This is a genomic window from Paenisporosarcina sp. HGH0030 (assembly GCF_000411295.1).
Classification (GTDB): domain Bacteria; phylum Bacillota; class Bacilli; order Bacillales_A; family Planococcaceae; genus Paenisporosarcina.
In genome coordinates this window covers 64,936-122,606 of record NZ_KE150421.1, presented here as the reverse complement: position 1 = coordinate 122,606, position 57,671 = coordinate 64,936, and the positions used below count along the sequence as shown (strand labels likewise).

The window sequence follows — 57,671 nt, the reverse complement described above, 5'->3', positions numbered from 1 at the left end:
CTGCGTCCTGGTGATTTGTAATCTTTTCGATGAATTCGACTTTCTGCCCATTCGTTGTCATGGAAAAGATAGGTTCTTTCAATCCGATACGCTCGATTAATCCTTTAGCCACAACATGTTCTTCAGGCATTTGAAGCAATTGGAATTTTAACGATGAGCTTCCAGCATTGATTGCCAATATATTAGTCATAAAAAAACGCCCCTTTTCCACTTATACAGTCATTGTACAGGTGAAAAAAGAGGCGAACAACTATCAGTTCGTATTTTCTTGATGCCACATTTTAACTTTTTCGAAGAACAAAGCCATGGCTTCTTTATTTGACATATTTGGAACTTTTGCCAGTAACACTTCTTTTGGCTGTTTCAAGTCAGCTGATTTCTTTTGGAGCACCAATAGACTCTTTGCATGAGCTTCATTTTTGAATAAGTTCACAGGTAATTGCACAACTGCCTTAATCCAAGCATGGTTGGCAAAATAAGCGTGAAGTTCTTTCGCTTGTGGTGATTCAAAAATCCCTTGAGGAACAAGGAATACTAAGTATCCGCCGTCAACCGTGTGTCTGATAGATTGTTCGATCATTAAGTGATGTGCAAAAGACATGCCTTCCTTCGCTTTCAACTCATAACCCGCAGCAGTTTTATCATCGGGATAGTATCCCACCGGCAAATCACTTATGACAACATCGGATGGATCAATCAATAAAGGTTGTAACGCATCTTGTCGGTATAGAGTTACAGGTTGCTGCAACAAGTCACCAGTAGAAGCTGCGAGACGAATCAACATATCATCAATTTCGACAGCAGTTGCTGTGGCTTTATCCTGCAAAAAGTTCATTACAGTAAATAATAAATTGCCCGTTCCTGCCGCTGGATCCAAAATCGTGACTTGCTGTTTATCCTTCGTCAATTGATCTACGAAATAGCCAACAAGCAGACCAAGCGAATCAGGGGTCATTTGATGATGTGCCTGAACATGTTCTTTCATGCCTTTTAAAATAGCAAGTTGAATCGCTTTTCGGATGTCTTCTTTTTGGAGGGTCGGGATTTTCGGTTCTATATCACCATCCAACCACATTTCTGTCGATTCCAAAACACCTTCAATATACGTTAAGTCTTCTGTTGTTTGCATTTTTTTTGCATGTTCATCGATAAATGTAAATAACTGTTCCATCGAACTGTTCATGAAGTTCTCCTTTTAGACAAAGATATCTTGCACGTATGCTGGCGCAAAATAATAATATTTTTTTGAGCAAATGGGAAACCCACTCTATAATCGAGTGGGTTTCTGGATTTTACTTTTGTGCTGCTTTAACAGCGGCAATTGCTTTTTCATAATCAGGATGTTCAGTTGCTTCAGAAACATACTCAACATATGTTACTTTGTCATTGCTATCTACTACAAAGATTGAACGAGCCAACAATCTTAATTCTTTTATTGCCACTCCATATGCTTCACCAAACGATAAATCACGGTGATCGGAAAGTGTTTGTACTGAATCAATTCCAGCAGCTGCACACCAGCGTTTTTGAGCGAATGGCAAATCATTCGAGATCGTCAGAATGACAACATCGTCTCCAAGTTCAGCAGCGCTTTCGTTGAATTTACGCGTCTGTGTATCACATGTACCTGTGTCCAAAGATGGTACCACACTGATTAATCTTGTTTTCCCTTTTGAATCTGCCAATGTAACCGGGCTAAGATCGTTAGCTAATACTGTGAAATTTGGCGCCGTGTCACCTACTGTTACTTCTTTGCCAAGTAATGTTACTGGGTTTTGCTTAAATGTAATTTGTGCCATGATAACGCCTCCCTTTCCTTCATACTCCTACATCTTACTAGAATGCATTTGGCGGTTGCAACTGACTTGATTCGGAAACAGGCTGGTAAGTAGTGATAACCTTCTTTTCATACGTTTGCTCGTGGATAACCATCGTATCTGCTATGAAGTCATGCAACCCCTGTTTTTTAGGTGTAAAACCGACTACCCAGTACAATGGCAAGATTGTTGCCGAGAAAAAGCGGCCAATCCATTCCCTGAACAAAATGGTGCTTAAAGACAGTGATTCGCTTTGCAATGCGATGACACGCAACCCAAAAATCATTTTGCCTACAGTTTGATTGAAAAACTTCATCATTAATACGAAATATAAATAGAAAATAAACCCTGTGATGAACCCTATCGGTGCATACCATGTTGCCCCTTGAACATCCCATCCGAATATATGGAACAACGGATAAATGACAATTGAAGTAACGGATGAAATGACAAGTAAATCTATTAAATATGCCCAGAATCGAATCCAAAAGCCAGCAGGTTTCAGGATAAACTCTTCACTATTCTGAACTGTATATTTTGGATTCGGTGAAACAGGATTCACTGCTTCCTTAATTGATGATTCATGTTCATTCGGATCATATCGATCAGTCATTTACTATTCCTCCTCACTTCTCACCGTATAAATACATCATACGAGGTGCGTTATAATCCGAAAGTAAACGGCCAATCAATTGTGACTCCGCGTCTCCACCTAACAACGATTGAGCTTTCATAGAAAATAGACTGGAGAAGCCTTGAGGGTATTCATATTGAATCACTTCTGCATCTTCTAAATCAAAGTCTTTACGAACAGCTTCAATTACGTCTTCCAAATATCCATATTCATCCGCAAGACCGGCTTCAATTGCCTGACGCCCATTCATAATGCGTCCGTCTGCCACTTTCTTCACTTCAGCTTCTGTCATGCCACGGCCTTCTTCAATAATATCTACAAATGATTCATACGATTCATTAATCATGTCCTGTAGCATCGCACGCTCATCTTCCGTCATATCACGGGTTGGGCTCATAATATCTTTATACGGTCCTGTTTTAATCGTAACAAAATCAACACCATATTTTTCAGCCAGTTTGCCGTAGTTGACACTTTCCATAATGACGCCGATGGAACCTGTCAGTGTTTCTTTATTCAAGAAAATTTTATCTGCAGGCGCAGAGATATAGTATCCGCCTGATGCAGCCATGCTACCCATCGACACGTAAAACGGTATGCCAACTTCTTCTTGCACTTCTTTAATTTTATCATAAATTTGCGCAGACTCGACAACCCCGCCACCTGGCGAATTCACTTGCAATACCACGGCTTTGATTGTATCGTCTTCTTTAATCATTTCCAGTTGGTCCATGAAAAACTGGTGATCGTAACCGGCTGTTCCAAAAAGTGAAGTAGCCTCGCCAGTATCCTGAATGACTCCGTCCACTGTTAATACAGCGATACGTTTAGATGTATCCCCAACTTCCAGTACGCTCTCGGAATATTCACTTTCTGGCAAAGCCAGCATGTTTTCAAAATTAGATGTCCAATCATTGCTAAAAGCAAAAAATGCCATATTAATGATGGTAGACAAACCCAATAATAGTGCTGCAGCACCTAAAGCAATCCAACGTTTTGCATTCAATTTGATGTTCCTCCTTTTTCTACTCTTAACGTAATACGAATAACATGCCGTAATGTTTCAGAACATGCTAAAATAACGACAAGTATTAACGGAAAGGTCGTGACAGTATTGTCCGAGCGTACACACATTTTTATTTATTCCAAACACGATAAAAGCTCCTTGCAACAAAAATCAATTCTTACGGAAATGATTGCACAACATGGATTCACTACGGTAGATGATGCGAAAAATGCAAACATTATCGTAAGCTTGGGGGGAGACGGATCTTTCCTTCAAGCCGTTCGCAAAACCGGTTTTCGTCAAGATTGTTTGTATGCCGGAATTTCTACCACTGGTTCGCTGGGTATGTATTGTGATTTTCATTTCAATGACATGGATACAGTGATTCAGGCTGTTCAACATGCGGAAATTGAAGTACGTCGTTATCCTATTTTACAAGTTATAGTGGATGACAATCCACCTTTTTATTGCTTGAATGAATTTAGTATCCGTTCAAATATTATTAAGACATTTGTTCTTGATGTAGAAATTGATGGATTGCATTTTGAAACATTCCGGGGAGATGGCATGATCATCGCTACCCCAACTGGTAGCACGGCTTACAATAAGTCGGTCAATGGTGCAGTGGTGGATCCTCTCCTCCCTTGTTTCCAAGTATCTGAACTGGCATCTGTGAACAGCAACAAATACCGCACTCTTGGCTCTTCATTCATTTTAAGCGGTCAGCGTCAATTAACATTACGCCTGCAGCAAGACGGAAATGACTTCCCGACAATGGGCATGGACAATGAATCGCTAAGTATTCAACATGTACAATCAGTTAATATCGAGTTGAGTAACCGCATCGTGAAGACCGTTAAGTTGAAAAACAATTCTTTCTGGGAAAAAGTGAAACGCACGTATCTTTAATTTGGACTCGTTAGAACCTTCAACTGGACAATAACAAAAATCAACCTATTCAATTCAATAAAAGCAGACGAGATATTCTTCTCGTCTGCTTTTTATAATTTCGCCAATTTAAGTTTTCTTGTGCGTGCTTCCATAACCTTGGAGACAGTAAAGAGAATCAGCGCCAGCCAGATTAAGGAAAATGACAGTAAATCAATGGGATTGAACGTTTCTCCATAAATAATAACACCTAGGAACAACATACAAGTGGGAGCAATGTATTGTAAAAACCCAATCATGTATAACGGCATTTGTTGCGCTCCCTTTGCGAATAGCACGAGAGGTACAGCGGTTGCAGCACCTGTAAGAATCAACAATACATCCGTCTGGAATGAATCATGAAAAAGGACAGCACGGTCGGATAGAAATAAATAAATGTAATAAATAAACGCAAATGGCACAATAAACAATGTTTCGATTGTCAATCCGCGAACTGCATCTAACGGTATTGTTTTTTTCATTAATCCGTATATGGCAAAACTGATGGCAAGAGAAAAAGCAAGCCATGGGAAACGGCCATATGAAATGGTTAAGATGATAACACCGATGGTCGCAATGACAAAGGCAATTTTTTGAGCCGTCGTCAAACGTTCCTTTAAGAAAAAGATGCCCAGCAAAACAGAAATCAGTGGGTTGATATAGTATCCTAAACTGGTTTCCACTAAATGGTTATTGTTTACTGCCCAGATATACAAGAACCAGTTTCCTGAGATTAATGCCGAAGCAAAAAATAAGCTCCAGAAAGCTTTTTGATTTTGCCATAATGTCATTAAATCTTCAATGAGAAGCTTGGTGTTTCGTGTAATCAGGACGAATAGTAATGTAAATATAAATGCCCAAAGGACTCGGCTTGTTATGATTTCATCACTCGGAACATGATGTAGCAACTTCCAATAGATTGGGAGAACTCCCCAAACAAGATATGCACCGATTGCCCAAATAACACCTTGACGTTCTTTTTCTAGCATAGCTTCACCTCATTAGTTTGACTCTCGAAATATATCTCATTATAGAATCCTTTTGAGAGAAAGTAAACGACAAAAAACTATTCTTATAAACCTTTTTATCAAAGGCTATAAGAATAGTTTTTTGAGTTTTTATTTAGAAATTTCCTGATTTCTTAGTTCAATTCTTCGTATTTTACCAGAAGCTGTTTTTGGCAGTTCTTCGATAAACGTTATATCACGAGGATATTTGTACGGTGCTGTTAAAGTTTTCACATGGTCCTGTAGTTCTTTTACAATCTCTGGTGATCCCACCGCTGAATCAACCAATACAACATATGCTTTGACGATATGCCCACGAATTTCATCCGGACTGCCCACTACAGCACATTCTTTAACCATTGGATGTTTGACCAAAGCGTCTTCTACTTCGAACGGTCCTATTGTGTATCCAGAACTAATGATAATATCATCACCACGGCCTTCAAACCAGAAGTACCCGTCCTCATCTTTTGAAGCCTTATCTCCGGTAATATAGTAAGTTCCTCTAAATTGCATTTTTGTTCGTTCCGGGTCTTTTAGGTATGACTTAAATAAAGCAGGTGTATCGGTATGAACGGCAATATCACCAACTTCTCCTGGTGCACAAACTTCGCCGAATTCATTAATGATGTCCACTTGGTTGCCATGCGTAGGTTTACCCATTGATCCTGGACGTGCTTCCATGCCCTTCATTGTTCCTACCAACAATGTATTCTCGGTCTGTCCATATCCGTCACGCACTTCCAAACCGAATTCCCGCTTGAATGTATCGATAACTTCACGGTTTAACGGTTCTCCAGCAGACACCGCACTATGCAGTGAAGTAAGATTATACGCTGATAGTCCCTCTACTTTCGCCATTATCCGATACTCGGTTGGTGTACAACAAAGAACGTTTACTTGATATTCCTCAAGCAGTGATAAATACGTTTTCGGATCAAATTTTCCGTGATAGACAAAACCTGTCGCCCCACTTCCGAGAGTTGCAACGAATGGACTCCAAATCCATTTTTGCCAACCTGGGCTTGCAGTTGCCCATACAACATCACCTTCATGAATGCCTAACCAATGTTCAGCTGATGTACGTAAATGCGCGTATGCCCAACCATGTGTATGAACTACACCTTTAGGATTGCCTGTCGTACCACTCGTGTATGACAAAAAAGCGATGTCCGTGTTATTTGTGTCTGCGCCAGTAAATTCAGTAGAAGCTTTGGTAAGTTCTTCAGACAATGAAACCCATTTTCCTTTTCCTTCTCCGATAACGAATTGAGTCAGTCCATCCAATTTTTCAACTTGATCAAATTGGCTGATGAATGGTTCATATGCCACTATCGCTTTCGCTTCACTATGAACTAAACGGTAATCAATATCTTTTGCTCGCAGCATTTCCGAGCTTGGAATAACGACCAGCCCAGCTTTTAAGGCACCTATGTAAGTGACATAAGCTTCAATTAATCTTGGTACCATGACCAAAACAACATCACCTTGTCTCAATCCACTATTTGTAAAAACATTTGCTGCCTGATTTGCCAGTTGCATCAATTCTTTGTATGTAATTTTTTTCGTCTCGTCCTTTTCACTTTTCCAAATCAATGCTAAACGATTTTCATCGGTTGCATATTTTTCGAATTCCTGGACCAAATTATACGTTGACGGTGCCAATAAATTTTCACGATTCAATTTAGTTCCCCCTTTGTTCAGTGAGCCATCCCTCTTTATTATAGCTACATAATACTGATTTTTCAAAAAGAAGTTTTTATTCAGTCAATTAATTAGTCTCTGATGATTATTATCCCTCTGTTTTCTGTTCAGTCGTGAAGTCCCATTTTTTCAGACGTCACGACAAAAACTCAGACTGAGTGAAATCTTATCGCTCTTCATAACACAAAAAAACCGGCAGCTTTCGCTACCGGTTCGTTTTATTTTAAATTATTTTTGGTAACCGCCGTTTAATTGTTGCTCTGCCATTTGCACTAAACGCTTAGTGATTTCTCCGCCAACGGAACCGTTAGCACGCGCTGTAGCATCTGGTCCAAGCTGTACACCGAACTCTTGTGCAATTTCATATTTCATTTGGTCTAAAGCTTGTTTAACACCTGGAACGACTAGTTGATTTGAACTTTGATTTGCCATGTCTGTGTCACCTCCTTGTTGAATATAGAATGTGCCGGATGGACAAATTCATGCATTCACAAGAAGTAGTAATATATGGGATTATCTTTATTCAAAAACAGCTGTGCGTATATAATCCAAACGTTAATTTTTATAATAGGTCGGAGAATTTATCTTGTTTCTTTTTAGGGAACATGATAATTTCACGTTCACTGACTGCTTCAGTTATCATATCATCGAATGTTTTGAAGCTTTCATAATACTCCACTTTTTCAAGCTTTGGTTTTGTTTTTGGGCTTGCAGGAGTGAAAATTGTACAGCAATCTTCATACGGTCTGATCGAGACTTCATAAGTATCGATTTGTTGGGCAATCTCAATAATATCTTGCTTGTCATATGAAATAAGTGGACGTAATACAGGCGTATTCGTCACGGCATTTATAGCTGTCAAGCTTTCTAAAGTTTGACTTGCCACTTGTCCAAGACTTTCACCAGTGATAATTGCCAAAGCTTGCGTTTCTTCACGTACTAAATCTGCAATCTTTAACATCATTCTCCGAGTTGTCGTCATTGATACATTGTCTGGAATTTGTTTTTGAATTTCTTGCTGTATCGCAGTGAATGGAATGATATGCAATTTCACAGAAGCACCAAAGCGACTTAATTTATCAGCTAAATCCATAACTTTTTCCTTCGAACGTTCACTTGTGAATGGAGGACTGTGAAAATGAATGGCATCCAGGCGTACGCCACGCTTTAACATTTGGTAACCAGCAACAGGACTGTCAATACCACCCGAAAGCATCAAGAGTGATTTTCCGTTAGATCCAATCGGTAAACCGCCTGCACCAGGAATGACTTCTGCCATCATATAAACAGCATCTCTTCGTACTTCTACACGTAGTTCAATATCCGGTTTCTTCATTTGAACCTGAATTTCAGGGAATGTACGAAGCACATTGGCTCCAACGAACTGTTGCAGTTCATTTGTTTCCATCTCAAATGGCTTATATGAGCGTTTAACAGTTACTTTAAACGTTTTATCTTTGCGATCAATTGACTCCACTACTTTAATGGCTGTTTGTTTGATATCTTCCAGGTCGTGACTGCAAGATGCAACTGGACTGAAAGACTGAATGCCAAAAATTTGTGGCAGTCGCTCTATTAACTGGTTCATGGTTTCCTGTTCATTTGGTCGAATGAACATACGATCCCGTTCTGTTTCAATTTGAAATTTGGGTAAATCAGCAAACGCGTAACGAATATTGTCTCTTAATCGACCTGTAAACGAGCTTCGGTTTCTTCCTTTTGTAGATAACTCACCATATCTGATTAATATTTCTTTCCATTCCAACATGCTTTTAATCTCCTTTAACTTGCTTGATGATTGCCGTGAAATTTTCTATAAAATGATCAATTTGTTCATTGCTATTGCTGGTTCCCATACTTATGCGAATCACACCTTTTGTATAGTCATCGGGTAAACCGATTGCTTTTATTACATGGCTGATTTTCGTTTGTTTAGAAGAACAAGCACTCGATGTTGTTACAATGATGTCCCTTGCTTGCAAGGCATTGACCAGCACTTCTCCTTTAATATTCCGGACACTGATTGTCAGGATGTGTGCCGCAGCATCATCTGGGGATAATATACGTATATCCTTGAAACCACTAATAAAGTTTCTCAACTTTTCGTTCCACATTTTATATGTCGTATGCATGGATGCTTGATTTTCGAATGCCATTCTCATGGCTTTAGCGAAAGCAACTGCCTGAGGAACAGGTACCGTCCCACTTCTTAACCCAAACTCTTGTCCACCACCCACAATGGTCGGTTCAAATGAAACATGACCTGTCCAAGCGACAATCCCGGTTCCTTTTAAGCCATTGAATTTATGCCCTGACAGTGTCAGTACATCTGCTCCAAGAATGGGAAACGACACTGGATATTTACCAAAACTTTGAACTGCATCTACGTGAAATAATGCTCGACTATGTTGATGAATGACTTTTGCTAATTGTTCAATTGGTTGAATGCTTCCAATCTCGTTATTGATATGCATCACACTTACCAAAATCGTATCTTTACGCAATCGCTCTTTTACATCTTCAACTGAAATAATACCTTTTTCATTTACTGGTATAATATCGACTTCAAAGCCTTGTTTCTCCAATTGTTTCATCGATTCCAACACGGAGGGATGTTCAATATTTGAAGTGATGATATGTCTTCCGCGAGAATGCAGGTTTCTAGCAAGACCATTGATGGCAAAATGATTGGATTCTGTTCCGCCTGAAGTGAAAATCACTTTGTTTTCTTCTGTCTTTAACATATCTGCAATTTGCTTTCGGGCACGGGAAAGAAGCATATGTGAATCCACGCCCATTTCATGCAAAGATGCAGGGTTTGCATAATACGCCTCATTTACCTTTACAAAAGTATCCAATACTTCTTTATGTGGTTTCGTCGTTGCACTATGATCGAAATAATACATGGGTCGTACTCCTTTTCATTAGAAAACCACCAGCACGTGATGTGCGGTGGTTTCAATTGCCCTTATTACATAAAAGTATACCATACTGATATTCTTTAATGTCTAGCTTCAAGCAATAGCCCGCACCTCAGCTTAGGCCCACAGGATGCCTTCCTACCTAAGCAAATGCAGGCTTTTTCTTGGTTCTTCCATCGCATATGTCAGGCTAAAGTAGTGCTTTACGCTTTTCTTGTTATGAACGCCACGCGTCCTCTTTGACAAGAACTTCAATTCGCTTCATCGCACCCGGTTCCACTTCTTCTACAGCAGTAGCTGCTTCTTCAAGCGCTTTGGAATATCGAAGCTGACGGAATGCCGCTTCAGCCTCCAATAAACGCTGATTCATCCGTGGATGACTCGCACGATAACGGTTGCCGTATTGAATGATACGTTCAATCAACAATACATTTTCAAGCATTTCTTTTGATTTAGCATGTACTTCATGGATACATTTATCCGCTTTTGCCAAATAATTGTCTACCAATTTCATATTCAGTGGTACTTCTTGCAAGCTTTGCATCACCAAGTAAATATGTTCTTCGGCTTCTTCCAAACGAACATCCATTTCTTCAGGAATCCCCGGCATATTCGCTTTATGTACCATACGGTCGGTTTCATGCAGCAAACGCTTCAGTTCATCTAAATTAGTTCGAGCCCGGTTTTCATCAATACGTAAATTTTTCAGGCTATTAGAGAAACGATCTTGCTCTTCATATAAGCTTTCCAAATCAGTCGAAATCAGTGTAAGTTCATCCTGAAGGCTTGAATAAGCTAATTGATCTTCACTTGCACGATGTGCGAGTAAATCATAACGTTTTTGCAAGGTTTCGATTTGCTTCAGACACACAAGAGGAATTTCTGCTTCTTTCTCTGGTAAACGATAACTTTGTTGAACATATGCAGCTTCATCACTTGTTTGACGTGTGATGGTCGTAACTTCAGCCAATCGACGCTCAGTAGGGTGACGATGTTTATCAACATAACGTTTTGCCATTACTTCTTTTTCCAGCATGTCATAGAACGCTTCAATTTCATCCTTCATTTGCTCAACACGAATTTTCACGTCTTCAATCTCAAGCTGAATGATTGATTCTTTCATTTGTACCAATTCGTCATCCAATTTGTCCAATTGATCCGTCATTTCAAGATGCTCTAAATAATAGGATTGTTCTTCCATTTCACGTTGTCCACTACGGAGATCATGAATACTTGAGGGAATCTTGTTTTGTACGTCCGTTAACAGCGAAGGAATATCTTGCAATAAGTTAAATACATGCTGGGCTTCCTGATCCAGTCCAATGACAATTTCACGTGCTTGCAAATAGTTGCCGTTTTCAGTTAGTCGATCATATTCTTCAAATTGAGGACCGAATTGCTCCAATTTCTTCTCAAGTGGTACAGCCGCCGCTCCGAAAGAATGTTGATGCGCGAGTAAAGTTTTACGTGCTGCACGATACTGCTCTTTCAAGCTATCCATTTCCACTCGGTTTTTCTCTTCGCTTCCAATCAGTTGCTCAAGCTCTTTTAAAATTCGGGACATTTGTTCATCACTTTGCTGAATACGTTCTTGAATTTCTTTTTCTATCGCTGTAGCACGTTTGAAACGGAATTTATCAATACTATCTTCAGCATCAAACAGCAATGAATCGATTTTCGGCATATGGACATCCATAACTTGCGTCCAACTGTTTCGCCAGCTTTCAAACAATTCTTCCGTTTGACCATTCATATTTAGCTGCTTAACTTTTGTCATTTCTTCTAATATCGGTTTGTTTTGAATTTGATGTTTTTCATGTTCAAGTCTTTCAATTTCACTGTTATGTTTACGACGGATCATAAATCCGACTACAATTAATGCAATTAGTACGATGATTGCAATGATGATATACTTAGTCATCGTAAGCCCCCTGTTCCAAAATCACGGTCTATGCCAGTTTATATATGTAATACTACCATGAAACAATCGATAATGTTGCCGAAAATCGAAGAATTTTGCCGAAATTATGTAAAATGTCCGATTTACACGTTGGAGGTGCCTATATTAATGAAAAGAGATGCGCATATTCACAGTCCTTTTTGCCCCCATGGAACGAAAGATGAATTTGAATTATATATAGAAAAAGCGATAAAGAACGGCTTTACCGATATCTCATTCACAGAACATGCACCTGCTCCTGAAGGATTTATTGATACTGTCCCTACTAGGGATAGTTTCCTAGATGTAAACTCACTTGAACCTTATATAAACAAACTGCGCCAATTAAAAAAACAATACGCTTCCGATATCTCGATCAACATTGGTCTTGAGTTCGATTATATTGAAGGATACGAAAAAGCAACTGCTCGGATGCTCAATGAAATTGGTCCTACCTTAGATGATTCTATTTTATCTGTCCATTTCCTGCTTTTTGAAAATAAATATACTTGTATAGATTTCTCGGCAGAATCGTTTATTGAGTTTTCAGGGCAAGTAGGTTCTATTGAATATGTCTATGAGCTTTATTACAAAACTCTCCAGGCCTCCATACTAGCTGATTTAGGAAAATATAAATCGAAACGAATTGGACATCCGACATTAATTCATAAGTTCCAACATGCTCATGGATTCAAAGTCGATGACCATGATTTCATTATGTCGACATTACAATTAATGAAAGAACATCGTTATGAAATGGACCTCAACAGTGCAGGACTGGCTAAAGAATATTGTTTGGAACCCTATCCCCCACAACGTTACGTAACAACTGCAAAAGATATGGGAATTCCTCTTGTGTTCGGGTCCGATGCACACAGGGTCCAAGATTTGCATCAATATTATGAGAAAGTTTATACTGATTCGTAAGTTTCTAATTTTAAGAGGTGATTTCATGTTTGAAAAAGCAGCATATGCAGGGAATACAGAACAACAATACAACATGTTAGGAAAACAACTGGACGCTTTACTAAGCGGAGAGTCGAATGTCATGGCTAATTTAAGCAATGCTTCAGCATTACTGAACCAATTTTTCGATCGAATCAATTGGGTTGGGTTTTATATGATGGATGAAGGAGAGCTTGTTTTAGGACCTTTCCAAGGTTTGCCTGCTTGTGTCAGAATTCCTGTTGGTCGAGGAGTTTGTGGAACTACAGTTGCAAAGAAAGAAACGATGGTTGTACCTGATGTACACGCTTTTCCAGGACATATCGCTTGTGATGCGGCTTCCCAATCAGAAATTGTAATACCAATGATTAAAAATGGTGAAGTAATTGGTGTTTTAGACATCGACAGTCCGGAAAAAGATCGATTCCATGAGGAAGATCGACAAGGACTTGAACAGTTTGTTTCTATATTAATGAAACACATTTAAAAGGACGAGGTTAACCCGTTCAGTTATCTGGTACAAAATCTAAATTAAACATACAAAAAGAGCCCAAATTCGCATATGAATTGGGCTCTTTTAAAATGCCTAAATTCAGGCTTTGTTATTGATTAATACTTACTATATTAATTGTTATTTGTTAATATGTACGCTAAAAGTGTTGCTAAATGTCTGCTAATTGCTTGAATGGAAATATAAAAAAAGATAGTAAATGTAAATACCGAACGTTTAAACATCCAGTCAAAAAGGCTGAGTGTTCGTACCTAATATTTATAAGTCTTATTAAACTAAAGCACCCGTTAGTTCAATAAGACATGATGGACTATTCCTCTAAATCATACTCATAAATCGGGTTTATACATTCTAAGATAGATACTATGGCATTATTATATCCAGACATTTTTTCTATCTCTCTCTTGTCCGTAAGTTCTTCGTTTTCGGACTGTACAGTAAGTTTATTTATAATATTTAGGTACTTACTTACAAATTCACTTTCATTCATTTCTTTAACATCCGCCAACATTTCATGATAAGCCTGCAATTCACCTTCATTCATATCTTCAAAATCTATTTTATCGTATATAGTATTTGTATTTGTGAAATGAATTTTCCTTTCAATTACATCAACTAATGTAAATTGGTTCAGTTTTTTTATCATTCATTAATTACTCCCTTATTGGTTTTACTTTCAGTTAAACATTATTTTTAATTTCTCTTATTGAACTAACCTGCCCCGTTAGTTCAATAAGCACTTTTTCTTTTATTACACATTATGGTCGTAATGTGACGCATTAAATCTCTCTTAATCCTTCATCATCACCAATGATTTCAAGTACGGGTTGCTTCAAAGCCTCCTGTATTCCAATCAAAGCATCTTTTAAATCTTCTAATGATTCTTGTTTTAGAATGTTCTCATCCCACACCCAACCATTAGGTTCACCATCTTTGTAATAAACCTCGCAAATATCAAAGACAACTTCTTTTTCACTTATTTGTTTTTTCAATACTCTATAATTCCAAAGCATTAATAACACCCTTTCTGTTACGCATTTTGTGTCAAATACGATATAAAACTTCACCTTCTCTTATTGAACTAACCTGCCCCGTTAGTTCAATAAGAAAAAAGAGCCGCCTAAGCAATCCATGATCTTTAACTAACGCACCCGTTATTTGAAGAAGAATCTTTTACCTTTAATTATTTATCACTATCAGGGAATCTCCAACATTTCGGAAATTCCATAAATCAAGTAAAGTAGTGGCTTCAGATAAAACTATTTATTATGTACTTTCTATGTGCACCTTCAACTATTCAGCCACTTTTATGTAAATATTGAAATAGCACAATTGCCATGGCTAATAGTTCTTCATTCGTATCATGTATGCGAAACTCTAAATTTCCCATCACTAATTTTGACAAATCGGCTTCGCTAATCTTTTGTGAATCTTTATAAACCAAAACTTGATTACTCACTTTATAGGATAGTAATTGATAGGTTTCGTCTTGAATATGGATGGCTAACTTATCCTCAAAATTTAGTTTATCTTTTATCTTCGGGGTATAACGAGCTTCCGCGATTTCTATGCCATTCTCTATTACTTTCCAAACAACTTTGTTAGAAGTAAATTTACTATACTCTTGCCACTCTACTCGCTTGGTTTCATTAAAAAAAGCCAGATGGATATATTTATCGGAGGCATTTACCAACTCAACAAATAAACGTTGCCAAAAAGTAGGATAATACCGCCTATAGCGAAAAATACGTTGATTGCCTTTTGTAAGTTTCTTTTCCGTCGTTTTAGAACGTTCTGTTAATCTTGTTTGCCAAAGATCTTCTGATTTTGGTTTAAACTGTGCATCTTTTTTACTTTGAAGAATTTCAATAATAAAAAATACTACCGCAGCTACTAAAAACAAACAGCTAAGACCCAATTGTGAAAGTTCAATAAACCCTTTTACAAAGTACCTAATCCAAATACCTAATTGAGTAGCTAGAAATAAAATGAATAAATACAACATGATGGGATTCCTCCTCCATCAACTATACGTATTTGATGACATATTAGTTTCGAAAAATTTTGCTTATTGAACTAACCTGCCCCGTTAGTTGGATAAGATTAATTTTCATGGGAGTTCAATAAGAAAAAAGAGCTACCAAAGCAAGCCCAATGTACTTTAAATAAAGCCCCCAGTTACTTGAAGAAGACCCTATTCCTTATACCAATTTTCATCAAATTTCAGGTTTAATGCTTTTCCAAAACATACCCCGAATCTTATAAACCCTCTGCCCCTTGCAGTTATCAGCTTTCCATCTTGGACTACAAGTTCTTCACTATAGTTTTCCTTTTCAAAAACACCAGACTTCTCTCGGTTTTCTTCTGTCATACCAATAGTATATTTTTTGCCGTTTAAAAGCCCTGCATTTGCTAAAAGATACGGAGAACTTGAAATGCTTCCAATTACAGTTGCTTTACTCTCTATTCGACTTATAAACTCAAATATTTCTTTCTTACCTTCTAATGCTAATATATCCATACAACCTGTTAATAAAAGACTATCTATCTCCTCAAGGTTTACTTCATCAATTGTAGTATCAGTTAAACAAGTTAGTCCAGATTCGCCTCTAATAGGCAAATTATTTAGACCGATAGTTATGACAGGTTTCTCTCCCTGCATAAGAATGGATAATGCAACACTTAGCTCATACTCACTATATTGAGGGTATATTAACACTGCTGTTTTTTTCACTCTATTTAATCCTCCTAAATGTTATATATTTATTCAATAAAGAATCCTTATTCAACTAACCTGCCCCGTTAGTAGAACAAGAAACTAGATGATCCGTCCGTTAAAGCTCGATTCACTTACTCAACTGGATTGTATCACGTATACATCCTAGGTTGACATACATCCCGATTGGGAAGTATCTAACTAGGTTCATAAAAAAAGACTGCCCTGTAAAAGGCAGCCGGTTCTTCAACTAAAGCTACCGTTTAGTTAAACAAGCACATTTTCTTATATTGCATAAATTCTTCGTATTGTTCACAACATATCTTTCTTTATTTTCGCTTCGTCCCTATATTTATTTACACATTTTTCACATATACAATTCTTCCTTATACTCTCTGTAGGAACTAACTCAAAGATTCCAATAGGAAATACGCCTTCTGTATCACACCAGCAGTTACCGTGTTCTACTCTTCCTGTCATACATTCGTTTTCCTCTCCACATATAGGACAATATTTATTAGCCAATTATAACCCCTCCTCATTCTTTCACAATATGAATCAAATTCGACATAATAGAGAGATGAATTCTCACCTTTTTGTTCAACTAACCTGCCCCGTTAGTTCAATAAGAAAAAGCTGCTTACGCAGCCCGATGTTCTTCAACTAAAGCACCCGTTAGTTGAAGAAGAAAAAATAATCATAATCCCTGATTACCATTTGTCAAATCGGCTCAAATCTATACCATTTTGGGTTACCAACATTATCACTTCAGGATCAGGGTATATGAAGCATTCACTGAAATCTGCTACGTTTAAGACTTCTAAATCTCCTTTGTATAAGCTGAAATTCCAAAGGGAATCAAACGTATCATTTAGTGTGTAATTAAGAATTAAGTTCCTTGAAGTATCATTAAGTTCCGCTCTATAGACACTACTGTCTTTCATATTAGGCCAAGGAGAAACGCTGATATTAGGAAGATTTTTAAAATCAAGCATTCCTGCTAATAAAGGGTTATCTGCATCATATTCACCATTCGGAAACACAATTGCAAATTCATCACTATATTCGATAACTGTAGTTAAAATCTTCTTCCATTCCGGAGTAGAATCAATATTATTAATATAAATACACTCACTCATTAAATTCACCTCTTTAACGGTTATTGTAAAAAGCTAGATCATCCAAAAATACTTCGCTTTATTTGACACTCTTACTGGTCCTTTTAATCTAAAGAAAACCTTGTCCATTCTAAATGTTGAATGTCTTTTGTAGTTTTAACTTCCATTGTAAACCAATTTATATTTCCGGCAAATCTTTCGGAGCAAGGAAATTCTACTTGAATTGCTCGATTGCCTTGTGTACATCTTATTTTTCCTTTAAAGGGTAAATCAGGATTATCATTTAGATTTTGTTGAATATTAAGAATTAAATCGTATTGGTAACCTGAAGCAAGTGAGTCAAAATACTTTTTTGAAACTGATTCTCTTAAGTGTTTATATGTTAAAGCATCTAATTCGCATCGAAAATCTAATGTGCCATCAGCAAGAGTTGCCCTGAATTTCACATATCTACCTATTTTATCTTTGGATATCTCTAAAATCCTCAGCTTATCTAACCCTGCACGAGACATCTGAACACCACTTTCCTATTGACGTGTATTTTTTCCTTTTAATTAAATTACATCTTGATTCTTCTTCAACTAACCTGCCTCGTTAGTTTAATAAGAAAAAGGGCTGCATAACAACCCGATGATCTTTAACTAAAGCACCCGTTAGTTTAAGTAGAATCCTTCACAATCTCCTTAATAATATGTAAGAGAACTGCCAATCAGACACCCAAGCCCAATCAATAAATAAATTGTTTTTGTAAACCAATATGGTAATTTATCTGTCCAACTTGTAATAAATTCAAGAATAATTGAACCACTATGACCAAAACCTTCTTCTTTGTGAATATTTTTATTGTGTCTAATCCCAAAAGCAATAAATCCTACACCGAAAATTAATAATAAAATACTTTCCATTTAAAATTCCTTTCTAAGATAAAACCTAACTACGTTTTTTATAATCATGAATCGGTTCTTTTGCTAACCTGCCCCGTTAGTTTAATAAGAAAAAAGAGCTGCCCAAGCAACTCCACGATCTTTAACTAAAGCGTCCGTTAGTTGAATAAGGAATTTCAATTCAATTGTAAAGGATGTACTCTTTGCCTTTTTTTCTACGTTCAAATATTAAACAACCAATATATATAACCAACAATATCATCGAAACGTTGATTGAAATTTCATATCCAGTCCTAAATAAATCGGAGTTCCAGTGTCCAAAATGGTCTTCACCAAAAACATAATATGCCAACGAGTTGGAAACAGACTAGCCATCCCTTTCTGGGTATGGAATTAAGCTGTGATTATAGTTTTGTGCTAATGCTGTATTAAAGACCAATGATGTTATTAATAAAACAAGTGTCGATTTTGATTTACTATCTTTTTTATCTAAAATTCTAAGAAGAAGGTAAAACAACAAAATAGCAGGTAATAGAAACTTTACAAGAATAATAAACACATATTTCCCCTCTTTCTTTTTTATCCATTTAATTAATTCGAGATGTGAATAGGTTACTCCTTCTTATTGCAGTAACCTGCCCCGTTAGTTTAATTAGAAAAAAGAGTTGCCTAAGCAACCCCAAAGAGAAACAATAATCGTTCCTTATTCCATTAAAGGGCCATTTAATGGAGTACAGGGTAGGAATATTTTGTGGGGAAGTCGAAGTTGTTTTATCGAATAGCAACTACGGTATCGAATATGATGGCATTCACGAAATAAGGTTCGCGATTATTCCAATAGTAGAGGGTTTACGAAGTGTTGTTCGTTAACAAGATGTTATATGACATACACCAAAACCCAATTTCACATTTTCCTATACTGTGACAAGGTGTTTTTTGTTTGGAAGGAATTTGTAACTTTTTAATAGAATAATTATGAAGATGATCAGATAATAAATTTTTACACATAAGGAGATAAGACTATGGCAAAAAACAAATTACTAAGAATGGACAATGTCGGCATCGTTGTAGAATCCCTTGATGACGCAATCTCTTTCTTCGAGGAGATTGGCTTGAACCTCGAAGGGCGAGCCACTGTCGAAGGTGAATGGGCTGGTCGCGTAACCGGATTGGGTTCTCAGTGCGTAGAGATTGCTATGATGGTTACCCCAGATGGCCACAGCCGACTTGAACTTTCGCGATTTCTCACCCCAGCTACTATATCAGATCACCGGACTGCTCCTGTAAACGCCCTCGGTTATCTACGCGTCATGTTCACCGTTGAAGACATTGACGAAATGGTATCCAGACTCACTAAGTATGGTGCTCAGCTCGTTGGCGAAGTGGTTCAGTACGAGGACTCGTATCGGCTCTGCTACATTCGTGGAATCGAAGGACTTCTAATCGGTTTGGCGGAACAACTCGGTAACAAATAAGTAAGTGACGTTTTATAAAAAGCCTTTGCTGAAATATACATTACTGAAGTAAAAATATTTGAAGAAAATTCTTATTCAATAAAAGGGCGCTTTAATGTAGTAACGAAAAAAGCCTAATTTCCCAGCATTTATTGAGAAATTAGGTTTTTTAATATGAGGATTTCCTTAACGTTGTAAATCCGCATTTCCCTGACGCTACCCCTTTGCTAGATTACGTCTGCCTGTTAACAAAACATCGCAACTTTGTTTCAAAACTACAGACTACTTTCTAAGTTTCCTTTATAAAAGTTTAAAAATTCTAATAAATAAAAAGGTATTTAGAAAATATTGTATAATGTAACACAATAATTTCTAAAAACGGAGGATGGAAATTATGAAAAAGAAAAAGAGATTATTGTAAGTAGCTACAGGAACTCTATTACTATTGAGTTTATCTTTTGCTACGGGAGCAAGTGCTCAAGACGAACACGAAGTAATGGTCCTAGACCTGAATGTACTAATAATGGACATGGCTACTATCCGTGAATACTTATTTGAACTAATGCATCTCTTCGGAGGTGCTTTTTATTGTCTTGAAAAATGAATTGAAGAAATACGAACGTTCATGAAAACAGGAGAATGAAACATTTAGTCGCTCACAAATTGTGGGTGCTTTTTCTATCTCATTATGTAGCTTTATAAAAAAGTTTGATTAAAAATATGGTAAGAACGTTGATATATCAGTACGACTAATTTTTGTCTTTTGAAAAAAGTTTAATCAAAACCTTTAATTTTTATATATTCCATACTATAGAGAGGTCACTGGAAAACTGATTGCTAGCTTTAATTAAGTTACGCTAATCACTAAATAAAGTAATCAAAAAGGAGTTTGTTATCTGAATAATGGAGATGACAAACTCCTCTTTAAGCTCAATTTTTGTCTTTAGACAGTGTTAATATATTTATAGTTATCCACTGAACACCTTAAATTGTCACTCAAAAGTCATTTTAAACAGCTACAATGATATTTATTATTCTATTTTACGCGGAGGAAAGTAAATGAAAAAGCAACATTTAATTACCACGATTACAATTATGTATACGGCTCTTACTTTATATTTTATGTTTTTCTATTTTAATCGCCTAGATCATAGAAGTAATTACATGGATGCAGGTTATGAATTTCTAATTATTCCATCAAGCGTCCCTTTAAATTTCCCTAGTTTCCGGTTTTCTTGGTTGTACGACTTTGGAAATATAGCGGCATTCATCCCCTTTGGTATCCTGTTTCCTTTATTAAAACAAGTTAACTTTGGAAAATTTATAGGCTGGTTTATTATCGTAATTCTTGGATTAGAAATACTACAACCTTTAATGTATCTCGGAACCTTTGATGCTGACGATATTATTTCAAATACAATAGGTGCAATAATAGGCTATGTTGTCTACAAAGTTGGTTTCACATCAAAATTGACTTGTAGGAAGCTCATTGCCTCTTGCTCAGCTGCTATTCTACTGTTAGTTTGTGTAATGTGCGTCTCTGAGATTTTAGATAAGCGCGTAAGTTCTAAACAACCTTTACAGCATATCGAGGAAACGAAGGGGAAGAAGCCACTAATGAAAGATATTCCACACTTCACTATAGCTGGCGATACAATAGAACCCCAATTCAACTTGTACAGTAATGAAGGGAATACTAGCCAAACCTATACTTATAATGTTGAAGGGAAAGAAGAGCTAATTTTTTATCTAAACCTTGGCATTCCAGATACTGAGGAATTTAAGGGTAAAGTAACCATATATACGGATGATGGTGTAAGAATTCAAATAGATGAGGAATACTTAACAGAACCAGGAACATTGGAAATGCCATTAGAAATCCCACTATTTTACGAGACGAAAGAAATGACCATAGTTATTACTGGTAACATAAAACTATGGGATGTAGACTTCACAGAACTAAAGCATTGGTGGGAGTAATCTAGTGACTAATAGCGATGTATTACTGTGGCATACATTTAAAGGGATTGGATGTGTCCAATCCCTTTAAGTTCATAAAAAGCCGACCTTATTATGTTAGGCTGCTAAAAGTCCCTTTCCTCTAACCGCACTTACTTATGGTACGGTTCTCCGTGATATATCTAATTGAGGTTTTTCTTATTCATTTAAGAAATATAGTATAAAGTAACAGTGACCGGTTCGTCTCCATTTCAGATTTCGGTCACTTAAACCCATTAAAGTTGCCGCTTTTGCTCTTTTTCCTTGATTCAGGCTTCTACCCCATCCAAAAACAACAATCATTTAGAAAACAGCCTTTTTTAAAAACCCTAAACGTTTTTCCTATTGGTAGCACAATTTTTCCGAATCATATGTTTATCAGGATCGCTTCTGAACCATAGAAGGATAGCAAAGCAAGTAACAATTCTGATACAGCAGCCTCTGATAGGTTGTTATATACAGAATAAGAAAGAAATATTTTCAAATTCCCTAGTTCATTATTTTAGATGTTCATTTAGAACGTTCTCTTCCAGGACATCAAATGTATCGCCATACACTTTGATAATATGCTTTTCTCCCCATGTACATAGTGAATTTAAGATACCTTGTAAGCTCCATCCATATTCACTTAGCTCATACTCCACTTTTGGAGGAATTTGATTATAAACAATTCTATTAATGACTCCATCTACCTCTAATTCGCGTAATTGTTGGGTTAACATCTTCTGTGTAATATCTGGCATAAGACGTTTCAATTCACTTGTTCGTTTCTTACCGTGTGTTAAATGGCATAGAATCACACATTTCCACTTTCCTCCTATCACTTCTAGCGTCGCTTCTACTGAAATATTGTATTTCTTTTTCTTCATATATAATTTCTCCTCATGCATAGGAACTTAAAAGTACCTATAGTACTTTTAAGTGCGTACTTCTCTATTTAATTCATATGTACCATAATAGCATTTATCGGTTGAGTTTTAATGTAATTATTATTTAGTTTACTTAAAACAAGATCGTTCATACATTACCAAATTATTAAGGAGGAGAAAAATGCCTTTAGATAAAAAACAAAGTACATTAGCACTGTTAGCCTTAGCTATTAGTGCATTTGCAATAGGAACAACAGAATTTATCAGTGTAGGCCTATTACCATTAATAGCGAATGATTTACAAATATCTGTTACGACAGCAGGCTTAACAGTTTCCTTATATGCATTAGGAGTAACATTTGGGGCACCTATTCTAACATCCATTACCTCTAGTATGTCACGAAAATCATTACTACTTTGGATTATGGTTATTTTTATTATAGGCAATAGTATTGCTGCTAGTGCGACAAGCATTGGTGTGTTACTTGTTGCTCGTGTTATTTCTGCCTTTTCACATGGAGTTTTTATGTCCATTGGCTCTACCATCGCTGCAGATTTAGTACCGGAAAATCGAAGAGCTAGTGCCATATCCATTATGTTTTCAGGACTCACGGTAGCAACTGTAACAGGTGTACCATTGGGAACATTAATTGGACAACAATTTGGTTGGAGAATGGCCTTTATCATCATCATTGTCATCGGAGTTATAGCCTTAATCGCGAATAGTATCCTGATTCCATCTAGTTTACGAAAAGGTACTCGTACAACGTTTCGTGATCAGTTCAAATTAGTAACAAATGGTCGCTTATTACTTTTATTTATGATTACTGCCTTAGGTTATGGAGGAACATTCGTTGTCTTTACTTATCTATCACCGATACTACAGGAAATAACAGGATATAAAGAAGGAACAGTTGCTGTGATTCTTCTTGTTTATGGTATTGCGATCGCTATTGGCAACATGGTGGGTGGAAAGCTGTCTAATCACAATCCGATTAGAGCATTATTTTACATGTTTATTGTACAAGCGGTGATACTATTTATCCTGATGTTTACGGCACCATTTAAAATAGCAGGATTGATTACCATTTTCTTAATGGGGGTTCTAGCTTTTATGAATGTGCCGGGATTACAAGTGTATGTGGTCATGTTAGCAGAACGATTTGTACCTACTGGAGTAGATATGGCGTCGGCCATCAATATTGCTGCGTTTAACGCTGGAATTGCAATTGGATCCTACTTAGGTGGTATTATCACAGACTCTATTGGACTGATTCACACCTCTTGGGTAGGAGCACTTATGGTACTGATAGCTGCCATCCTTGCAGGTTGGAGTGCATTCCTTGAAAGAAAAGACCAAAAAGGGGATAAATTGAAGGAGGTGGTTTCCTAAGTAATAAATGTGTGAAATCACCAAATATAGAACGATCTCATTTCTCATAATAAAAATTTGGAGGTTTATTTATAATGATTAAAAACATACAAGATACAACTACTTTGCATAATGGTGTAAAAATGCCTTGGTTTGGAATTGGGGTGTTTAAAGTAGAAGAAGGCCCTGAACTGGTTAATGCCGTTAAATTTGCAATCAAACATGGGTATCGTAGTATTGATACAGCAGCTATTTATGAAAATGAAGAAGGAGTTGGACAAGCTATTCGAGAAGGGATAAATGAAGCAGGTATCCCAAGAGAAGAACTATTTATAACATCGAAAGTTTGGAATTCTGACTTAGGTTACGAATCAACTATAGTAGCTTATGAAACAAGCCTAAAGAAACTTAATCTTGAGTATTTAGATTTATACCTTATTCACTGGCCAGTAGAAGGTAAATATAAGGAAGCTTGGCGTGCATTAGAGACTCTTTATAAAGAAGGAAGAGTAAAGGCTATTGGAGTAAGTAACTTCCAAGTCCACCATCTGGAGGACTTAATGAACGATGCTGAAATTAAACCGATGGTTAACCAGGTAGAATACCATCCACGTTTAACTCAGAAAGAAATTCAAGCCTTTTGTCAAGAACATGGAATTCAGTTAGAAGCTTGGTCACCTTTAATGCAAGGTCAATTATTAGATAATCTAGTATTACAAGAAATGGCAAATAAGTATAACAAGACCATTGCCCAAATTATTTTACGATGGGATTTACAAAATGGTGTTGTAACCATTCCAAAATCCACGAAAGAATATCGAATTGTTGAGAACTCAACTGTATTTGACTTCGAACTAACAAAAGAAGAGATGCAGCGAATTGATGAGCTAAATCAAAATCATCGAGTAGGACCAGACCCTGACAACTTTGATTTTTAAATAAAAAAGGGCATAGGATAACATTAAAAAACAGACACTTTTCCTCTAATAAATGAACTGCACCCCAATTTTTAGACACATCTATCAATTGGAGGTGTAGTTTTTTATGGATAAATATACTTTAGAACAAAATTAGCTGCTGTTCATGAGTTCATAAACTTGGTATTACAGTTTACTTACCAACATAGCATAATTTCATGAAGCACAATTCTTAATTGTCAAAGTGAACGTCTAACTAATCTGTCCCGTTAGTTCAAGAAGAAAAACTTAACCCGTAAAGCACTTGTGACTATCTCTTTCTTTTCAAAAGATAAAAAATTATAGCCAATATTACCTGAATTAAGGGAACAAATTTTGCCCAAGGAAATGGCGGATAACCACTAAAAAACCAAGCATCGGGATACAGTAAAATTGCACTTATCAACATCCAAATCCAAGAACGTTTTATAAGTGCATAGACAAAAGTAATGACTGATGCTAGAAGTAATGGATAAAACAGACCTAATGTACCCAACAAGACGCCTATAATTCCTTCCAAGTAATAACCTCCATCAATTATCTCTTTAGCTTCTTAAGGAAATCTTCCCCGTTAGTTCAATAAGAACCACTCACCGTTTTTTGAAAAGTGCAACGTTACACACTTTTTCCCTCCTTTTTTAATTGTCGAAGAGTTATTATCAAACCCCTGCTGTAAAGGAAGGAGGAATGCTCCACATAAGATAGTTCCAATTCCCTGTAAACAATGATATGAAGGAAAAAAGAACTGGAAATCCTATTAAAATTATTAATGAAACAAATACTGCGAATTTGGTATTTCTATTCATAATGACCCTCCATTCACTTTTTAAAGTTATTCAATTAACTGCCCCGTAAGTTGAATAACAAAAGAACCAACTTAATCAATTTATCTATTTAACACATTACCATATATTTGATATAAATCCTTTTATTATTAAAATCGAGCAAGAAAAAAGCACTGCTAAAAGCAATGCTAATTTGTATGTTAATATGAAGCTATTTGCCGAGTTATTTAAACTTTTGTACCAGTAAACTGAACGGGATAATGATAAATCACCTCGCCCTTTCTGTTGGCTCATGCGAACATGTGGCTAGCGCAAAGGTACGATATACAACAGCAAGTTAACGGAGCATTCATTTTTGAAGCGATTGCGTAAAGTGGGTCTCCACTTTTGCAAATGCCTGTTGTAAATCTTCTATTAAATCATCTGAATGCTCAAGTCCAACAGACAAACGTAGTAAGGAATGAGTGATTCCCATCTTTTCACGTTCCATTTCAGGAATGACTGAGTGAGTCATGGTTGCCGGGTGCTGAATCAATGTTTCCGCGTCTCCCAAACTTACAGCAATCTTGATAAGCTTAAGAGAATTCATTAAATATTGAGCAACTTCTTTCCCACCGTGAATTGTAAATGAAATCAACCCACTACCGGCTTTCATTTGCTTCTTAGCAATTTCGTATTGTGGGTGGTCTGGATCAAACGGATAATAAATCTCATTCACAATTGGTGAAGATTTAAAGAATGACAACAGTTTCGATGCATTGTCTGAATGGCGATCCATTCGAACATGAAGCGTTTTTAATCCTCTGATGATCAGCCAAGCATCAAACGGTGAGATAATTCCACCAACGTCTTTTTGGACCGTCATACGAAGATTCATCATATCCTCTGCATCTTTTCCAACCAACAATCCTGCAATCACGTCCCCGTGGCCATTGATGTATTTGGTTGCACTATGCAACACATAGTCCGCACCGAAATCGATAGGATTTTGTAAATAAGGCGATGAAAATGTATTATCCACAATTACTTTCAATCCATGTTTTCGAGCGACTCTCCCAACCAGTTCCAAATCCACAATTTCCATTGTTGGATTGATTGGTGTCTCAACATATAAACAAACTGTTTCAGGACGAATCGCCGCTTCAATTTCCTGTTCACTCGACATCGAACTGAAACTATGTGAAATATTGTATTTTTCATTCATCATTTCAAGTAACCCAAACGTACAACCATATATCCCTCTCGAACAAAGGATATGATCCTCTGTTTTCGTAACATGAATCAACACTGCACTGACAGCGGCCATCCCGGACCCAAATGCCAATGCGCTTTGTCCATTCTCAAGTTCAGCCATGCGCTCTTCCAAAACTCTTACAGTTGGATTTCCTAACCGTGAATAGATATTGCCCACTTCTTCACCAGCAAAACGTTTTTCTCCTTGTTCCGCCGTTGAAAAAGCAAATGTAGATGTTTGATATAAAGGTACGGACAAACTGTCGTGATGAATTGAAGTGTCAAATCCTTTATGAACGACTGCCGTTTCTTTTTTCATCTTTTTGTTTTCCATAATAAGCACCCCTTTTATGTAAACGCTTTCATACCATTCATACCTATCCTACTCGATTCCATCTTTTTTGAAAAGGTCAACTACCCAATCGAATCATTAAATTGTCAAGGTAACGTCTTGACATAAGTATAGGAAATCGATACAATGGAGGATGTGTAAAATAAAAGCAGCAGTTGTATGGTCTTATTCGTTTCATTTTATTCCTCCAAACTTTTTGGATGGGGTATCGTGTAACCCTTGGCTGCGAGGGCGAGGATACATGAAAATAAAATGACAGTTTGATTGATACATCTGGTCTTATTTTACAACAAAATAAAACCACTTAAAGGAGGAGTCTCTCATGGCTCGTTATACAGGTCCAGCATGGAAACTGTCTCGTCGTCTTGGTTTATCACTAAGCGGCACAGGTAAAGAATTAGAAAAACGCCCTTACGCACCAGGACAACACGGTCCTAACCAACGCAAAAAAATCTCGGAATACGGTTTACAATTACAAGAGAAGCAAAAGCTTCGTCACATGTATGGTGTAAACGAACGTCAATTCCGTACACTTTTTGATAAAGCTGCTAAAATGCCTGGTAAATCTGGTGAAAACTTCATGATTCTTCTTGAAACTCGCCTTGATAACGTAGTTTACCGTTTAGGTCTTGCACGCACTCGTCGTGGAGCTCGTCAATTAGTTAACCATGGCCACGTAATGGTTGATGGAAAACGCGTTGATATTCCTTCATTCCGTCTTAAAGCAGGTCAAGAGATTTCACTTCGTGAAAAATCTCAAAACCTTGATATCGTTAATGAGTCTATGGAAGTAAACAACTTCGTTCCAGAATACTTATCTTTCGATGCAGACAAAAAAGTTGGTCAATTTGTTCGTCTTCCAGAGCGTAGCGAATTATCAGCTGAAATCAACGAATCATTAATCGTTGAGTTCTACTCTCGTTAATCGAGATACTTTGCAAAAGTAGTATTTAAAGCCTTCAAGACCTTGTTAACCCAGGGTTTTGAGGCTTTTTTCATTTTTCTAAAATGCAATATAAAGCAAGATAAAGCAGGTTATTGGGGTTAGTTTGGGGCTAAATGGGGCTAATTATTAATATAAATGGCGGCATATGTACAGGAATGTGTAAGTAATTTAAAGCAACTCAAGTGTTTTCTGTTTTTCTTTTGGTTTTAATAGACACGGTACGATTCTGGCCTTAGATGACTCTCACCTTTACAGGGTGGAGGTCACTGGTTCGAGCCCAGTCGGGATCATTGGGTGCCAAACACGCAGGAAACCTTTAGGAACAAGGGTGTTCCCGAATAAGCATCATCTCTTACGAGATGGTGCTTTTTCTATTAATAAAGATATGGGTTGCGATTTTTAATATCAAAAAAAATCACACTCAAATGAGTGTGATTTTATATTGTTTCCATCTCTTCTTTTCTTTAATGACCTTCACACTGCCAGTATGATCGTCATTTAATCACAACTTTATACAAAACACTGTATGATAGCTTTTTATAAGTTTTTAGTAAACATCCATCAAATCATCTATTGTTATCTATAATGGTTCACACCAATTTTCACATCAATTTTACATCATTTTCTTCTCCACAATACGTCTCTTCGGAGATGATACTTTTTTAATTAACACCTGATTAAGTTCAATTCATATGATTTGGTGGTGTTTTTATTACATCATGCCGCCCGTAAGGTAAGAGTGTGTAATATCTTTAACGATGTGTGCGAAAATTTCAATATTTTGAGAAATCTGAGGTGTAACGTCTTTAACGAGAATTTACTATTGTTCACTGGATTGGGTTAGCAAAATGTTAGCATTTAGGGTTAATAAAAAAAAATTGAAGTTCATAACAAAGTTCTCAATAATATGGATACTTTAAAAGAATAAATTTAATTAGCAATTCTTTATTTCTTCCGCCGAATATCCCTGTCCTATTACTTTGAATTTTCTAAAATAAATTTACCCATTTCGATTGCACAATCCTCACTTTGAGGATAGACTCCTACATTATCAGCATACGCATGTCCAAGACCTTTATATAAAACCGTTTTCGTTTCTACCCCTGCCTTAGCCAACTTTACTGCATAGGCTAGGCTTTCTACCTTGAGATAATCATGTTCACCTACTGTAATAAAGGTTGGCGGTAAGCCCTTAGGATTTCTCTTATATGGCGTTAAATATTCATTATCTATTTCTGTAGTCCCTAATATATTCCCTAATGATTCTAGTGAGCCAAACATGTCTAACATCGTTTTAATACCTGATCTATGTTTAGGCGACATCTCATATTCATCAATACTCCATTTGTAATACTCATCTTCAATTCCAGCCATGTTTACTGTCGGATAAAGTAACAGTTGTCCCTTTACCATTCCTAATCCATCTTCCATATCCCTGGTTGTACAATATTGTGTTAAATTACCTCCTGCACTATCCCCTGCAACAAAAATATTACCCCTAACCCCACCTAAACTTTCTGCATTATTATAAATCCATTGTAAAGTAGAATAACAATCTTTATGACCTGCTGGGTATGGATTCTCTGGCGCAAGCCTATAATCAACTGACACTGCAAGGATATCTGTATTCTCTACTATTAACTTAACAAACTCCTCTACAACATCAGGAGAACCTCCAAAGAATCCTCCACCATGGATGAAATATAAAACCGGGGCATTTTTTCTCATTGTTTCTGATGTATAAATTCTTATCGGAATCTGATTCCCGTCTTCTCCTGTCACATGTCTATGTTCTATTTCAATATTCTTTTGAACGATAGGATTACTTTTTATCCCATTAAACATTTTCCGAAGCCTTTTAATTCCTTTTGGTGAAATGTCCATCTTCATTAAAAATTTCGGCATATATTTCATTAAAAAAAGCTGATTTTTCATATCTTTATACAGACGTGGATCCATTGCACCTTTTTCATCACTGTCTGGCAAGTTTTTAACTAGAACCTCTACACCCTTCAGCATAATGGTTTCTTCACGTTCAACAAGCTTATCTAATAATTCTTTTGAGTACCTTCTTTCCATAACTATACACCCTTTTTTTAGATCATCTTTTATATATTATAAAAGAAGAAAATAAGTCGCCCTGAGTTTTAACCACTCAGTTTTGGAGTCTTTTTCTCATCGAAACCCTTAAAGGGTAATCTACCCCATCTACCAATGCAGTTGCACTATCTATCGTCATTAATCACTATTCTGATTACTTAATTATTTTCACCCCTCAAACCTGCATTGCCTCATTGCCCGTTATAATGAAGCATGCTAAAAATCCCACTTTCCACACTTTTCAAGTCAAGTTTTGACGCTTTTTCACCTATTTTTTCATCAATCCACGGATTCCCTTTAGAATATGTCCATTCATTATATCTATGAGTCCCTCTATCCGTTTAACTGATAACGTGCCTTGTGACAACATACCCAGCTGACGCAGTGGCATATCTACTGCCATTTCCTGTATCATCTTCACAATGTCACTTGAATCACCCTCGTCCCCTGCGAATATTTTCATTGTCGACTTTTCTACTTGCTTATTCATCATACGTCCAATCCAGTGAACTCTGATATCTCCTAGCGTAGAATTGGGCGTAAAGGGTCTTAGGATACGCTCTTCCGGTACTTTTCTTCCTAAAACTTCCTCAAATTGTTCCTTTGGGACATCATAAGTTCCTGGTTGTAAAAGATTGTAATAGCCCGGTGCTGCTGTACGATAATCAGGTATCGCTCCCTCTTGACTGCTATCAACAGTAACCGTATCATTCAATCGTATATCTCTTGACGATGCACCAATTTCAATCTTATAATCGCCGCTTTCCACAAACCAGTCTTTCACATTAATATTATAGTAAGCAAATGCACGCCTTTCTAATGTAAATGTAACCGTCTTACTTTCATTCATCTGCAATTCCACTTTTGCAAAATCTCTAAGTTCACGCATAGGTTTATATATAGTACTTTCGGGTGCTGAAATATACAACTGAACAATTTCCTTTCCAGCCTGCTTTCCGGTATTGGTAACGACCACCTCTACTTGAAGTGTATCTCTGTCTCCAATCTTCATTGCACTAAGCTTTAATCCCGAATAGGTAAATGTTGTATAGGAAAGCCCGTGTCCAAACGGATACATCACCTGTTTTTGCGCTTTATCATAGTAACGATATCCCACATAGATACTTTCCCGGTATTCAATATTGCCTCCTGTACCAAAATGAGCAATACTAGGGGTTTCAGTAAGTGTTAACGGATAAGTTTCTGCTAGTTTACCACTTGGAGAATAATCCCCAAAAAGCAAATCATATGCGGCGTAACCATTGTTTTGTCCCGAAAGATTCATCAAAAGTATTGAATCAACTTTGTCACGCCACGGAATATTTACAACTCCCCCTGCACTTATGACAACCACTATCTTTTTTCCGGTAGCAACCAGTTCATCTATCAATCTAGTGTGTGCCTTTGGCATATTTAAATGAGTACGGTCAAATCCCTCGCTTTCATAGCTATCCGGTAATCCAACAAAAGCAAATATCACATCCGCTTCTTTTGCTACTCCAATTGCTTCGGTAATCAAAGCTTCATTCGGTTCATCACTTGTGGCCGAATAACCTGGTGCAAAAGAATAGCTTATATTTTCCGCATCAAAGGCATCACTTACGGAAGTGATCCGGTTTGGAGATATCTTTGAGCTTCCTGCCCCTTGGTAACGGGGAACCTTGGCAAATTCACCTATTAAAGCAATCTTCTTATGTTTATCTACCGGCAGTACATTTCCTAACTTCAACAACACTGCACTTTCACGTGCAACACGTCGTGCCAATTCATTATGTGCTTCTGCATCATAATGTGTTGCCTGTGTTTCCTCTGCCTGTAGTGCGATAGCCGTCATTCGCACAGCACTAAGATCAACAAGTTTTTCGTCCAATTTCCCTGCTCGAACCGCATCAACAATCAATCGGTCCGAAGCTCCATCAAAAGCTGGCATCTCCAAATCAAGTCCCGCCTGGATACCTTCAACCCTGTCATTCATAGCTCCCCAGTCCGTTACTATGGCTCCCTCAAATCCCCATTCACCGCGAGGAATGTCTGTCATAAGAAGTTTGTGTCCAGAAGCATAAATGTCGTTTATCTTATTATATGAACACATCAATGTCCAAGGTTGCGCTTTCTTTATCGCTATTTCAAATCCGGTAAGATATATTTCTCTCAATGCCCGCTCATCAATTACCGAATTTGAGATAAGACGCGCTTTTTCCTGATTGTTCGCAAGATAATGCTTCAGGCTGGTACCTATGTTTTTACTCTGTATCCCACCAATGAGTGCAGCAGCCATTTCTCCTGTCAGAAGCGGATCTTCTGAAAAGTATTCAAAGTTACGGCCACAAAGCGGACTGCGCTTTATATTGGCTCCCGGTCCCAGAATCACAGCAACCTCCTCTTGTACACATTCCTCTCCAAGTGCAATACCCATTTCATATAATAAATCACGGTCAAAGCTGCAGGCTGTTGCTACAGCCGTAGGGAAACAAGTAGTTGATACCGAATTATTAATACCCAAGTGATCGGAATCTCCTGCCTGTTTACGTAAACCGTGGGGACCATCCGTTACCATCATTGATTTTATTCCAAGACGTTCTATTTCTTTTGTATTCCAGAAATTCTTTCCCGAGCAAAGACTGGCTTTTTCCTCAAGAGACATCTTCTTTACAAGTTCCTTTGCTCTTGGTAAAACACTTTTTAACGTATGATTGACTTTTTCCATGCTAACTCCTTCCCTTATGCGCGCGATATATTTTTTGAATAATTAAATTTTATACGATAAAGTAATACTTGTATTTCAAATTTGTTTTAAAAATTATATAAAAGGCACGCCCCTTTAGAAAGTGGGTAATATACATGAATTTAAATGAATTAAGATATTTAAGTAAAGCACTTGCCAAATCCACAAGTGCTTCTGTCAGACTCTACCAAAGAGAAAATCAAGTCTACTACTACTCGATATATCCCATGAATCCGGATCCTTTTCTGCTTTATGAGAATAACATGCTACAGTCTGAGCATATTGCCGGTATCATTACTACCGACTTGTTTCAATTTTATGGTTATGTTTCATTGGATGATGATTATCGAATTGTGATAGGTCCATCTTCCATTTTAACGAAAGACAAAAATAAATTAGATAACCTTTTATTTTTATTGGATGTAAAAGAAAAATATCATGAAGAATATATAGGTAAACTGAAGTGCGCCCCCTCTATTTCTGCCGAACGTATAGGATGGCTCCTTTCCTTTATTGCTTCCACTATCAATAAGAATCCACTTTTTGTAGAAGACGTATTTGTAGAAACAAAATCAGAAAATCATCAAGATGATATTATGAATAGCAGTATGCAGAATACATTATTTTTTTCTGGTGAAAAAGAATCCAGTACTCTTTTTATCGATAACTATCAAAATGAAAAAATGCTATTGTTCTATATAAAAAATGGTCAGCCTGAAGCTTTAAAAGAATTATTCAGTGCCTTTCCAAAAATAAAGGCCGGAACAATGGCCAATGATACCTTGCGCCAACTTAAGAACATGGGAATTTCTTGCGCTACCGTAGCTTCTCGGTCCTCAATCGAAGGGGGATTAAATGTCCAGACTGCATTCTATTTATCTGATTTGTATATTCAAAAGTTGGAAATGCTTCGCAATGCTGCATCCATATACCCATTAATCAAGCAAATGTTATTAGAGTTTGCCGAACGTACAAAACAAGTAAAATATAATTTCAATAGCTCTTCTAAATTATTTTTAAAATGTGCAAATTATGTTTCCATAAATTTGTTTAACAATATCAAGATTGAAGAAATAGCTACCGAATTCGGAATATCACGCTCTCGTTTGAGTAATCAGTTTCATAAGCAAACCGGTATTACCTTAACACAATATATTTTGCAAGAAAAAATTTTAGAATCTCAGCGCTTACTGCAGTTTACTAACAAAAGTAATGCTGAAATTGCATTACATCTGGCGTTTTCCTCGCAAAGTCATTTTCAAACAGTATTTAAAAAATATACCGGCATAACCCCAAACAGATTTAGGAACGCAAAATCAGATTTATAATTTGCTTTGTATCTGTTTTTTATAATCATTAAATAGAATTGGGTTTTCATAGTGCCTTGGAAACAGACCGCATTTGCAGATGCTTTGAAATCTCTTTAAGGAACATCCGTAGCAATTCTTCATAAATCAGACAATTTAAAAAAGAGGGATTAAGATTTTTCATCTCAATTCCTCTAATTTCCCCTTATTTAATTCTGTAATAAACTCGTATCTTCGACCTCCCCTATCCATAAATTCGTTCATCACCCAAAACACTAATAGTAAAATCTATTGGTTTAATAATTTACTTTCTATCTTTTTAGGTTCCAGACCAAAACTAATGTAAAAAATTTCATATATCAATAATAAAATGAAAGGAGGTTGTGTTATTTTGGAAAAGCATAAAGACACGGACTGCGGGTGCCATACCCGCGATTTTGATTTAGACTTCAGAAATTGCTCCTATTGGGCATGTTGTCCTTCAAGTTGTGGATGTGGGTATGGAATTGGATGCAATTGCTGTCGAAATCGTTGCCGCAGGAATTTGTGTGATGATGATTTCAGTATTCGATTAGCAGGATTGACGGAGGGTCTAAATTACCGCTTGTATCAACTTCTTTGGTTCAACGTCAATATAGAACTGGAGAATGGCCATTCAGCGTTTGGTAAAATCATTTATGTGGGGTCCAATTTTGTTGAATTGCTTCTGCCGTTAGTTGACGGAGAACCAGTTGAAGAAGAAATGGAAGAGGAAGAATTAACTCAAAAAGATTTTGAGGAAAAATCGGAGCTTCATGGAAATAGGGAGCATATGAAAGGCAGAACACTGATTTTTTCCATTGATAGGATCGTAACCGTTGAAACAGCTATATCTAAAGATTGAATAAAGAGTTCTATCAAGTACCTCACCAGTTAAAAAATAAGTCAGCTATTATGAAGGTTTCCTTCAAAAAGCTGACTTTTTTTGTTTAATTGTTTAAGGTAAACAATTTGATTTTAACTATTGAAATGGTTGTCAGTTGTCCAGCCACTTCTAGACTAATTGATTCTTTATCTACTTTTTTCATTTGTCCTTCAATTGTTTGGCCATCAATTTGTACTTGTATATGTTTTTCTTCATATACAAGTAAATAGATGTTCAGCCTCATCCTGAAAAACAGATGGATTAATTCTGGCGAAGATGAAACGACATCCCCGAAGTTAAAGGTCAATTCCCGGCGAAAGCAAGGATCGATTTCCCTTAGTTCAGGGTCATCGTAAGGATCCGCAAAACGCCCAAAAGGCTTAACTATATCGATTTGACTATATGGGTAGATGAATACCTTTTCTTCATTGCGAAGCACAACAAAATCATAGCCTGACAGGGAGACTTTCCCCTCACAGGTTTCTCCTGATAGAGCGGTAATCTCAACTCGCAGTCCAATTAAACCGTCAAAAACTTTCTGATAAGTTTCATCTGGCAGCCGCTCCTCGCCCAGAGCCAGATCAAGAAGCAATTCATTTGCAGCCCTTATCTTTTCAATTACTCGTTCCAAATCTTCTTGCGGAAGGCAGCTCGTAGGGGAAGGAATATTTGGGGATGGGTACCGATCGGGACAGCATTGTACGGGTATAAAGAAATAACTTTCTTTATCAAACTTTTTTTGTACCTTTTCATCAGATGATATTTCCTCATGGTTTTCTTTTTTCATTTTCTCACCCCCTTCCCGAAAGTAATTCTATGTAGAAAAAAGAGAAGAAATTATTCTTCTCTTCTGTTCGCTCTATTTCTCTAATGGAGGCAAGTGTTCTTGAATCCCTTTGTGAATTCTCATTATCCCCCACATACCCTGCTCTATGTCCCAGAGTATATTTCCTGCACGGTACATATAATCCCCTGGGAATCCCATATAAGCGCCAGCGCCGCCGAGCAATTCCAAATTGCGCGCTGCCCCCGCTACGTTCAATCCTGCAAATGATTCCGTACGCGAATTCAAATTTTTCACTTCAAATCGAAAGCGATGTCCATGAATATGGAACGTATGCGTCCTGCGCCTTTCTGCTGGCGTCACCAATCGAATTGTAACCGGGTCTCCTAAGTAGCTTTCAAACAATGGCGTAGCTGGGTCCCCGAAAACACACGAACTGAATAAGTCTTGCAGCACTGAATGTTTGCGGTAGCGGTTGACCAAACGTTCACTTCGATAGTTGAATCCTCTGGAACCTTGGTCATACGTATCGACTTCGTCTTCATCAATGTCCGGAGGTGGCAAAATCATCCCCGCAAGAGGATCGACTATTACCTGTTCTTTTTTATCAAGCAGCCTTACGCCGTCATGCATGATGATGACGAATTCCCTTATGCTTGGAAGGAATGGGTTACGTAGAACCACATTCGCTCCGGTTTTGACCGGCTTCAGCGTATAGGGATCTAAATGCTCTGTTCCCCTTGGTTCGGCAATAAATGCGCCGAATGCGCCGTGGGACTTATGGTTGCGGATATCCGCCATATCCCACATGCCGCATGCACCCATTGGGGCATCAACATACCAGCGATATTTCCTGCTTTCACCTGGCCCTACCGTTTGGTCTCCATTGAAACCAACTGTTTCCCCTGCAGATGTTTTCACATCATACTGGATCAATTGAGGGTGCATGGAGATTCTCAAAGATGGCGGATAGAAAGCCTGCTCCTTTACTTCCGGATAAGGGTAGATGCCATCCTTGAATGGGAATAGATCCAGTTTCAAAAGGCTAGTGAGAGCAATTTCAATTGTATCTCCAACGTTTCCACGAATGACCAGCGGTTCCGGATTTTTCTTTCCTTTTAAAATAGCATCCATATCTTTCCTAAGTGTGAAAATGATCCCATGAGGATCGTGATCTTCAAAACTGTTATAGCTAAGTGGCACTTGGAAAGCTACGATATCGAAATAGCGGATTGGACCTTTTTTGACTGGAACTTTAGTAGGGTCATCTGCTTTAGGAGGCTTTTTCCCCGTACATTCAGGGAGTGGCCTTGAACGCTTTAAAGGGGCTGGACGGTCAGATAAAGGGATAAGACCCGGAACTCTTTCATCAAATGCCCTAATCAATCCCCAAAGCCCATTCCATAGATCTTCTTCCGTTTCAAATGCCCAGAAATAATCTCCCGCTCGGGGAATAAAAGTTTCCATGGTAAAAGATTCGGATATTCCAATATGCTGCTGCTCTTCGACATTTGAATTCAAATTCTTTCGCTGCTTTAGCCACCTCAACCCATGGACATTGAAGCTATGGGATTCTTCCTGACACCCTTGGAGGAGCCGGATCCGAATGGTGTCTCCTTCGTATGCTTTCAATATCGGGGTAATTGGATCACCATTCACATAAGAACTGAATGTATAGGCAGGATCGCAATCAGGTCCTAATCGGAATTGAAGGGGTTCATTTTTGTAGTTCACCCCGAATAAACCCGGGTCATCAAAAGAGCCTGGGAACCCAGGGGGCTGAAGGGGTTTGCCGTCTTTATCGAACAGCAAGGCGAAATCCTGTGCGAATAGCACAAAATCCCGATAATCAGGAATCAAGGGATTCCGGGTAGTGACCTGGGCGCCGCGGGCAACCTCTTCCCCTGTAGCCGAATCGAGAATCTCCGTAAATCGCGGGTGGACAACGCCAGATCCGAATACACCATGCTGCTGATGGGAGGCTGGAAATAAGTGATCATGGACGAACCAGGCTTTCAACTCGATATCAGCGTAATATTCATACTGGATGGTTTCACCTGGCAGTACCGAAGAATCATAGTTCCAGCCGACATTTGCCCCATCGTTCACCAGAACATCAAATTTTACAAAGTGAATATGGAAACCGGTTTCGTACGCTCTCGTCACCAGCTGGAATGCATCGCCATCAAGAATATGGGGCAATCGGTTTGTAAAATTAATGCGGATGCTATTATGTGCCGATGCATGGAAAACGAGCGGTTCAGGCTCTTTCTTGCCTGAACATACATCATCTAGGTCTTCATCCAGCACATAAATCCTGGCTTTCGGATCATGCCAGCCCTGTTTGTTATAGGTTACGGGCAGTTCGATTACCGAGACGTTAAATTCCTTCACGATTGCATCTTCAGGTGATGGATTTACAAATACAGCCCCTGGTCTTGGATTTTTCACTGCTGCGTTGCGTTCCAGTTCCGTCAATCCCCGTCCCCCCTTGATTCCCAGAGGTGGACGAGGCGCCTTGTAACCGACCTTCCCTGGGATGAAATTCGGGAACCCCGGTTTCAATTTTGTAGGCTTCGGCGGGGCTTTACGGTCAGGCAATGGCTGCAAAGCCTTTATAGGGACACCATTCGGGTAGCACTGGCAACCGTCCTGAAGCGTATCAAATATTCGGTTCATGCCCCACATTCCGGCTGCGAAATGCGGATACAGATGGCAATGGACAATGGCGTCACCAAAGGAGCCTTGTAGGCTTCCCAACCCGTAAAGAGGCTCAACTGTGTAGTGGGATTGAGGACTTATCGCTTGGGAATCTAGCATTTCCGAGTTGAGGTCTTGCGGATCACTCAACCATTGATGTACATGATAATGAAAGACGTGCGTCTCTTTCACCCCGCCATGTATCACACGGAATTTTGCAGGATCCCCTACATATCCCCTCAAAATCGGGGTTGATGGATCTCCAAATACCCATGAGTCATGATGGACTTCTTCACCTTCCGTATTAGGTCCTACAACCCCTTCTTCAATGAGCTGCTGGCGTCTGTTGATCGGTTCATACCGGTAGTTAGCCCCATGAAAGGATTCCTCCTCCTGATTAGTAAGATGATTGATTGGCCGGTTTCCCGTTAAATCATCGACCTCCATTTCATCATGGAATATCCAGGCGTATTCCCGATACGAAGGAAGCAAAGGATGATGTACATCAGCATACACACCGCTATTCATGGTTTTGCCCGTCTCTGGGTCCGTCCACCAGGAAAAGCGGGGCTGGATCAATAAAGCCCCAAACAACCCATTGGAATTGGAACCATTTTCACCGCTTGCCGGATTGCCCAGATCAGAAAAGATATACGTTCCTTCTTTAACCGCATGCAATCGATATAGAATAGATTCCCCTGGGGCAGCCGTCGTATCTTTATTGAACCCTACATTTGCTCCGTCCGATTGGCATACATCATATTCGGCTTGCTGAAAATGCATGCCTGTATTGAAATCCAATTTATTTTTGAAAAGAATTTCAATCGTTTCTCCTTCATTTGCCCGGATTACGAGAGGCTGGACGAGCTCTACAGGAGAGAAAGGATTCTTTTTGACCAAGTCTTTAACTTTATGCTCATTTTCTTTCAGAACGTACATCATCCCATTAGGGTTGTGGTCTCCAAATGAATTCAGAACAATACGAATCGGAATTGCTGCTACATCATACCTTCTTGTCATGCAAGTTCCTCATCCGAATAATCTTTTAAATAAGGAATTTTTGCCCCGGTGCCTGTTTCAATGTAGAACACATCAATGGAATCGATATGAATGTTCCATACCTTTCCTTCCAAGGCAGGTACGGATGTGGTTTGTACATACAATGTCACGATATCTCCCAATATTCCTTTGATCTTGCCTATGAACATAAATGGAAAGGCTTCAGTCAATATGAATGCCCGCCGTCCTATATTTTTTTTGAAATAAAATACAAGAGCTTCCTCTCTTGTATCATTAACCGGCCTGCATTCACTTTTTTCGTTAGTCATTTAATAATCTCTCCTCAATTATGCTAATGGGAACACTTCATCAACAGGCACTTCCGTCGAGTAAGATACAATTTGCTCAAATGGAATGCTTATCGGGAAAGGAAAATTATAAAATGGAGCATTCACCATTTTAATGATGACTGGTGACAACGTCATATGACCATGCTGAACGTCAGAAACCGTTCCAGAGAAAATGGGGCGGAATACTTGGCCGAGTAAGTTCAGCTGGACGGCCCGGGTTATGACAATTAGGTCATCCCCAATAAGCTTTTTCAGCTCTTCATATAAATTATCCTCTGTTTGTTCCATCAATTTGCCCCCTTATTATTTCAATCTTTTTCCAGCCATAACTTCAGGACCTTTTTCCACAGTGAGATTATCCCGATAGTTGAAACAAAGCGAATCTCATTTAATGGAATCACGCTTTCTTTTTTCTTTGACAGCTGAAGAATTAAATCTGCTTTTGTGGCTGACGCGATTTTCCCGAAAAAGATGTTGTCAGCTGTTCTGGTTTCAACCCAGATTCCTTTCCAGGAGTGAAGGTTTGTTTGAAGAGATTCTTCAAAAAACTGGCGGATTAGGACGTCTTTTTTAGCTACTGTTTCACCGAATTGAAGAACGAGCTTTTGCTGGAGGTTATTATCATAAATAAAATGTTGGTGAGTATTGGAGTAAGTGGGAAATCCAAAGGGGATGGTTGCAGATTGAATCGCTCTGTAGGGAATCCATAATCTTTTTTTCAGATCTGTCAGCATGACAAAATCTCTTCCAATCGTTGCAACTTTTCCCTCAGTCGTCAAAGGGATATCCTTTTCGATGACAGAAGAAACGACAACTTGCTGGTTCCGCTTCATTTTAAAAAACTGCTTCAAGAAAAGGACTTTCCTGCGGGATTCGTCTTGGCTCGTCACTTTAAACAGGTTTTTCTGGGCGATATACTCGGAAAGAATTCTCGTCTCTTCTTCGGAAACCGCACTGGTTGGTGAAGAAAACGAAGGATTTTTGTTCAAATCGTCCGTTGTCTGGCCTAACGATCCCGTTTCCTCAAAATGATCCTTCATATGCAGGCTCCTTCATTTTGAAATCTCTTCCATAATTTATGTTGAGCCCATAATTTTATGAACTATAAAAAGACTAGACCAGCCAAACTATTCTGCTTCTTTTATCAATTGCATGAAATGGTGGAGAATTTCCTCGGTATTCACTTTTTTGTCTCCCACCGCCATGTCGTGGATGGATCTGATTTGGTTCTTTGAGTCCACAATATACATCGATGTGGAGTGGGTTAGGAACCCATCCTTATTCTTTTCATACACAAAGTTGAAGGACTTGGTAAACCCTCTGATTTCTTTTTCAGAGCCTCTTAAAAACAGCCAATTGTCACTTGAGATTCCAAAAGCTTCTTTATATTGGAGAATTCTTTCTTCTGTATCGTAGGCCGGGTCCAGCGTCACCGATACAATAAGATATTGATCTTCAGTTATCCCTTCGTCCTCCATCGATTGCTGCAGATTTTGCAGATCAATCATAGTGGTAGGGCAAATATCTGGACAGTTTGTATAGAAAAATGTGATAAGTTTTGGCTTATCATGGGCAGGCACTTCCTCTGTTCCCACTTCTGTCAGTTCCCAATCAGTTACGGTACCCATCTTAGGCAAGCTGGTTGATTCGGGCCAAAAGAAGTAGATGGCCAAAATTCCCCCAATCAATAAAATGGTGAATGCAAAAAATTTCATTTAACTCCTCCTTGGTTTTTTCATGAGAACGAGCTCCATTACACCCTAAATGAATAGCGAACGAGCTGGCATACGAGTGCATGAAGGCAGGCAATGAAAAAGGCCAGAATATACATGTTTTCAGCAATCATGGCTTCCGTTTCAATTGGGATCTTGCACAGGGCTGGATTTTGCAGGACTGCACCAAACATCATTCCCATGATTCCACCAATTGCACCATTATAAATTCCATTTAAGGAAGCAGGAGCTTTAATCATGGCCCCGAACTTCCAGCCAATGCAAAGTCCTATTACCAAGGGAATCAAATAAAAAATAGGCTGATTGACAGGAAGAAGCAAACGAGTGTAAAACGCCATGGCAAATGAAGACATCATGGATATAGCCATACACATCGACTTTGTAAATCGATCATCAAACAGGAAATGCTTCTTAATAAATATCCGGTAAACAAAAAAAGCTTCGAAAAAGCACCACATCAATAACAATATAATGGGCCACAAGGTTTACATCACGACCTTTTAATAGAAATGAGAATGGTGAGTAAACATAATGCAAAGACCCCATGCACGAACAAACTGAACAGGGTAGGCATTTCTACAACAGTTCCAATCATCGGGGACATCAGCCCAATGAACGCACCATTGGTCAATCCGGTTACAAACGTCTGGTAATCGAACAGAAGCCCAAATAACGCACCAACCAATAGCCCCACGGCCGTTGATATCAGCGTAATCAACGTAAAATGGAATGGAAATTGCTGCTGAAGCAAAACACCAGAAAGCAGAGCTGCCATCCCGCCCATTGCCACACTAATGTTCATCCCCAACTGAAACCCGATTAACTTTTTAAAGCTTCGCAAATAAAAATAAAAACAAAGAGCTATCCAGCCATCTACATAAAAGATGATTAAATGTGCAATTTTATCCATAGCCCCACCTCTACATAACATATGTACCAGCAAATATGAACGAACTTTGTCCACTGTAAAATGTTGTATATTTACCTACTCTATGGGATTCCTTTCTGCATACACTGATAACAGTTTGAAAAAATATGCAGAAATTAGGAAATCGCCTGATCTCCAGTTAAATTTGGTAGAATCACTTTTTCTGCAAAAAAAAGGAGGCTATACATGACAGTCGGACCAATTAATGCGTTTGATGGTTTTCCTGTATGGTATAAAGATGAAAATAGATTGCGTCTTCAATTGAATGTCGATCCTACTGATCCTTACTCAGGGATTACTCCTGCAGATTTGCCTAACCCAACGCTGCCCGTGTCATTCCCGGATAATTATCCATCGGAAGCATTTTATTTTCTGGCGGAAGCTGAAATGACTACTGGTACTGGCGAAAGAGCTAGGCTTGTCTTAGCATTGGAAGCTGCTTTTGTAAGCGAAGTTCCTAGGGATGGAGACCAAATTGTATTTGGCAGAGTGCGGATTCGTATCTTTGGATTACAGCCAAATGCAGAGTATACGGTTACACACCCATATGGAACTGACACGTTCATCGCTGAACCTGATGGTGAGGGAGCCGGGGAAATTAATTTTACAGAGGATATTGGCGGATTGAACGGCGGGGAATTCGAGCTTGCGCTTAACAGCCGCGTCCATCCATTTTTAAAATGGGATCCAAATGTTGCACCACTTGCCCCAGAAGGATATATTGGCGATCCAAATGTGCCCCATCTAATTACAGGCAGTGTGTTTGTTGATTCATTCGGACAGCCTCAAAACATTTTTCGGATTGAAGGGCCAGGAATTGGCATCGGATCCCCGGATCGCTCAACAACTCCTGGCCTTGACTCCGATAACTGTATTGAAACCAGACTTTTTACGGTTCTAGGAAAAATCTCTACCGTTTCGGGAGTCGATGTGACTAGAGCCAACTATACACAAACCGATAGCGCAGGCGGACCGCTAGATGTCTTTGCGGTTTCAGATGACACTGCACAGACGATAAGCGCTTCTGGAAACGGAATTGAGACCACCCTGCTTCAAGGAATAAACGGACGGTACTTTGCCCGAGTCGCTTATACAGGTGACCGCCCCCCTGCTTCCGTTACTGTTACAAACTTGAGTGATGTTCCGAACAGTATAAAAGAAGCCGGGCCAGTTGATTTCATTACGGCAACGGCGAACTATGACACGAATTCCCAAACTTTGGATGTCATTGCCTCATCCAGTGATTTGATTGGAGCACCGGCTTTATCCATAGAGGATTTTGGGGTTGGCGAGATCATCATTCCGCCTAACGGATTAAGCACTACAAGCCTCCCATTTGCACCGTCCCAGGTAACTATTAAATCGACAGCGGGAGGCAAGAGGGTTATAGATGTATCAGTGACCGGTTCTCCTGATGGTCCTATACCTGTAGAAGCTAATGCCGGGCCCGACCAAACAGTTGTCGTTAATTCAACCGTGTTTCTGAACGGAACGAATTCAACGGGTGCTATCACCTCATATAATTGGATTCAGTTATCCGGACCTACTGTTGCATTGACTGGTGGCACTACAGCAACTCCTACCTTTGTTGCACCAGCTTCTCAAGCGACTCTAGTATTTGAGTTGACAGTTGATGGCGAAGGCGGACCTTCCACCGACTCCGTAAGTATTACGGTTCTTGACTCCACACCACCTCCAATTGCTGATGCAGGGCCAGATCAAGTCGTCCAGCAAGGAGCACTAGTGACGCTGGCAGGAAGCGCAACAGGGCTTGCAACATCTTACCAATGGGCTCAAATCTCGGGAGTTCCCGTACAATTAACCAATCCCAATACCTCCACAGCCACATATAGATTTCCCGCACAGCCAGCAACACTAACTTTCCAACTTACAGTCCAAGGTCCTGGAGGCATTTCTTCAGACACTGTCCAAGTGACATCGGTTCCGGAAACCTTGACCGTTACTCGGGCGGAGTATCGTACTGGGGATGCAGAATGGCGTATTTCCGGGACATCAAATGTGCTTCAAGCAGGGGCATCAATCTCTATCTATATCGGCAGTAGTCTTAACGGCACTCTCCTAGCCCAAGTGCCTGTGGATACATTAGGGGAATGGGGGTATCGGGTTGAAGGCTCCTCTCAGCTGCCAGATCAAACGAGAGCTATTTCCATTCAATCCAGCTCGGGCGGGACACTCCAAAATATACCACTTAATATTCGCAATTAAAAAACAATTGGTCAGGGATGCAAAAGTACGAACGCATCAAATCAATTGCCATCTTTATTAAGGAAGGAAGGATTAAATTGGATCGCTGTCCAAAATGTAATGGATCATCGAATAATTGTAATTGCGCACGTGGGCCTAGAGGTCCTAGAGGCTATCAAGGTCCCGTTGGTTTTAGAGGAGAACAAGGCCCCCCTGGACCAAAAGGCCAGCAGGGCCCACAAGGTTTAAAAGGACCTAAAGGTAATCAAGGTCCTCCAGGTCCCAGTGGTGATCAAGGCATTAGAGGTCTACAAGGAATACAAGGTCCAAAAGGGGATCAAGGTCCCCCAGGTCCCAGTGGTGATCAAGGTATTAGAGGTCTACAAGGAATACAAGGACCTAAAGGGGATCAAGGCCCTCCTGGACCACCAGGTATATTGCAAGCAGCTCATGGTTTCGGCATTTGCAATGTAATGAGCAAAGCGTCTGGGGCTGTTAGATTTATCATGCCTGGACCACTCCAAGATGTAGAGTTAATGCAAGACGGCCTGAAAGTATTGAAATCAGGGATTTATCAAATTAGCTATAAAATCATATTGGCATCAAATACAATAACTTGTTCGCCATCGACATTTCACGTAAAGATAAATGACGCCATTACGGTAGTATCGTCGTTCACCGAATCCACCACTGCTACCTCCCTGTCCTCTTCTGATTTAGTTTCATTGCTAGAAGGAGATATTGTTAAAATCCAAGCAGAATTACAGGAGCATTTTAGCTACAAATTGGCCACCCTGCAAATTATCCAGGTAGGGTGAAATAAAAAATGCCTGTGCACTTTCGATGCCCAGGCATTTTGACTATTGAGTACTACTCTTGTTAGTTTCAATAGAGTCCCAGTTGGGGCTCTTTTTTTGTGCCTATGATACACTTATATAAAAATTAAAAGGAGTTTTTGTATGAGACTCATTTCTATATGCCCTAGCAATACTGAAGTTCTTGCCTATTTAGGCTTAACGGATCAGCTTGTCGGACTCGACGACTTTTCTGATTGGCCTTCTTCAGTTCAACATTTACCTCGATTAGGTCCGGATTTGTCAATTGATATCGATGCACTAGAGGCATTAGAGCCTGATCTTGTATTGGCTTCACTCAGTGTTCCTGGTATGGAGAAAAATGTGAACGAATTAGTAGATCGTGGTATTCCCCATCTTGTGTTGAATCCTCAAAGTTTAAACGATATTGCAGAGGATTTACTGATTGTTGGTCACGCATGTGGTATTTCTGTTGAGGCTGAAAAGATCGTCTTGGAATACAGAAAATTTGTTGATGAAATGAAGATTCGCGCTACCCTTGTTTCCACTTATCCCGAATTATATTGGGAGTGGTGGCCGAAACCAATCTTTACACCAGGACAGGTAAATTGGTTAACTGAAGTCAGTGAAGTTTCTGGTGGGCGCAATGTCTTTCGTGACGTTGAATTGGCAAGTGTTCAGACAGATTGGGATGATGTAATGCGTCGCAATCCGGACTATATTTTCCTTGCTTGGGTTGGCGTTCAGCTATCTAAAGTGAATAAAAAAGTTGTTGAAAAACGGTCTGGTTATGAGAATCTAACAGATTTACAAAAGAACAATGTACATATAATGGAAGAAGAATTGTATTGCCGTCCCTCCCCGCGCCTTTTGGAAGGTGCGTTTAAGCTCGCCAATATCCTACATCCAGATATTTATGCCGATTTAGAATTACCTACATGGATTACTGAAAATAAGTGATTACGAAAAAAGCTGCCTTGATGACGATATTAGTCATCAAGGCAGCTTTACTTTTAAGGCAAAAATCATCACAGTTTAACGGTGAATGGTGGTTCGTTGGAAACATGTCATTCTTTTAATAAAAAAGACCGTTTTTATAATAAAACGGTCTTTCCTCTTGTGTTATACGAATTTCACCATATGGTATTTCTTCTTGCCGCGACGTAAGATTGAGAACGAATCATCCAAACGATTTTCAGCATTCACGATGTGATCGACAGCCGTCAATTTTTCTCCATTGATTGAAATCGCTCCATTCGTTACATCTTCACGTGCTTGACGTTTAGATGGCGAAACTCCCGCTTCAACCAATAAGTCCACAATGTTTTTGTCTTCTTTTGGCAATTCAATGGAAGGGACATCTTTGAATACTTCTTTCATTTCACTTGCAGATAATGATTTTAAGTCTCCGCTGAATAATGCTTGTGTAATACGCAGTGCGTTATCCAATGCGTCTTGACCATGAATCATACGTGTCATTTCTTCAGCAAGCGCCTTTTGTGCTTTGCGTAAATGTGGCTCTTCCGCAACTGTCACTTCAAATACCTCGATTTCTTCACGTGTCAAGAAAGTAAAGATTTTCATGTACTTGATTACATCTGCATCTGCAGTATTCAACCAAAACTGGTAGAACTCATATGGTGATGTTTTTTCAGCATCTAACCATACCGCTCCAGAAGCCGACTTACCGAACTTCGTACCATCCGATTTCGTCACAAGTGGAATGGTCATACCGAATGCTTTTGATTCTTCTGTATGGGTTTTACGAATCATTTCAAGTCCAGTCGTGATATTGCCCCACTGATCAGATCCCCCTACTTGAATTCGACAGTTGTGAGAATCGTATAAGTGATTGTAATCGATTGCTTGAATCAACATGTACGAAAATTCCGTGAACGAAATTCCGCCTTCCAAACGTGAGGCAACCGTATCTTTCGCTAACATGTAGTTAACCCCAATGTATTTTCCATAGTCGCGTAAAAATTCGATGACATTCATCGAACCGATCCAGTCACGGTTGTTAACCAAAACGGCTCCATTTTCAGAACCAAAATCAAAAATGCGTTCCATTTGAACTTTAAGACCTTTAACATTTTCATCAATTTGTTCAGTTGTTTGCAATTGACGTTCTTCGCTACGGCCAGATGGATCTCCAATCATTCCTGTAGCTCCACCAATCAACAGAATCGGTTGGTGGCCATGTAATTGAAAACGGCGCAATGTCAGTAAAGGAACGATGTGTCCAATGTGCATACTGTCCGCTGTAGGATCCACTCCACAATATAAAGAGATTGATTCTTTATTCAAAAGCTCTTCCATACCCGCTTCGTCAGTCAGCTGGTAGGCAAGGCCTCTCCATTTTAAGTCTTCGATTAATGCGTTTGTCATTTGCCATTCCTCCTTGAAAATATGAATTGCGTAACTCGCCACTTTAGCTCAACTCCGACGCTGGAAGAAACATATCGGAAACTTGTTTCCGATTGAGTTTCTGAAGCGGAGGTGCGAGCTGGTGCGTGGAGCTAGACATAAAAAAGTCCCTGCACGATTAATAAAAATCATGCAGGGACGCTAAATACAATTTGCGCGGTACCACCCAGCTTGAAGGAACCAGTCCTTCCGCTCATCAGACACAGTATCGTTGTGTTGACGTTTAAGCTCCCAGCCTGTAATTCATGTATGCACACTGACCAGCTTTCACCACCCGCTGGCTCTCTAAACAGCACTTGCATTCATTACTTCGGACTTTTCATCACTCAAAATAATATATATTTTTTCATTGTACGCTTTTATTGTTCGTTGTCAATAAATATATTAGGCATCTACCATTTTATGATATAATAGGACAAGATTTTAGGAGGTCGATTCGGTTGAATGATCAAGTAAAAAACTGGTTGAAAAAAATAAACGAAACATGGGATAGGTGGACGAATGCACAGTGGGCTAAAGGCTTGCGCATTACCTCAGGGGTCATCTGGAATCTCGCATTAATTTTGCTTATTGTCCTTTTGGTAGGCGGCGCATTTGCAGGATCGGTGGCAGCTGGATATTTCGCTTCACTAGTCGATCAGGAACCACTTCGTGAAGAAGCGGATATGCGCGCATCCATCTTCAGTTATGAAGAGACCTCAGAAGTATATTTTGCGAACAATGTGTACTTAGGGAAAATAAGAACAGATTTACAGCGTCGTGAAACGAAGCTTGAGGAAGTCTCTCCTTATGTCCTTGATGCAGTGTATGCAACGGAAGATGAATATTTCCCAGTACATGATGGAATCGTGCCAAAGGCTATTTTCCGTGGGCTACTGCAGGATGTAACGAATTCTGATAGCCAGACAGGTGGATCCACACTTACACAACAGTTAATCAAAAATCAGATTCTCACAAATGAAGTTTCCTATGAACGCAAAGCAAAAGAAATTCTTCTTGCCATGCGCCTTGAAAAATTCATGGAAAAAGATGAAATTCTGGAAGCTTATTTAAATATCATCCCCTACGGCCGCAACGCTTCTGGTGCCAATATTGCAGGGATTGAAACCGCCGCAGAAGGAATTTTCAATGTCAAAGCAAAAGATTTAAATTTACCTCAGGCTGCTTTTATAGCGGGCATTCCGCAAGCACCTTTCGCTCATACACCATTCACTTCTGGAGGTTTATTGAAAGATGATGATGGTCTGAAACCAGGAATCGATCGGATGCTGACAGTTCTGTATCGTATGAAAGAAACCGGCTACATAACGGAACAAGAATATAACGGAGCGATTGCTTACGATATTAAAAAAGATTTCCGTTCTCCTGAATTATTACCTCAGGAAAGATACCCTTTCTTAACATATGAATTGGAACGCCAAGCAAAACAGATTATAGCGGAATTGTTAGCTGAAAAAGACGGCATTGACCCTTCTCGTTTAAAAGATGAAGAAAAATTAAATGAAAAATATACAATTATGGCCGATCGTGCAATGCGTAATAACGGCTACCGAATACATTCAACCATAGACAAAGAAATGTATGACGCTCATCAAAAAGTTAAAGATGAATTTAAAAACTATGGCCCATCTATCAAGGTTGAAAAATACAATGCTGAATCACAAAAAAATGAATGGGTTGAAGAACCTGTTCAGGTAGGCAGTGTGCTGATGGAAAATAGTACGGGCAGAATCTTAAGTTTTATCGGTGGACGTAGTTATGAAATTGAAGCATCAAATCATGCAACACAAAGATATCGTCAAAATGGTTCAACCATGAAGCCTTTATTAATTTATGCTCCTGCCATTGAGTATGGTGTGATCGGTGCTGGAAGTCCGGTCGTCGATGTTGCATTCAAAGACTATGTAGACGGCAGTGGAAATCCATACTCACCTGGAAACTTCAATAAAGAGCAAGAACTTGGTATCATTCCTGCCCGACAGGCACTGGCAACTTCACAAAACTTGGCAGCTTTAAGATTGTATAATCAAATTGTCGAAAAACGTCCAGCCGAATTTTTAAAAAAACTCGGATTCTCTCGTTTAATAGATGAGGATTATGTAAACCTTTCCGCTTCAATTGGTGGTATTAGAAATGGTGTCACAATTGAAGAAAACACAAATGCTTATGCCACTTTGGCGAATGGTGGTCAATTTATCGATTCATATATGATTGAGAAAATTGAAGATGCTGATGGCAATATTATTTTCAAGCATCAATCAAAAGCTGTACCTGTCTACTCTCCACAAACATCATATATCGTAACTGATATGCTAAGAGATGTGTTATCTGAGGGTACTGGTAGACGGGCGCAATCGGAATTGAAATTCAATTCTGATTTTGCAGCTAAAACGGGAACAACAAATAATGCACACGATGTTTGGTTCATGGGATATAACCCTTCTATTACACTTGGTGTATGGCTAGGTTACGATACTCCAACCAATTTAAATATTTCGAATGGTACTTATCAACAACCAGGAACTCGCGTCAATATGTTATGGGCTAGATTGATGAATAGTTCATATGATGTGAATCCTGAACTGGTGGACCCAGCTGCCGGATTCAAGCAGCCTAAAGGCGTTGTCTCTCGTTCATTCTGTGCAATTTCAGGAATGTCTCCATCAGAAGAATGTTCTCGTGCAGGTCTTGTTAGATCTGATTTATTCAATGCCAACACTTACGTACCAAGGAAAGCAGATGATAGCTTCGTCTCATCATCTTACGTCATGATCGATGGCAAACGTTATCGCGCACTTTCGTCAACACCTAGCGAATTTGTAGTCAGTGGTGGAGTTGGTGTGAACAAAGACTTTATTAATCGTATGTTTGGCAATATCAACGGTGATGCAAGTAAGCTTTTTCCTCAAAATTCTAGTTTTGCAGACCGGGTAGTATCTGAAGATACATTCGATGCTGATGGGGCTTCACCGGGATCAGTTTCTGCTTCCATTTCAGGAAGAACTCTAACTTGGTCGAATTCCGCTTCCAAAGATGTCGTTGGATACCGAGTGTTCAAAAGTACTGGTGGCAATGCTTTGTTAACTTCCGTCAAAGAAGCAAGTGGCAACTCGTATCAATTGAGCAGCCCAGGCACATACTTCGTGGTTGCTGTGGATATTACAGGGAACCAATCTCCCGCATCCAATATGGTAAATGTAGCAGCACCTGAACCAGAACCTAAACCTGGTACAGAACCAAAGCCGAAGCCAGATCCAAAACCTAAACCGGATCCGAAACCTAAGCCGCCTCCAGTAGAGCCACCTCCAGTAGAACCACCTCCAGTAGAACCACCTCCTGGAGATGGTGAAGGAGCATAAAATTAAAAAGCAGTGAAACTTATCAGCATCGATAAGTTTTACTGCTTTTCTATTTATCTAGCTTCAAGCGCCAGCCCACGCCTCCGCTTCACTCGGTTGGAGTCAGGTAGCGTGGCCAGCTTCACATTTCAAAGTGTCTAGATAAAATGACGTGATACGCTTTTCAATAAAGAAATGCCAACAGCTAGCACTGCAGTAGTGCAAACTGTTGGCATTTTCATTAATCTTCCATTGTAGATAAATCGCCTGTTGGTAAATCAAGTTCCCACGCTTTTAACACACGTCTCATGATTTTCCCACTGCGTGTTTTCGGTAGCTTGTCTTTAAATTCAATTTCACGCGGAGCAGCGTGTGCAGCTAATCCTTTTTTCACGAATTGTTGTATATCAGCAATCAATTCGTCTGAAGGTTCAACACCTTCTTTTAATGCTACGAATGCTTTAATGATTTCTCCACGAACTGGATCCGGTTTTCCGATTACACCCGCTTCGACAATTGATGGATGCTCGAGAAGTTTGCTTTCCACTTCAAATGGTCCTACGCGTTCGCCAGAAGTCATGATGACATCGTCAATACGCCCTTGGAACCAGAAATACCCGTCTTCGTCCATGTAAGCAGAATCTCCTGAAACGTACCATTCATCGTTAAGGAAATACGATTGATATTTTTCAGGATTATTCCAGATTTGACGCATCATTGATGGCCAGCCTTTTTTAAGTGCCAAGTTCCCCATTTGATATGGAGGCAACTCAACCCCACGATCGTCCACGATAGCTGCTTTCACACCTGGAATTGGTTTGCCCATTGATCCAGGGCGAATTGGCAAGCACGCATAGTTACAAATCATCTGAGCGCCTGTTTCTGTCATCCACCATGTATCATGTATGCGATGGCGGAATACTTCTGCTCCCCATCTGATTACTTCTGGATTCAATGGTTCACCGACAGATAAAACGTGACGCAGCGAAGATAAATCATATTCCTTCACTAAAGCATCGCCAGCTCCCATCAACATACGGAAAGCGGTTGGCGCACTATACCAAATCGTTACACCGAAGTCTTCAATCGCTTGGTACCATGCATCAGGAGAAAAACGTCCTCCTAACACAACCATTGTTGTTCCAGTTAACCATGGACCAAAAATTCCATAAGAGGTCCCTGTTACCCAACCTGGATCTGCTGTGCACCAATAAATATCCTGCTCTTTTAAATCCAACACCCATTTTGCAGTCTGATAATGTTGTACCATGGCTTCCTGTACGTGTAATACACCTTTAGGCTTGCCAGTTGAACCAGACGTATAATGAAGAACCAATCCATCTTCTTTATCGAGCCACTCCACTTGGAAATACTGAGACGCAGCTTTCAAATGTTTCATAAAATCTACTGTTTTATTATCTTCTTCCACGTTTTCGCCGACTAAAAGGATTGTTTCCAGGTGAGGTAATTTATCTACCGGAATACGATTTAACAACTCAGGGGTCGTCACAATCGCTTTTGCTTCACTATCCGCTAAACGATCATAGACTGCACCTTCCATAAATGCCTCGAACAATGGTCCAACAATTACACCCATTTTAAGAGCACCGATTAACGCAAAATACAATTCAGGCGAGCGCGGCATGAAGATAAATAAACGGTCACCTTTTTCAAGATTTGTATGGGCTTTCAAGGCATTTGCTGCTTTGTTTGTCCATTTTTTCATTTCATTGAACGTATAAGATTCTTTACGAATTGCATCTTTGTAATAAAGAGCGATTTTGTTTTTTCTGTCTGAATTTGCATGACGGTCAATGGCTTCGTGCGCCACGTTCATACGACCTGTCACATGCCAACTAAACGCCTTTTCTGCCTCTTTCCAATCGAAATTGGCTGCAGTTTCGTCGTAGTTTTGGAGTAAATAATCTCCTTGAACGACCGGAAGTACTTCAAGTTTCATTTCTACCACCCTCTCGATTACGATACAAATACTAGTTTACATTAAATTGAAAGTAAATGGCGAATAATTTTACTTTTTCGACTATGACTCTTCTAATCAAATTGAAAACGTTTTCCTTATGTTTTTTTCATGTATAATGAAACTACGTAATTCTTTTCAGGTGGTGTACAAATGGATCATAAAAAAACCTATAATGCCATGGAATTGAAGACTAAACATGGCCATTTAATTATCGAAGGACCTATATCATCAGCAGATCTTGCACGTTACGACTTTCATGATGATTTGGTGGCATTCCGACCTCCTGCCCAGCAACATAAGGCAATCATCGAAATTGCTAAGTTGCCAGAAGGCAGAATTCTTATAGCTCGTGACAACATGACCATTGTGGGCTATGTAACATTCTTGTATCCTGACCCTTTGGAACGTTGGTCGAAAGGGCAAATGAGCAACTTAATTGAACTGGGGGCCATTGAAGTCATTCCAAAGTTTCGTGGAACCGGTGTCGGAAAGAGCTTGCTTCACGTTTCGATGATGGATGATGCAATGGAAGATTATATCACCATTACTACTGAGTATTATTGGCATTGGGATTTAAAAGGTACTGGACTGAATGTATGGGAGTACCGAAAAGTGATGGAAAAAATGATGAATGCAGGTGGATTGGAATACTTTGCAACCGATGATCCAGAAATCAGCTCCCATCCGGCCAATTGTTTAATGGCTAAAATTGGTGCTCGCATTGACAATGAATCCATTCAACGCTTTGATCAGTTACGTTTTATGAATCGATTTATGTATTAATCCGCAAAGGAGTTTTTGACATATGATTGTGGAACAAATGATGAAAACAAATGTCCTGACCTTACAGCCTTCACATTCGATTAAAGATGCAATCAGTCTCCTTCGTGAAAGTAAAATCAGACACTTGCCGATTACCGATAATGAAGGCAAAGTAGTAGGGATTGTATCAGATAGAGATATCAAAGATGCCACACCTTCCAATCGGATGGTAGGACATAATCAGGATATATACTCAACACCTCTTGAAGAAATTATGACGAAAAATCCTATAACCGGACATCCGCTGGACTTTGTTGAAGAAGTTGCCACGATTTTCTATGATCAACAAATAGGGTGTCTGCCCATCGTCAGTGGTGGGAAATTAGTTGGTATCGTTACAGAAACAGATTTATTATATAAATATATTGAATTAACAGGCGCACACCAACCAGGTTCTCAAATTGAGGTTCGTGTACCGAATAAACCTGGTATATTATTTGAAGTTTCCAAAGTTTTTCATGATCATAATTCAAATGTATTAAGTGTTCTTGTGTATCCAGATATCCAAAATGACAACAACAAGATCTTGGTATTCCGTGTAATGACGATGAACCCTCTCGGAATTATTGAAGATATACGTAAAGAAGGTTTCGATGTGCTATGGCCGAACATGCCGGGAATGACAAACTAAAAAAACATGCGGTTTATATATATTCGGATGATCAATTGGGCTACAAATTTTCTGAGAACCATCCATTCAATCAGAAAAGGCTGACTTTGACCACCGATTTGTTGCAAAAAATGAATGCGCTTACAGATGAAGACATCATCGCTCCCCGCATTGCAACGGATGACGAGCTATTGCTTGCGCATGATGCACGATATATTGATATCGTCAAAAAAGCGAGCAAAGGGCTTGTCACTTCTGCAGAAACAGAGAGTTACGGTATTGGAACCGATGACACTCCCATTTTTCCGAATATGCACGAAGCCAGTGCTCGTTTGGTTGGGGGCACGTTAACTGCCGTGGATTATGTAATGGAAAATAAAGCTTCGCATGCCCTAAATCTTGGTGGTGGACTGCATCATGGCTTTCATGGGCGCGCATCTGGATTTTGTGTCTACAATGACAGTTCGGTCGCAATTAAATACATACAGCAGAAGTATAAAGCCCGTGTACTATATATTGACACGGATGCTCACCATGGAGATGGTGTACAATGGAGCTTTTATGATGATCCTGATGTTTGTACAATCTCCATTCATGAAACTGGGAGATACTTATTTCCTGGAACCGGTAATGTAACGGAACGTGGTACCGGTCAGGGTTATGGAACTTCATTCAATTTACCAATAGACGCCTTTACAGAAGATGAATCATTTTTGGAACTTTATATGACTGCTTTCCGAGAGATTGCTGCCTATTTCAAACCAGACGTTATCATCAGTCAAAATGGAGCAGATGCACACTATTTTGATCCACTGACGCATCTATATGGGACCATGAAAATCTACCACGAGATTCCGAAGCTTGCCCATCAGCTTGCCCACGAATATTGTGACGGCAAATGGATTGCCGTCGGTGGTGGAGGATACGATATATGGAGAGTGGTGCCAAGAGCCTGGTCGTTATTGTGGATGGAAATGAATAATATTCCACTTCCTCAAGTTAATCTACCGAAAGAGTGGTTGGAGAAATGGCAACCGGAATCACCCGTACCATTAATTCCCACCTGGTTGGATCCAGATAACTTATATGAACCCATACCTCGTAAAGAAGAAATTACCGAAAAGAATAAACAAGTGTTGAACAAGGCACTTTATTTAATTCGATCTCATTGAAAAAGGAGTGGACTACGCTAAGCATAGTCCACTCCTTCCATTATTTCACGGAATCTCTTTCTTCAATTCGGTGTGGCAATATTACTGTTTTCTCATCAATTTGTTCTTTGTTCATATATTTTGTCAGCAGACGCATAGATACCGCTCCAATATCGTATAGAGGTAACACGATACTCGTTAATTCTGGACGCACCATTCGTGCTAGCTTCGAGTTTTCAAAACTAATGACTTCAATGTCGTTAGGAACATGGAAACCGGAATCCTGAGCTCCATGAATTAGCCCAATAGCCAGTTCATCGTTTCCTGCAAAGAAAGCCGTAGGTGCATCTTGCATACTCTTTAAATTACTGAATGCCGCATGCCCTGCGTCATAAGTGGCTTCACTTTCCACTACCAATTCTTCGTTCATATCAAGACCTGCATCCCCTAAAGCTTTTTCATAGCCTGTGAATTTGAATGCACGATTGATGGTGGACGATAATGACCCAGAAACGTAAGCGATTCGTTTGTGATTATTTTGAAGCAAGCGATTAACCGCTTCATAAGCTGCCTGGTGATAGTCGATATTTACAGAAGGCATCTTCCCTGAAGGATCGATTGTACCTGCTAAAACGATCGGTACGGGTGAACGCTCCATCATATTTAACAACTCTGTCGATACATGTTCACTCATGAACACAATTCCATCTACTTGTTTTCCAAACATCGTTTCTAGGAGCTGTAACTCTTTATCTTCTCGTTGATCCGAGTTTGATAAAATAATATTATAGCGATACATGGTCGCAATATCTTCTATTCCTCGTGCAAGTTCTGCGTAAAAAATATTTGATATATCTGGAATAATAACTCCAACTGTAGTTGTTTTCTTGCTTGCCAGTCCTCTGGCAACCGCGTTTGGACGATACTCCAATCGTTCAATAACGTCCAGCACTTTTTTCCGAGTAGCCGGTTTTACATTCGGATTGCCGTTAACAACTCGTGAAACCGTTGCCATCGAAACGCTAGCTTCACGTGCTACGTCATAAATTGTAATTGTCATGTGCTTACACTCCCTGCTCGGTCCCTATCTCATACCATCATATAATAGTTTTCTGACGTTTTCCAACGTTACGTCAAACGAAAGAAAAATACCGGTTCAGAAATTGAACCGGTAAGATGCTTATGATTGAAATTCGTATGATTTCATGAACTTTTGAAGAGAATCGTAAAACTCGTCAAATTGCTGTAAGTTCATTTGTTGTGCTGCATCAGATAAAGCAACAGCTGGGTCTGGATGTACTTCAGCCATAACACCATCTGCGCCAATGGCAATTGCCGCTTTCGCTGTAGGTAATAGTAAATCACGACGTCCTGTTGAATGGGTTACATCCACAAACACAGGTAAATGTGTTTCTTGTTTTAATATTGGAACTGCTGAAATATCGAGTGTATTACGTGTCGCTTTTTCGTATGTTCGAATTCCGCGTTCACATAAAATAATTTGATCATTTCCTTGGGAGATGATGTACTCGGCAGCATGGATAAATTCATCAATCGTTGCAGCCATTCCGCGTTTCAATAACACCGGTTTGTTAATGGCACCTGCTGCTTTCAATAACTCGAAGTTTTGCATGTTACGTGCGCCGATTTGAACAACATCAATGTAATCTAATGCCTCTTCTAGATGATGAGGTGTCA

At 39.0% G+C, this 57,671-nt stretch carries 53 protein-coding genes (2 of these 53 only partly in view); 17 read left to right on the top strand and 36 right to left on the bottom strand.

All coding sequences use genetic code 11. From position 1 onward, the window contains the following. The 5 genes from HMPREF1210_RS00640 to sppA form a co-directional block, all read right to left on the bottom strand. Positions 1-190 carry the beginning of an acetate/propionate family kinase gene (locus HMPREF1210_RS00640; protein ID WP_016426648.1) on the bottom strand. The gene continues 1,010 nt to the left of window position 1, outside the view, so the window shows 190 of its 1,200 coding nt (coding positions 1-190); it begins with the start codon at positions 188-190; its stop codon lies beyond the left edge, outside the window. Positions 191-253: 63 nt separating this feature from the next. Continuing rightward, entirely contained in the window at positions 254-1,183 is a 930-nt protein-coding gene (locus HMPREF1210_RS00635) for a class I SAM-dependent methyltransferase (RefSeq protein WP_016426647.1), read from the bottom strand. Positions 1,184-1,292: 109 nt separating this feature from the next. After that, on the bottom strand, positions 1,293-1,799 hold the full coding sequence (gene tpx / locus HMPREF1210_RS00630) for a thiol peroxidase (protein WP_016426646.1): 507 nt from the start codon (positions 1,797-1,799) through the stop codon (positions 1,293-1,295). A 37-nt stretch (positions 1,800-1,836) separates the two neighbouring features. Next, positions 1,837-2,430: an RDD family protein gene (locus tag HMPREF1210_RS00625; protein ID WP_016426645.1), complete on the bottom strand. Its 594-nt coding sequence runs from the start codon at positions 2,428-2,430 to the stop codon at positions 1,837-1,839. A 13-nt stretch (positions 2,431-2,443) separates the two neighbouring features. Next, on the bottom strand, positions 2,444-3,457 hold the full coding sequence (gene sppA, locus HMPREF1210_RS00620; protein ID WP_016426644.1) for a signal peptide peptidase SppA: 1,014 nt from the start codon (positions 3,455-3,457) through the stop codon (positions 2,444-2,446). Positions 3,458-3,565: 108 nt separating this feature from the next. Between sppA and HMPREF1210_RS00615 the strand changes: the two genes are divergently transcribed. Continuing rightward, positions 3,566-4,366, top strand: a complete 801-nt coding sequence (locus tag HMPREF1210_RS00615; protein WP_036659263.1) for an NAD kinase — start codon at positions 3,566-3,568, stop codon at positions 4,364-4,366. A gap of 92 nt (positions 4,367-4,458) precedes the next feature. On the opposite strand, the gene rarD is transcribed toward HMPREF1210_RS00615, so the two are convergent. From rarD to ezrA, 6 genes are all read right to left on the bottom strand, one after another. Continuing rightward, positions 4,459-5,373 (bottom strand): EamA family transporter RarD, encoded by a 915-nt coding sequence (gene rarD, locus HMPREF1210_RS00610; protein ID WP_016426642.1) that lies wholly within the window; start codon positions 5,371-5,373, stop codon positions 4,459-4,461. 129 nt (positions 5,374-5,502) lie between these two features. After that, on the bottom strand, positions 5,503-7,074 hold the full coding sequence (mbcS, locus tag HMPREF1210_RS00605) for an acyl-CoA synthetase MbcS (protein ID WP_016426641.1): 1,572 nt from the start codon (positions 7,072-7,074) through the stop codon (positions 5,503-5,505). A 249-nt stretch (positions 7,075-7,323) separates the two neighbouring features. Then, a complete protein-coding gene (locus tag HMPREF1210_RS00600) occupies positions 7,324-7,527 on the bottom strand; it encodes an alpha/beta-type small acid-soluble spore protein (RefSeq protein ID WP_016426640.1) in 204 nt (67 codons plus the stop codon). A 130-nt stretch (positions 7,528-7,657) separates the two neighbouring features. Continuing rightward, a complete protein-coding gene (gene thiI / locus HMPREF1210_RS00595) occupies positions 7,658-8,860 on the bottom strand; it encodes a tRNA uracil 4-sulfurtransferase ThiI (RefSeq protein ID WP_036659624.1) in 1,203 nt (400 codons plus the stop codon). Positions 8,861-8,867: 7 nt separating this feature from the next. Beyond that, entirely contained in the window at positions 8,868-10,001 is a 1,134-nt protein-coding gene (locus tag HMPREF1210_RS00590) for a cysteine desulfurase family protein (protein ID WP_016426638.1), read from the bottom strand. Positions 10,002-10,233: 232 nt separating this feature from the next. Beyond that, complete coding sequence (ezrA, locus tag HMPREF1210_RS00585) at positions 10,234-11,937, bottom strand: septation ring formation regulator EzrA (protein ID WP_016426637.1); 1,704 nt, start codon at positions 11,935-11,937, stop codon at positions 10,234-10,236. 147 nt (positions 11,938-12,084) lie between these two features. Here ezrA and hisJ point away from each other — a divergent pair, with 147 nt between their 5' ends. Both hisJ and HMPREF1210_RS00575 read left to right on the top strand, forming a co-directional pair. Then, positions 12,085-12,882, top strand: a complete 798-nt coding sequence (hisJ, locus tag HMPREF1210_RS00580) for a histidinol-phosphatase HisJ (RefSeq protein WP_016426636.1) — start codon at positions 12,085-12,087, stop codon at positions 12,880-12,882. Between the two features lie 25 nt (positions 12,883-12,907). Next, positions 12,908-13,387 carry a GAF domain-containing protein gene (locus tag HMPREF1210_RS00575; protein ID WP_016426635.1) on the top strand — a complete coding sequence of 160 codons (480 nt, stop codon included), beginning with the start codon at positions 12,908-12,910 and terminating at the stop codon, positions 13,385-13,387. 334 nt (positions 13,388-13,721) lie between these two features. On the opposite strand, the gene HMPREF1210_RS00570 is transcribed toward HMPREF1210_RS00575, so the two are convergent. From HMPREF1210_RS00570 to HMPREF1210_RS00535, 8 genes are all read right to left on the bottom strand, one after another. Continuing rightward, on the bottom strand, positions 13,722-14,057 hold the full coding sequence (locus HMPREF1210_RS00570) for a hypothetical protein (RefSeq protein WP_016426634.1): 336 nt from the start codon (positions 14,055-14,057) through the stop codon (positions 13,722-13,724). A 133-nt stretch (positions 14,058-14,190) separates the two neighbouring features. Beyond that, positions 14,191-14,424, bottom strand: a complete 234-nt coding sequence (locus HMPREF1210_RS00565) for a hypothetical protein (protein WP_016426633.1) — start codon at positions 14,422-14,424, stop codon at positions 14,191-14,193. 284 nt (positions 14,425-14,708) lie between these two features. Next, complete coding sequence (locus HMPREF1210_RS00560; RefSeq protein ID WP_016426632.1) at positions 14,709-15,416, bottom strand: hypothetical protein; 708 nt, start codon at positions 15,414-15,416, stop codon at positions 14,709-14,711. Positions 15,417-15,605: 189 nt separating this feature from the next. After that, positions 15,606-16,145 carry a DJ-1/PfpI family protein gene (locus HMPREF1210_RS00555; protein WP_016426631.1) on the bottom strand — a complete coding sequence of 180 codons (540 nt, stop codon included), beginning with the start codon at positions 16,143-16,145 and terminating at the stop codon, positions 15,606-15,608. 294 nt (positions 16,146-16,439) lie between these two features. Continuing rightward, positions 16,440-16,652: a cysteine-rich CWC family protein gene (locus HMPREF1210_RS00550; RefSeq protein WP_016426630.1), complete on the bottom strand. Its 213-nt coding sequence runs from the start codon at positions 16,650-16,652 to the stop codon at positions 16,440-16,442. 185 nt (positions 16,653-16,837) lie between these two features. Further along, entirely contained in the window at positions 16,838-17,266 is a 429-nt protein-coding gene (locus HMPREF1210_RS00545; protein ID WP_016426629.1) for a hypothetical protein, read from the bottom strand. A gap of 83 nt (positions 17,267-17,349) precedes the next feature. Further along, positions 17,350-17,757 (bottom strand): hypothetical protein, encoded by a 408-nt coding sequence (locus tag HMPREF1210_RS00540; protein WP_016426628.1) that lies wholly within the window; start codon positions 17,755-17,757, stop codon positions 17,350-17,352. A gap of 171 nt (positions 17,758-17,928) precedes the next feature. After that, positions 17,929-18,150, bottom strand: a complete 222-nt coding sequence (locus HMPREF1210_RS00535; RefSeq protein ID WP_016426627.1) for a hypothetical protein — start codon at positions 18,148-18,150, stop codon at positions 17,929-17,931. Between the two features lie 1,001 nt (positions 18,151-19,151). Between HMPREF1210_RS00535 and HMPREF1210_RS00525 the strand changes: the two genes are divergently transcribed. Then, entirely contained in the window at positions 19,152-19,604 is a 453-nt protein-coding gene (locus HMPREF1210_RS00525) for a VOC family protein (RefSeq protein WP_016426625.1), read from the top strand. A 1,038-nt stretch (positions 19,605-20,642) separates the two neighbouring features. Further along, entirely contained in the window at positions 20,643-21,563 is a 921-nt protein-coding gene (locus tag HMPREF1210_RS00520) for a VanZ family protein (protein ID WP_016426623.1), read from the top strand. Between the two features lie 515 nt (positions 21,564-22,078). On the opposite strand, the gene HMPREF1210_RS00515 is transcribed toward HMPREF1210_RS00520, so the two are convergent. Continuing rightward, complete coding sequence (locus HMPREF1210_RS00515; protein WP_016426622.1) at positions 22,079-22,450, bottom strand: helix-turn-helix domain-containing protein; 372 nt, start codon at positions 22,448-22,450, stop codon at positions 22,079-22,081. Between the two features lie 181 nt (positions 22,451-22,631). Between HMPREF1210_RS00515 and HMPREF1210_RS00510 the strand changes: the two genes are divergently transcribed. Together HMPREF1210_RS00510 and HMPREF1210_RS00505 are read left to right on the top strand one after the other, a co-directional pair. Then, positions 22,632-23,843, top strand: a complete 1,212-nt coding sequence (locus HMPREF1210_RS00510; RefSeq protein WP_016426621.1) for an MFS transporter — start codon at positions 22,632-22,634, stop codon at positions 23,841-23,843. Positions 23,844-23,917: 74 nt separating this feature from the next. After that, positions 23,918-24,760 carry an aldo/keto reductase gene (locus HMPREF1210_RS00505; RefSeq protein ID WP_016426620.1) on the top strand — a complete coding sequence of 281 codons (843 nt, stop codon included), beginning with the start codon at positions 23,918-23,920 and terminating at the stop codon, positions 24,758-24,760. A 289-nt stretch (positions 24,761-25,049) separates the two neighbouring features. On the opposite strand, the gene HMPREF1210_RS00500 is transcribed toward HMPREF1210_RS00505, so the two are convergent. Next, positions 25,050-25,298: a hypothetical protein gene (locus tag HMPREF1210_RS00500; protein ID WP_016426619.1), complete on the bottom strand. Its 249-nt coding sequence runs from the start codon at positions 25,296-25,298 to the stop codon at positions 25,050-25,052. A gap of 614 nt (positions 25,299-25,912) precedes the next feature. Then, complete coding sequence (gene megL / locus HMPREF1210_RS00495; protein WP_016426617.1) at positions 25,913-27,130, bottom strand: methionine gamma-lyase; 1,218 nt, start codon at positions 27,128-27,130, stop codon at positions 25,913-25,915. Positions 27,131-27,470: 340 nt separating this feature from the next. Here megL and rpsD point away from each other — a divergent pair, with 340 nt between their 5' ends. After that, entirely contained in the window at positions 27,471-28,073 is a 603-nt protein-coding gene (gene rpsD / locus HMPREF1210_RS00490) for a 30S ribosomal protein S4 (protein ID WP_016426616.1), read from the top strand. Positions 28,074-29,069: 996 nt separating this feature from the next. On the opposite strand, the gene HMPREF1210_RS00485 is transcribed toward rpsD, so the two are convergent. Together HMPREF1210_RS00485 and HMPREF1210_RS00480 are read right to left on the bottom strand one after the other, a co-directional pair. Continuing rightward, positions 29,070-30,173, bottom strand: a complete 1,104-nt coding sequence (locus HMPREF1210_RS00485) for an alpha/beta hydrolase (protein WP_016426615.1) — start codon at positions 30,171-30,173, stop codon at positions 29,070-29,072. Positions 30,174-30,462: 289 nt separating this feature from the next. Then, on the bottom strand, positions 30,463-32,901 hold the full coding sequence (locus HMPREF1210_RS00480; protein ID WP_016426614.1) for a glycoside hydrolase family 3 C-terminal domain-containing protein: 2,439 nt from the start codon (positions 32,899-32,901) through the stop codon (positions 30,463-30,465). Between the two features lie 134 nt (positions 32,902-33,035). Here HMPREF1210_RS00480 and HMPREF1210_RS17205 point away from each other — a divergent pair, with 134 nt between their 5' ends. Both HMPREF1210_RS17205 and HMPREF1210_RS17890 read left to right on the top strand, forming a co-directional pair. Beyond that, on the top strand, positions 33,036-34,247 hold the full coding sequence (locus HMPREF1210_RS17205; protein WP_016426613.1) for an AraC family transcriptional regulator: 1,212 nt from the start codon (positions 33,036-33,038) through the stop codon (positions 34,245-34,247). 370 nt (positions 34,248-34,617) lie between these two features. Beyond that, a complete protein-coding gene (locus HMPREF1210_RS17890) occupies positions 34,618-35,109 on the top strand; it encodes a hypothetical protein (protein ID WP_016426612.1) in 492 nt (163 codons plus the stop codon). Between the two features lie 85 nt (positions 35,110-35,194). Here the strand turns inward: HMPREF1210_RS17890 and HMPREF1210_RS00465 are convergent, their stop codons facing one another. The 8 genes from HMPREF1210_RS00465 to HMPREF1210_RS00430 all read right to left on the bottom strand — a co-directional run bounded on the left by HMPREF1210_RS00465 (position 35,195) and on the right by HMPREF1210_RS00430 (position 42,606). Next, a complete protein-coding gene (locus HMPREF1210_RS00465) occupies positions 35,195-35,917 on the bottom strand; it encodes a hypothetical protein (RefSeq protein WP_016426611.1) in 723 nt (240 codons plus the stop codon). Between the two features lie 72 nt (positions 35,918-35,989). Beyond that, positions 35,990-39,634, bottom strand: a complete 3,645-nt coding sequence (locus HMPREF1210_RS00460; protein WP_016426610.1) for a multicopper oxidase domain-containing protein — start codon at positions 39,632-39,634, stop codon at positions 35,990-35,992. Beyond that, complete coding sequence (locus HMPREF1210_RS00455; RefSeq protein WP_016426609.1) at positions 39,631-39,942, bottom strand: hypothetical protein; 312 nt, start codon at positions 39,940-39,942, stop codon at positions 39,631-39,633. The genes HMPREF1210_RS00460 and HMPREF1210_RS00455 overlap by 4 nt, the downstream gene beginning before the upstream one ends. An 18-nt stretch (positions 39,943-39,960) precedes the next feature. Then, positions 39,961-40,251: a hypothetical protein gene (locus HMPREF1210_RS00450; RefSeq protein ID WP_016426608.1), complete on the bottom strand. Its 291-nt coding sequence runs from the start codon at positions 40,249-40,251 to the stop codon at positions 39,961-39,963. 20 nt (positions 40,252-40,271) lie between these two features. Beyond that, positions 40,272-41,003: a hypothetical protein gene (locus tag HMPREF1210_RS00445; protein ID WP_016426607.1), complete on the bottom strand. Its 732-nt coding sequence runs from the start codon at positions 41,001-41,003 to the stop codon at positions 40,272-40,274. Positions 41,004-41,090: 87 nt separating this feature from the next. Continuing rightward, on the bottom strand, positions 41,091-41,678 hold the full coding sequence (locus HMPREF1210_RS00440) for an SCO family protein (RefSeq protein ID WP_016426606.1): 588 nt from the start codon (positions 41,676-41,678) through the stop codon (positions 41,091-41,093). Between the two features lie 38 nt (positions 41,679-41,716). Continuing rightward, positions 41,717-42,064: a hypothetical protein gene (locus tag HMPREF1210_RS00435; RefSeq protein WP_231391039.1), complete on the bottom strand. Its 348-nt coding sequence runs from the start codon at positions 42,062-42,064 to the stop codon at positions 41,717-41,719. 122 nt (positions 42,065-42,186) lie between these two features. Continuing rightward, positions 42,187-42,606 carry a hypothetical protein gene (locus tag HMPREF1210_RS00430; RefSeq protein WP_016426604.1) on the bottom strand — a complete coding sequence of 140 codons (420 nt, stop codon included), beginning with the start codon at positions 42,604-42,606 and terminating at the stop codon, positions 42,187-42,189. Positions 42,607-42,810: 204 nt separating this feature from the next. On the opposite strand from HMPREF1210_RS00430, the gene HMPREF1210_RS00425 reads away from it, so the two are divergent. From HMPREF1210_RS00425 to HMPREF1210_RS00415, 3 genes are all read left to right on the top strand, one after another. Then, complete coding sequence (locus HMPREF1210_RS00425) at positions 42,811-44,850, top strand: hypothetical protein (protein ID WP_016426603.1); 2,040 nt, start codon at positions 42,811-42,813, stop codon at positions 44,848-44,850. 77 nt (positions 44,851-44,927) lie between these two features. After that, complete coding sequence (locus HMPREF1210_RS18545; protein WP_016426602.1) at positions 44,928-45,647, top strand: collagen-like protein; 720 nt, start codon at positions 44,928-44,930, stop codon at positions 45,645-45,647. 141 nt (positions 45,648-45,788) lie between these two features. Continuing rightward, the gene (locus HMPREF1210_RS00415) at positions 45,789-46,604 is read left to right on the top strand and encodes a cobalamin-binding protein (RefSeq protein WP_016426601.1); all 816 of its coding nucleotides are present in this window, start codon (positions 45,789-45,791) and stop codon (positions 46,602-46,604) included. A gap of 162 nt (positions 46,605-46,766) precedes the next feature. Here HMPREF1210_RS00415 and tyrS read toward each other — a convergent pair whose 3' ends face one another. Then, entirely contained in the window at positions 46,767-48,032 is a 1,266-nt protein-coding gene (gene tyrS, locus HMPREF1210_RS00410; protein ID WP_016426600.1) for a tyrosine--tRNA ligase, read from the bottom strand. Positions 48,033-48,511: 479 nt separating this feature from the next. Here tyrS and HMPREF1210_RS00405 point away from each other — a divergent pair, with 479 nt between their 5' ends. Then, the gene (locus tag HMPREF1210_RS00405) at positions 48,512-51,430 is read left to right on the top strand and encodes a transglycosylase domain-containing protein (protein WP_016426599.1); all 2,919 of its coding nucleotides are present in this window, start codon (positions 48,512-48,514) and stop codon (positions 51,428-51,430) included. A gap of 220 nt (positions 51,431-51,650) precedes the next feature. Here the strand turns inward: HMPREF1210_RS00405 and acsA are convergent, their stop codons facing one another. Beyond that, entirely contained in the window at positions 51,651-53,369 is a 1,719-nt protein-coding gene (gene acsA / locus HMPREF1210_RS00400; protein ID WP_016426598.1) for an acetate--CoA ligase, read from the bottom strand. Between the two features lie 171 nt (positions 53,370-53,540). Between acsA and HMPREF1210_RS00395 the strand changes: the two genes are divergently transcribed. The 3 genes from HMPREF1210_RS00395 to HMPREF1210_RS00385 are packed head-to-tail and all read left to right on the top strand — an operon-like array spanning position 53,541 to position 55,994. Next, positions 53,541-54,173 (top strand): GNAT family N-acetyltransferase, encoded by a 633-nt coding sequence (locus HMPREF1210_RS00395; protein WP_016426597.1) that lies wholly within the window; start codon positions 53,541-53,543, stop codon positions 54,171-54,173. Between the two features lie 22 nt (positions 54,174-54,195). Continuing rightward, positions 54,196-54,843: an acetoin utilization AcuB family protein gene (locus HMPREF1210_RS00390; protein WP_016426596.1), complete on the top strand. Its 648-nt coding sequence runs from the start codon at positions 54,196-54,198 to the stop codon at positions 54,841-54,843. Beyond that, complete coding sequence (locus HMPREF1210_RS00385; RefSeq protein WP_016426595.1) at positions 54,813-55,994, top strand: acetoin utilization protein AcuC; 1,182 nt, start codon at positions 54,813-54,815, stop codon at positions 55,992-55,994. Before HMPREF1210_RS00390 ends, HMPREF1210_RS00385 begins: the two co-directional genes overlap by 31 nt. A 40-nt stretch (positions 55,995-56,034) precedes the next feature. Here the strand turns inward: HMPREF1210_RS00385 and ccpA are convergent, their stop codons facing one another. Both ccpA and HMPREF1210_RS00375 read right to left on the bottom strand, forming a co-directional pair. Next, a complete protein-coding gene (ccpA, locus tag HMPREF1210_RS00380) occupies positions 56,035-57,033 on the bottom strand; it encodes a catabolite control protein A (RefSeq protein ID WP_016426594.1) in 999 nt (332 codons plus the stop codon). Between the two features lie 120 nt (positions 57,034-57,153). Then, on the bottom strand, positions 57,154-57,671 hold the 3' portion of the coding sequence (locus HMPREF1210_RS00375) for a bifunctional 3-deoxy-7-phosphoheptulonate synthase/chorismate mutase (RefSeq protein WP_016426593.1). 568 nt of this gene lie beyond the right edge of the window; the window shows 518 of its 1,086 coding nt (coding positions 569-1,086); its start codon lies off the right edge, out of view; the stop codon is at positions 57,154-57,156.

Excerpts from the sequence above, each read along its gene's own strand:
- HMPREF1210_RS00635 (WP_016426647.1), bottom strand. The coding sequence starts at position 1,183 with ATGAACAGTTCGATGGAACAGTTATTTACATTTATCGATGAACATGCA.
- tpx (WP_016426646.1), bottom strand. The coding sequence starts at position 1,799 with ATGGCACAAATTACATTTAAGCAAAACCCAGTAACATTACTTGGCAAA.
- HMPREF1210_RS00625 (WP_016426645.1), bottom strand. The coding sequence starts at position 2,430 with ATGACTGATCGATATGATCCGAATGAACATGAATCATCAATTAAGGAA.
- rarD (WP_016426642.1), bottom strand. The coding sequence starts at position 5,373 with ATGCTAGAAAAAGAACGTCAAGGTGTTATTTGGGCAATCGGTGCATAT.
- HMPREF1210_RS00600 (WP_016426640.1), bottom strand. The coding sequence starts at position 7,527 with ATGGCAAATCAAAGTTCAAATCAACTAGTCGTTCCAGGTGTTAAACAA.
- HMPREF1210_RS00590 (WP_016426638.1), bottom strand. The coding sequence starts at position 10,001 with ATGTATTATTTCGATCATAGTGCAACGACGAAACCACATAAAGAAGTA.
- ezrA (WP_016426637.1), bottom strand. The coding sequence starts at position 11,937 with ATGACTAAGTATATCATCATTGCAATCATCGTACTAATTGCATTAATT.
- hisJ (WP_016426636.1), top strand. The coding sequence starts at position 12,085 with ATGAAAAGAGATGCGCATATTCACAGTCCTTTTTGCCCCCATGGAACG.
- HMPREF1210_RS00575 (WP_016426635.1), top strand. The coding sequence starts at position 12,908 with ATGTTTGAAAAAGCAGCATATGCAGGGAATACAGAACAACAATACAAC.
- HMPREF1210_RS00570 (WP_016426634.1), bottom strand. The coding sequence starts at position 14,057 with ATGATAAAAAAACTGAACCAATTTACATTAGTTGATGTAATTGAAAGG.
- HMPREF1210_RS00565 (WP_016426633.1), bottom strand. The coding sequence starts at position 14,424 with ATGCTTTGGAATTATAGAGTATTGAAAAAACAAATAAGTGAAAAAGAA.
- HMPREF1210_RS00560 (WP_016426632.1), bottom strand. The coding sequence starts at position 15,416 with ATGTTGTATTTATTCATTTTATTTCTAGCTACTCAATTAGGTATTTGG.
- HMPREF1210_RS00545 (WP_016426629.1), bottom strand. The coding sequence starts at position 17,266 with ATGAGTGAGTGTATTTATATTAATAATATTGATTCTACTCCGGAATGG.
- HMPREF1210_RS00540 (WP_016426628.1), bottom strand. The coding sequence starts at position 17,757 with ATGTCTCGTGCAGGGTTAGATAAGCTGAGGATTTTAGAGATATCCAAA.
- HMPREF1210_RS00535 (WP_016426627.1), bottom strand. The coding sequence starts at position 18,150 with ATGGAAAGTATTTTATTATTAATTTTCGGTGTAGGATTTATTGCTTTT.
- HMPREF1210_RS00525 (WP_016426625.1), top strand. The coding sequence starts at position 19,152 with ATGGCAAAAAACAAATTACTAAGAATGGACAATGTCGGCATCGTTGTA.
- HMPREF1210_RS00520 (WP_016426623.1), top strand. The coding sequence starts at position 20,643 with ATGAAAAAGCAACATTTAATTACCACGATTACAATTATGTATACGGCT.
- HMPREF1210_RS00515 (WP_016426622.1), bottom strand. The coding sequence starts at position 22,450 with ATGAAGAAAAAGAAATACAATATTTCAGTAGAAGCGACGCTAGAAGTG.
- HMPREF1210_RS00510 (WP_016426621.1), top strand. The coding sequence starts at position 22,632 with ATGCCTTTAGATAAAAAACAAAGTACATTAGCACTGTTAGCCTTAGCT.
- HMPREF1210_RS00505 (WP_016426620.1), top strand. The coding sequence starts at position 23,918 with ATGATTAAAAACATACAAGATACAACTACTTTGCATAATGGTGTAAAA.
- megL (WP_016426617.1), bottom strand. The coding sequence starts at position 27,130 with ATGGAAAACAAAAAGATGAAAAAAGAAACGGCAGTCGTTCATAAAGGA.
- rpsD (WP_016426616.1), top strand. The coding sequence starts at position 27,471 with ATGGCTCGTTATACAGGTCCAGCATGGAAACTGTCTCGTCGTCTTGGT.
- HMPREF1210_RS00485 (WP_016426615.1), bottom strand. The coding sequence starts at position 30,173 with ATGGAAAGAAGGTACTCAAAAGAATTATTAGATAAGCTTGTTGAACGT.
- HMPREF1210_RS00480 (WP_016426614.1), bottom strand. The coding sequence starts at position 32,901 with ATGGAAAAAGTCAATCATACGTTAAAAAGTGTTTTACCAAGAGCAAAG.
- HMPREF1210_RS17205 (WP_016426613.1), top strand. The coding sequence starts at position 33,036 with ATGAATTTAAATGAATTAAGATATTTAAGTAAAGCACTTGCCAAATCC.
- HMPREF1210_RS00465 (WP_016426611.1), bottom strand. The coding sequence starts at position 35,917 with ATGAAAAAAGAAAACCATGAGGAAATATCATCTGATGAAAAGGTACAA.
- HMPREF1210_RS00460 (WP_016426610.1), bottom strand. The coding sequence starts at position 39,634 with ATGACAAGAAGGTATGATGTAGCAGCAATTCCGATTCGTATTGTTCTG.
- HMPREF1210_RS00455 (WP_016426609.1), bottom strand. The coding sequence starts at position 39,942 with ATGACTAACGAAAAAAGTGAATGCAGGCCGGTTAATGATACAAGAGAG.
- HMPREF1210_RS00450 (WP_016426608.1), bottom strand. The coding sequence starts at position 40,251 with ATGGAACAAACAGAGGATAATTTATATGAAGAGCTGAAAAAGCTTATT.
- HMPREF1210_RS00445 (WP_016426607.1), bottom strand. The coding sequence starts at position 41,003 with ATGAAGGATCATTTTGAGGAAACGGGATCGTTAGGCCAGACAACGGAC.
- HMPREF1210_RS00440 (WP_016426606.1), bottom strand. The coding sequence starts at position 41,678 with ATGAAATTTTTTGCATTCACCATTTTATTGATTGGGGGAATTTTGGCC.
- HMPREF1210_RS00435 (WP_231391039.1), bottom strand. The coding sequence starts at position 42,064 with ATGGCTATATCCATGATGTCTTCATTTGCCATGGCGTTTTACACTCGT.
- HMPREF1210_RS00430 (WP_016426604.1), bottom strand. The coding sequence starts at position 42,606 with ATGGATAAAATTGCACATTTAATCATCTTTTATGTAGATGGCTGGATA.
- HMPREF1210_RS00425 (WP_016426603.1), top strand. The coding sequence starts at position 42,811 with ATGACAGTCGGACCAATTAATGCGTTTGATGGTTTTCCTGTATGGTAT.
- HMPREF1210_RS00415 (WP_016426601.1), top strand. The coding sequence starts at position 45,789 with ATGAGACTCATTTCTATATGCCCTAGCAATACTGAAGTTCTTGCCTAT.
- tyrS (WP_016426600.1), bottom strand. The coding sequence starts at position 48,032 with ATGACAAACGCATTAATCGAAGACTTAAAATGGAGAGGCCTTGCCTAC.
- acsA (WP_016426598.1), bottom strand. The coding sequence starts at position 53,369 with ATGAAACTTGAAGTACTTCCGGTCGTTCAAGGAGATTATTTACTCCAA.
- HMPREF1210_RS00395 (WP_016426597.1), top strand. The coding sequence starts at position 53,541 with ATGGATCATAAAAAAACCTATAATGCCATGGAATTGAAGACTAAACAT.
- HMPREF1210_RS00390 (WP_016426596.1), top strand. The coding sequence starts at position 54,196 with ATGATTGTGGAACAAATGATGAAAACAAATGTCCTGACCTTACAGCCT.
- HMPREF1210_RS00385 (WP_016426595.1), top strand. The coding sequence starts at position 54,813 with ATGGCCGAACATGCCGGGAATGACAAACTAAAAAAACATGCGGTTTAT.
- ccpA (WP_016426594.1), bottom strand. The coding sequence starts at position 57,033 with ATGACAATTACAATTTATGACGTAGCACGTGAAGCTAGCGTTTCGATG.